We start from the raw sequence: 53388 nt of genomic DNA, 5'->3' as shown, positions 1-53388 counted from the left end.
CCAGCCAGCGTGAATTGAAAAAACATTCAACTGACCTAAACGACCACCAAGATCAATCTGAGCCATCGGAATATTACGTGACTTCCAGAAGGTACGCGTACCATTATTAACGTCGCTGATATAGCGGGAATCTTTTTTAACAATAGGGTGTCTGGAAAGTACCGCGGAACCTTCCATCCAGACATCCCATCCAAAATGGGACCAGTCCATCACATAGTCATACTGTTTATTGTCGAGCCTGGAGAGGATCTGCTTGACCATATTGCTGTCCGTCGCACCGAATTGCACAGTCTCCAGATCGTCTCTCTGCTTACCGTGCCACTCCCCGACTTCCTGCAGGCACACCACATCCGGGTTAAGTTGATTAATCGCTGCAGCTACTTGGTCGAACAACACTCCGTGCTGGTTCACACGTTCCATCGCCTGGCTGTCGGTCAGAGCAGACTCTTTAACACCGGGTGTCTTGAACTCCTGATAGGTATGCAGATTGACACTCAGCACCGTAAAATTCTCCGCAGCGTTATTACTCGCGGGATTAACGGTAAAAAGCAGACCATTCTTCACCCATACCTGCTCCGCACTGCTACGAAAATTTTCTGCCGGGTCTCCTTCATTATTTTCACACTTATAATGAGAGCCTGAATAACACCCTTGAGTCGCGCCAAGGTTGATCATTCCGCTGTCCCCTTCAAACGAGAATTCCAGCTTGTCCGCCGTAACCACTGCCGACCACCAGCCTTCTTCATTCTTTGTCATGGCAAGGCGCTGAAACTCTGCCTCGGCTGGATTGCTGCGATAAACTAATTCCCCATGGCTCCAATCGGGCATATAAAAATGTACCGTCATAACATGAGAAGCTTGTGATAATTCCTTAGAGTCATCTTTCTTGGCTTCCGAATCAGCGTTATCAGCGTTGTTACATCCAAAGAGCGATAAACTCATTAGTACAACCAGCGTTAAGTTTTTTATTGCTTTTATAATAAGCATTGTGATTTCTTCCCCATTTTTATTTTACTGGCAAAATCTTCAATGAATTTGCCGAAAGCAAGGTCGATCATACAGACTGTAAGTTTCAGGTTTATGACTCTGCGTCCTGTAGTTGGTGGCAAAATCCCTGAGCTAAACTGTCAGGCGTTGCTACAAACAGATCTTTCAGGGCCTCCATCACCTGATGAAGATGTCCAGAATAGGCGCCAATGATAAAAGATAGTTGAGTTTAAACCTGTTGCTGACAATAGTGCTGTGATCAACAGCATAAGAAAAACCTTCTGTGCACAAGATGCCGATCATGACCGGTATTAAACCGTGCGGAGCATAAAATGGAAAACCCCCCGGCCTGCTGAAAATGGTGATGAGTTCCACATTGAGTGTGTCCTCGACTCAATTCATTCCTGTCATTGGCAGCAGTACACGGGCAAGGATTGGGATTAATCTTAAAATGCCTATTTTACGTGCTTTTAACGGCACATATTCTTCACTTGGTTAAAAAATCAGCGTAAAATATTAGCTTCACAGTTGTACATGAGGATGTGAAGTATCATGGTAGATCGTGAGTTAAAAAACTGGAAAGACTTCATCGACGAGATGTTAGCTAAGTAATATCTTGCTGGAGTATCCAAAGAACGATTGTTTTTTTTGTTAAAACACCGTGGGTAAAAAATTACCATTGCAGTAAAGCAACAAGGTAATCAGGCAGTATCAGAACACCGGTGCTGCCTTTTCTTTTTAGGTCAATAAGTGACTGTATCCATTCTAGTAATCCTGTTAGTGGTCACGTGCTTCCACTGATGACGCTTTCTTATCACTTGGCCCCGCAAGCCTCTGTTTGCCAGGGAAACGGCGGCGTACCAGCACAAAGAACAGCGGTACGAAAAATATCGCCAGAACCGTGGCGGAAATCATCCCCCCCATCACGCCAGTGCCTACCGCATGTTGGCTGCCAGAGCCGGCTCCAGAACTGATGGTCATGGGCAGTACGCCGAAGATAAAGGCCAGAGAGGTCATGAGGATAGGGCGCAAACGCATACGTGAAGCCTCCAGTGTGGCTTCCACCAGCCCCTTTCCTTTCTGATGCAGCTCATTGGCGAATTCAACGATCAGAATGGCGTTTTTGGCGGACAAACCGATGATCGTCAATAAACCCACCTGGAAATAAACATCATTTTCCAGCCCGCGTAGCCAGGTTGCTGTTACGGCGCCAATAACGCCCAATGGCACCACCAGCATCACCGAGAATGGAATTGACCAGCTTTCATACAAGGCTGCCAAGCACAGGAATACCACCAAGAGTGAGATTGCATATAGCGCCGGGGCTTGGGAGCCTGACAAGCGTTCCTGGTACGACATGGCCGTCCATTCCAACCCGAAACCTCTCGGCAACTGATTGACCAGTTTTGTCATCTCGTCCATTGCGGTACCGGTACTGACCCCGGAAGCTGCCTCACCAACAATCTCCACCGAAGAGCTGCCATTGTAACGCTCTAGCCGTGGTGAGCCATATTCCCAATGGGTAGTGGCAAAGGCAGAGAAGGGGACCATTCCGCCACTGTTGTTGCGCACGTACCACTTGTTGATATCCTCCGGCAGCATACGAAACGGCGCGGCGGATTGGACATAAACCTTCTTGACCCGACCACGGTCAACAAAATCGTTAACATAGGTCGACCCCCAGGCGGTGGACAGCGTACTGTTAATCTCGCTGATGGAAACACCCAGTGCTTGTGCCTTACGTTGGTCGATATCAATTTTTAACTGCGGGGTATCATCAAGGCCGTTGTGGCGCACCCGTGATAACAGCGGGTTCTGCCCTGTCAACTGCAGCAATTGATCACGTGCCGCCATCAGTTTGCCATGACCTTGACCTGCGTGGTCTTCCAGTTGCATAGCAAAACCGGCAGCGTTACCTAACCCGGTAATGGCCGGTGGGCTACTGGCAATGACGCGAGCTTCGTTGATCTGTTTAAAAGCCTGGGTGGCACGCTCAATAATATCGAACGAGCTATTGGCACCCGAACTACGCAACGACCAATCTTTCAGGCGGATAAACATCCGGGCAACGTTCTGGCCGTTGCCTCCGGGCCCGGAACCGATAGTCGCGAATACCGACAACACATCTTGTTTCTCCTTGGTCAGAAAGTATTCTTCAACTTTTTCTACCACCTTGGTGGTTTGTTGCAGGGTAGAACCTGCTGGCAGTTGTATTTGAACCGTAAACACACCGCGGTCTTCCTGCGGTAGAAATGAGGTGGGCAGTTTGATAAACAGTAGCGCCATGCCCCCCAATAGCAGCAAATAAATCACCATATAACGGGCGCTGTGGTGCAGGACTCTGCTGACGCCTCGCTCATAGCGTGCACTATTGCGGTTGAACATGCGGTTAAACCAGCCAAAGAAACCGCGCTTTTCATGATGCTGCCCTTTGGCTATTGGCTTAAGGATCGTGGCACATAATGCCGGGGTGAGGATCATCGCCACTAGGACGGAAAGCACCATGGCAGAAACGATAGTGATTGAGAACTGACGATAGATAGCACCGGTGGTACCACTAAAGAAGGCCATGGGGACAAAAACGGCAGAAAGCACCAGAGCAATACCGACTAATGCCCCCTGGATCTGCCCCATGGATTTGCGGGTAGCATCGCGTGGCGAGAGGCCTTCTTCACTCATCACCCGTTCAACGTTCTCTACCACCACAATCGCATCATCTACCAGCAGACCAATCGCCAACACCATGGCAAACATGGTCAGGGTGTTAATACTGTATCCGAAGGCGGAAAGGATAGTGAACGTACCCAATAGCACCACCGGGACGGCGATGGTCGGAATCAGCGTCGCGCGGAAGTTCTGCAAAAACAGGTACATCACCAGAAACACCAGCAGCACGGCCTCGAACAGGGTTTTTACCACATCTCTGATTGAAGCCTGGACAAATGGCGTGGTCTCATAGGCGACCTTGGCTTCCAACCCAGCAGGAAAGTAGTGTGAAAGTTCACTAATTTTGGCTTTTACTAATTGGTCGGTTTCCAATTCATTGGCACCTGACGCCAGTTTTATGTTCACCCCGGCGGCTTGCAGGCCGTTATAGCGGCTCTGGAAGTTGTAATTCTCACTCCCCATTTCAACCGTTGCTACATTTCCCAAGGTGACCAGTGAACCATCCTGGTTGACACGCAGTGTGATTTGGCGGAACTGTTCCGGTGTTTGTAATTGCGATTGGGCGTTGATAGTGGCATTCAACGCCTGTTTATCAACTGAAGGTGACCCACCTAATTGACCGACGGCGACTTGAGCGTTCTGGGCGGTGATGGCGTTAATCACATCCTGAGTGGTGAGCTGATAACCGGTGAGTTTAGTGGGGTCGAGCCAGATTCGCATGGCATATTGCGAACCATAAATATCTATACTGCCTACACCGCTGATACGACTAAGGGGGTCTTGCAGATTTGAAACGATATAATCGGCAATATCCTGTTTATCCATACTCCCATCATTAGAGACAAAGGCCACCATCATTAGCGTGGTATCGCCGGATTTGGACACCGTCACGCCTTGTTGCTGCACGGCTTGTGGCAGCCGCTTGATGGCTGATTGCAACTGGTTTTGTACCTGCTGCATGGCTTGATTGGGGTCGGTGCCTGCTTCAAAGGTTAGCGTTACCGAGGCTTGGCCAGTATTGGTACTTTGCGACGACATATACATCATATTGTCGAGGCCAGTCATGCTTTGCTCAATGATCTGGGTGACGGTATTTTCCAGGGTTTGTGCTGAAGCCCCGGGATAGTTCGCACTAATACGCACGTTGGGGGGGGCGAGGTTCGGGTATTGCTCGACGGGTGAAGAAAAAATCGCCAAGGTGCCAGTCAGGCAAAGAATAATCGCCAGGACCCAGGCAAAAATCGGGCGATCGATAAAAAAATTAGCCATCCAGCATCAACCTCGTCATACCTAATAAGAGATATTATCATTTCAAGTAGTGCACTTTACTCGGCATAAGGCGGGAAAGCGTGGAGAAAAAATGGAGATCATGTAAATAAACTTGATGTTATCCAAACTCTGTTTACGCCCACTAGCCCCTTATCCCTGAGTTTTTTCTTCAGCGTGTTAACGCCGAGCCAGGGATTCCACGCTGGTTATTGGCCTTTAGAACTCAAGTACAGAACGGTGGCCGCCACGCGCGAACGGACATTGAGTTTACGCAACATATTACGTATATGAACTTTCACCGTCTCTTCGGAAATATGCAACTGTGCCGCCACTTGCTTATTGGACATCCCTTGGGCCACTTCCTGCAGGACATCCAGTTCACGCTCGGTCAAGTCTGCAAAGGGATCATGCTGCTCACGACGTGAGGCAAGATAATCTGCCACGGCGGCACTGATCACATTCTTGCCTGCGGCAGCTTCGCGAATATCAGCCAGCAGTTGTTCCGGCTCGCTGTCTTTCAGTAGATAGCCGTCAGCGCCAGCATCGATTAGCGCGTAGACATCGCTGCGTGAATCGGAAACCGTGAGGACGATGATCCGCGCATCAACACCGTCATGACGTAATGCTTTCAGGGTATCGAGCCCGGAAAGCCCCTTCATATTGAGATCCAAGACGATGACATCCGGTGTTAATTGTGCCGCCAAGGCGATGGCTTCATTACCACTGCTGGCTTCGCCCACCACATTGAAAGCGGGGTCCAGCCCGAGTAATTGTTTAATACCACGTCGCATCAAGGGGTGATCATCAACGATCATTACTCTGTAATTTTTTATTATCATGGGATAGCTCCAGTAGCGAGTAACATTACCGCATGGTACCAGATAACACACATCTGGCCCTTTAAAAGCATCGTCATCAACGACAATCCACCGGCTAATCAGGGGGCGTTTCCCTTATGGCGGGAAAGTCAGGCAAACCTCCGTGCCCCCCAGCTTGCCGCGTCGGATAGCTAATGTGCCGCCCAGGCGCGCCGCGCGCTCGCTCATAATGGTGAGTCCGTAATGGCCTTCCGGTTCATCCAGGCTGCCTATACCGGAACCGTCATCGCAGATGATGATCTGGTTATTGCCTTCCAGTGTCAGCTCACAACGGATCACAATTTCTTGCGCATTGGCGTGCTTGATCGCATTAAGCACGGCTTCACGCACAATCTGCAAGGCATGGACCTGTTGCTGGGCATTTAACGCCTGTGAGGCAAGCAGACAGTGTAACTGAATCTGCGTGCTGGTTAGAAGGCGTAATGGCTCCAATACCTGCTGGAGCGCGGCATTGAGATCGGCATCCTGAATACTCAGGCGGAAGGTCGCGAGCAATTCGCGCAGTTGCTGATAAGCATCTGCCAGGGCACGATCAAAATCATCAATAATCTCGTTTGATTGTGAAGAACTCCCCGCCAGTGTGCGTTTGAGCAATGTCAGTTGGATGCGCAGAAAGGTGAGTGCTTGTGCCAGCGAATCATGTAGTTCACGGGCAATGGTGGCGCGTTCTTCCATCAGCAGAAATTGCATATGTTGCTTTTGTGCCCGGTTAAAATAGACCCCGCGGCTGAGCATATTGGTCACACTTTGCATCAACTGCGGGTGGGGGGCTTGGTGATGATATTGCCAACTCAGGCTCCCCAGCGGTTTATGGTCTTGCATAATCATTAATGAATGCCAGGGGAGAGTGGGCTGTGGCTCACCACTAGCAACCTGCCATTGAGTGAGGCTGTCTTGCACATTGAGTTGGATACATTGTAATTGCTCACTTAACCGTACAATATTCAACAGATTCTCAAATGCGCGCTGATCGAGCTGTTCGGCGTTAAGTGCCTGGGAACAGTTGTAAAGCACTTCCAGTGTGCGGTTGGCTTGTTGTAAACGCTCGGTTTTTTCCCGTACTTTTTGTTCTAATGATTGATACAGTTTGGCTAATTCGCCGGACATGGTGGTGAAGGTTTGTGACAACACGCCTAACTCGTTCGGCAGAGAAACTTCCAGGGGTGGATGATTAAAGTTACGCTGCTGCATACTCAGGCTGGCATCCACCAGATGTTTAAGGGGGGTCACTACTTGCCGGCGCATAAAACGGATGCAAAATAGTACCAACCCAATTACCACGATATAGCCCATCACGCTGATGGCGGCCACGATGGTCAATTTCCGTTCAGAATAGCGCTGCAATGCCAGAACAAAATGGTCTATCTGATTGACATAACTGGCGACGTTAGACTGATAGTTTCCTGCGGGCCCCATCAGGACCTGTTTTTCCAGATCCTGCCAGGATTGACGTAACGCCAGGTATTTCTGCCGGACATCGCCAGGAACATAAAACCGCTCAAGATTGCGTAGCGCCGGGGCTTGCAGAGACTGTTGGTACTGCAACAGATGTTCACCAAGTCGCTCGGAACCGTTGGTGAGTTCATAAGCCAGGCGGTAGCTCTGCATCCGTAAAGAGCCAGCGATATTCATCGCTTCAGCATCCCGCAGGCTGCCAGCGACAGTGATCAACGCCAGGCCAGTCGCTAGCACTGAGAGAATCACGATGCTCACCAGCATCTTGGCGAGTGTTGCCGTTACCGAACGTTTTACCAGCAAGTTCCTCTCCTTTTTTCACCAATTTGAGTAAACCGGGCCTAGGGTCATGGCCAAGCGCTCTTTTACCCAATGAGCGTTGGATTTTCACCAACAGCCAAGCGCTATATAAAAAAATAAATAACGATTTAACAGATTCATATCAGCAAAGTCGCTTTGTGCTGGGCCAGAGATTGATCTAGCGCAATCAACCCCAGGATTTACCCCTAAAGAGGGATTATCTACCCCTTGTCTTGCGCCTATGTTACCCATGCCCATCCTCTGGTGGGAGATAAAAATAATAAAACGCAATAACGATTATTTGCATGTAGGCACGTAGGTGTGTTTTCAACTGATTGGGGAATGACTTTATGGCCGAATTGTCGCGGCGCAGATTGCTTAGCGGACAATGGCATCATCACGCTGACGCGATCCGTCCCCCGTGGTCGCGCGCAGCTTCACTGTTTGTTGCTGGCTGTACCCGCTGTCAGGCATGTATTGAGGCCTGTGAGACTGGGGTGTTGATCAAAGGCAGTGGCGGTTTTCCCGAGATTGATTTCCAGCGTGCAGAATGTACTTTTTGTCGGCAATGCGCAGAAGCTTGTGAAGTTCCACTGTTCTATCCACCACAGCATTTACCTTGGCAACAAGTGGCAACCATTGCAGCGCATTGTCTGGCGTTACGTGGGGTTGAATGCCGCAGTTGCCAGGATAATTGTGAAGTACAGGCCATTCGCTTTGTTCCCCAACCAGGGGGGATTGCCCATCCCAGGCTTGATGTGCAGGCATGTACCGGTTGCGGTGCCTGTGTCGCGGGTTGTCCTGTTACGGCAATCGCCATAATTCGGAGTGAAAATAATGAATAACGAGTGGCATGTCAGCGGGCTAATGGTGCAGGCTCGGCCGGAAAAGTTCCCGTCACTGATCCCGGCATTGCTGGCAATTCCGGAGACAGAAATTCCCACCCAAGATCAACAGCAGGGGAAATTGGTGGTGGTGATGCAAGCAGCATGTTCCCAGAGATTGCTGGAAAATATTGAGTCGGTACGCAATTTGGATGGCGTGCTGGCAGTGTCGCTGGTTTATCACCAGCAGGATGAGCAAGGTGAGGTAATAGCATGAAACTCAGTCGTCGAGACTTCATGAAAGCTAACGCTGCTGCAGCGGCCGCGGCGGCTGCCGGGCTGACGATCCCAACGGTCGCCAAAGCTGTGGTTGGTGGTGGTGACGAAATAAAATGGGACAAAGCACCTTGCCGTTTCTGCGGCACGGGTTGTGGCGTACTGGTGGGCACACAAAATGGTCGTATTGTGGCTTCTCAGGGGGATCCGGATGCTCCCGTCAACCGTGGCCTTAACTGCATCAAAGGTTATTTTCTGCCAAAAATCATGTATGGCAAAGACCGTTTGACGCAACCACTGTTGCGGATGAGAGACGGCCAATATGATAAACAAGGCGAGTTTACCCCGATTAGCTGGGATCAAGCCTTTGATATTATGGCTGAGAAATTTAAAGGTGCCATGAAGGAAAAGGGGCCAGAAGCGGTAGGTATGTTTGGTTCTGGTCAGTGGACCGTATGGGAAGGTTATGCAGCGGCCAAATTGTTCAAGGCGGGCCTGCGTACCAATAACCTTGATCCCAATGCACGTCACTGCATGGCCTCTGCTGTGGTGGGCTTTATGCGTACCTTTGGTATGGATGAGCCGATGGGCTGCTATGATGATATCGAGCAGGCTGACGCCTTCGTGCTTTGGGGCTCTAATATGGCGGAGATGCACCCGATCCTCTGGTCGCGCATCACCAACCGCCGTTTGGGCAACGATAAAGTCAATGTCTCGGTCCTCTCTACTTTTGAACACCGCAGTTTTGAACTGGCGGATAATGCCATGGTGTTCAAACCCCAGACTGACCTGGTGATCCTGAACTACATCGCTAACTATATTATTCAAAATAACGCCGTCGATCAGGAATTCCTTAAACAGCACGTCAATATCCGCAAAGGGGCCACCGATATCGGTTACGGCTTGCGGCCAAATGATCCGTTGGAAAAGGCAGCGAAAAACCCGGGTAGTGATGCCTCTGATCCCATCAATTTTGAAGAGTACAAAGCCTTTGTGGCGGAGTACACCCTGGATAAAACGGCGCAGATGAGTGGTGTGCCGAAAGACCAGTTGGAAGCCTTGGCCAAACTGTATGCCGACCCCAATGTGAAAGTGGTTTCTTACTGGACCATGGGTTTTAACCAGCATACCCGTGGCGTTTGGGCTAATAACCTGTGTTACAACCTGCACCTGTTAACTGGCAAGATCTCTAAACCGGGGAGTGGGCCGTTCTCGCTTACCGGGCAACCCTCTGCTTGTGGTACCGCGCGGGAAGTGGGGACTTTTGCCCACCGCTTGCCAGCAGATATGGTGGTGACCAACGAAAAACACCGCCAGATTGCCGAAAAACAGTGGCAATTACCCGCCGGGACGATACCCGAGAAGGTCGGCCTGCATGCGGTGGCACAAGACCGCGCCCTGAAAGATGGCAAACTGAATGCCTATTGGGTGATGTGTAACAACAATATGCAGGCGGGGCCGAATATCAATGCTGACCGTATGCCGGGTTGGCGTGATCCGCGTAATTTTATCGTCGTCTCTGACCCTTATCCCACAGTGAGTGCTTTGGCGGCGGACTTGATCCTGCCAACCGCCATGTGGGTAGAGAAAGAGGGGGCTTACGGTAATGCGGAGCGCCGTACCCAGTTTTGGCGCCAGCAGGTGAAAGCACCGGGCGAGGCTAAATCAGATTTGTGGCAGTTGGTGGAGTTTGCCAAACGTTTCGAGGTCGAGGAGGTTTGGCCTGCTGAATTGTTGAATCAGAAACCAGAGTATCGCGGCAAAACTTTGTATGACGTGCTGTTCGCCAATGGTGAAGTCAACAAATATAAGCTGGAAGAGATCCCGGCAGAACAGTTGAATGATGAGTCGCGTGAATTCGGCTTTTATATTCAGAAAGGGCTGTTTGAGGAGTACGCCTTTTTTGGGCGCGGACACGGCCACGATTTGGCCCCCTTTGATATGTATCATCAGACCCGAGGTTTACGTTGGCCGGTGGTGGATGGCCAAGAAACACTGTGGCGTTACCGCGAAGGGAAAGATCCTTATGTGAAAGCCGGTGAGAGTGTGCGTTTCTATGGTAAGCCGGATGGCAAAGCGGTGATCTTTGCGCTGCCTTATGAACCCGCAGCGGAGAGTCCTGATAAAGAGTATGACCTGTGGCTCTCTACTGGCCGGGTGTTGGAACATTGGCATACTGGTTCCATGACGCGCCGAGTGCCGGAGTTGCATCGTGCTTTCCCTGAGTCAGTGGTCTTTATCCATCCATTAGATGCCAAAGATCGCAATCTACGCCGTGGTGACAGCGTCAAAGTGGCGTCACGCCGTGGTGATGTGGTGAGTATTGTTGAAACCCGTGGCCGTAACCGTCCACCGCAAGGTCTGGTGTTTATGCCATTCTTTGATGCCGCGCAGTTGGTTAATAATCTGACGTTGGATGCTACTGATCCGCTGTCAAAAGAGACTGACTACAAGAAGTGTGCGGTGAAGTTGGAGAAGGTATAAGGCGGCGCCATGGACCAGCAACGGGATAAGGCACCAGCCAGAAGGCGTTTTCTGCGAGATGCGGCGCGTAGTGCTGCCGGATTGGTGGGAATCGGTGTGCTGTTGGGGTTGCAACAAAGACAGTCTCAGGCACAGGGGCTGTTTTTACGGCCCCCTGGGGCCTTGGCTGGCTCGGCTTTCGATAGTGCCTGTATTCGCTGTGGCCAATGTGTGCAGGCTTGCCCTTATCAAACCCTGAAGTTGGCAACGTTGTTGTCAACTCAAGCGGCTGGCACACCTTATTTTGTGGCGCGGGACACGCCATGCGAGATGTGTGAAGAGATCCACTGTGTGTTGGCTTGCCCCAGTGGCGCGCTGGACTCACAACTGACGGATATCAACCATGCGCGTATGGGGCTGGCGGTGTTGCTGGATCATGAGAGCTGCCTCAACTGGCAGGGGCTGCGTTGCGATGTCTGTTACCGTGTCTGCCCGCAGATTGATCAGGCGATTACGCTGGAACTGCAGCATAACGAACGTACCGGCAAACATGCCAAATTCCTGCCAACTGTCCATAGCGATGCTTGTACCGGTTGTGGCAAGTGTGAACAGGCCTGTGTGCTGGAACAGGCGGCGATTAAAGTGTTGCCGTTGGCATTAGCGCGGGGGCAGTTGGGTGAACACTATCGCTGGGGCTGGCAGGAAAAAGAACAAGCTGGGCACTCACTGGTGCCGGAAGAGCTCAAGTTGCCAGTGCGTGGCGGAATGGGAGGTGGATGATGACCAATCCTGTCGCCCAAGCTGGGCGTGAGGCGCGTTTACGCCATGGTTGGTGGCGTAGCCATCGTTTCCTGATCTTGCGGCGTTGCAGCCAGTTATCGATCTTGCTGATGTTCTTATCTGGTCCGCTTTGGGGTGTCTGGATTTTGCGCGGCAACTACAGTGCCAGCCTGCTATTGGATACGCTGCCGCTGACCGACCCGCTAATGCTGCTGGAAAGCTTGCTGGCAGGGCATTGGCCCAGTTGGTTGGCCTGGGTCGGCGCGCTGGTGGTACTGATTTATGGCTTGATTGGTAACCGGGTGTTTTGTGGTTGGGTATGCCCCTTGAACCCGGTCACTGATCTGGCGAGTTGGTTGCGACGCAAGTTGGGGTTACGCCAGTCGGCTACGCTACCACGCAGTCTGCGCTATGGCATTTTATTGCTGATTCTGGCGGGGAGTGCCATCAGTGGCACGCTGCTGTGGGAGTGGGTGAATCCGGTCGCTTTGATGGGGCGGGGTCTTATTCATGGGGACGGTAGCGGCGTTTTAAACTGGCTGCAGGGGTTAGTCGCCGCCTTTGGTGCTGGTATCTGGCTGATTGTAGCCCTGTTTCTGTTTGACCTGCTGGTGGTTGAACATGGCTGGTGTGGTCACCTTTGCCCCGTGGGGGCCTTGTATGGGGTGATTGGCAGTCAAGGCATGGTACAGATCAGCGCAGAAGGGCGGGAAAACTGTAATCGTTGCATGGATTGCTTTCACGTCTGCCCAGAACCACAAATTCTGCGTGACCCAGTATTACTTAAAAAAGGCACCCCCATAGTGGCCAGTGATAGCTGTATTGCCTGCGGACGTTGCCTCGATGTCTGTGCAGAGAATGTATACGAAATTAAGAGTAAATTTTATTATTCGGGAGCCAAAAAATGAAAAGCAGTGTTGTGAAAAAGCAGCTTTCCTTATGGGGCGCGCTGTTATCACTGATAGTGGCAAGTTTGGCATTTGCAGCCAGTGATGTGGATCTCCAGCAATCGCCAGAGGTTTCCGGAACTGTTGAAGGGCAGATCAAAATGCCTAAGCAGCAGGAAAAGATGGCATTAAATTACGTCAATCAACCACCGATGATCCCCCACAGTATTGATGGTTATCAGGTTACCAAGAATACCAACCGTTGCCTGCAGTGCCATGGGGTGGGGAGTTATCGTACCACCGGGGCACCCCGTATCAGCCCGACACACTTTATGGACAGTGATGGCAAAGTATTGGGGGAAGTGGCCCCTCGCCGTTATTTCTGTTTGCAATGTCACGTACCACAAACCAATGCCGCACCTATTATCGGTAATGATTTCAAGCCGATGCAGGGCTTTGGGCACTAAGCGGGGGAGTTATGTCTGAAGGTAACAATGCAGTATCCGAGAAAAAGGTCGGTTTGATCCGCCGTATATGGCGCTGGTGGCGTCGACCGAGTCGTCTGGCCTTGGGAACGCTGCTATTGATCGGTTTTGTGGGGGGTATTCTCTTTTGGGGGGGCTTTAACACCGGTATGGAGGCGGCTAACACCGAGCAGTTCTGTATCAGTTGCCATGAAATGCGCTCTACCGTCTACGAGGAGTATATGGAAAGCGTGCACTACAGCAACCGTAGCGGTGTGCGTGCGACCTGCCCGGACTGCCATGTTCCCCATGAGTGGGGGCCGAAAATGCTGCGTAAGATCAAGGCCAGCAAAGAGTTGTATGCCAAGGTATTTGGCCTGATCGACACACCGCAGAAGTTTGAGGAACATCGTCTGACCATGGCCAGCAACGAATGGGCGCGGATGAAGGCCAATAAGTCGCAGGAGTGCCGTAACTGCCATAACTTTGAGTATATGGACCTTAGCGCACAGAAAACTGTGGCGGCCAAAATGCATAACCAGGCGATTAACGAAGGCAAAAGCTGTATTGATTGCCATAAAGGGATTGCACATAAACTGCCCGATATGCGCGAAGTGCCAAACGGCTTTTAAGTTTGGCTAGCAAAACCCCATAGTGCCAAACGGTTTTTAAGTTTGGCTAAAAAAACCCCGTGGTGCGAAATGGCCTACGGGGTTTTTTATTGCAAATTTTTCAGGGTTGCGCTTTGCTATTTGCCAATCAGCCCGCTAATGGAAAAGATCCATGTCATCGAAAATTGAAAACATCAGGCAAGAGCTGCTGTCGGATAATTGGTACACACTGAATAAATACACCTATGATTTAAAAAGGGAAAAAGGGGGTTCCGTTGAGCAGGTACGTGAAGTTTATGATCGCGGCAACGGGGCCACTATTTTGTTGTATAACCGTGCCAAGGGCACCGTGGTATTAATCAACCAATTCCGAATGCCGACCTACCTTAACGGCAACACCAGTGGCATGTTGTTGGAGGCTTGTGCCGGGCTGCTGGATAATGACTCCCCGGAGCAGTGCGTCCGCCGTGAAGCGATGGAAGAGACCGGTTTTCAGCTAACCGAGGTGAAAAAAGTTTTTGAAGCCTATATGTCACCCGGGGGAGTGACGGAGTTGATCCATTTCTTTATTGCCGAGTATCAAGATAGCGAACGCACTAGCGCAGGCGGCGGTATTGAAGATGAAGATATTGACGTGGTGGAGCTGCCCTTTAGCGACGCTATCGCGATGATCGCTGATGGCCGCCTCAAAGATGGCAAAACCATTATGCTGTTACAACATCTACAGATAACCCAACTGATGGCGTAATTTTTTGGCTTTACAGTGACCGCGCTAATCGCAGGAGTAAATCAGGGGGTAAATATTGATAAAATTATCCCTACAGGTGGTTCTGGTAACAAAGCCCCCCTTTGCTGCGTTGCAAATCCCCTTGGCCGACCTATCCGGCCATCGCCACACCGGTAACACAAAATAATGGTGCTCGATAAGTGTAATTGAACTTTTATTTGCGAATTTTACTCAAGGTTACGGGGTGCTTCAAAGTTTGGAACATTTATCTCACTATACTGGTTGCAGATTAATGCTTTACCTCAACATACATAGTAGAAAACAAGGACCCCATAATGGACGAACAACTCAAACAGAGTGCTCTTGATTTCCATCAGTTTCCCATCCCCGGGAAGATTCAGGTATCGCCAACTAAACCACTGGCTACGCAGCGCGATCTGGCTTTGGCTTATTCACCCGGCGTAGCAGCGCCTTGCCTGGAAATTGCTGACGATCCACAGGCCGCCTACAAGTACACCGCAAAAGGCAACCTGGTGGCGGTGATCTCCAACGGCACGGCGGTACTGGGGCTGGGGAATATCGGCGCACTGGCGGGTAAGCCGGTGATGGAGGGAAAAGGGGTTCTGTTTAAGAAGTTTTCCGGTATTGATGTGTTCGACATCGAAGTGGACGAACATGATCCCGATAAACTGGTCGACATCATCGCCGCACTGGAGCCGACCTTTGGTGGTATCAACCTGGAAGATATCAAGGCACCAGAATGCTTTTATATTGAAAAGAAACTGCGCGAACGCATGAAGATCCCGGTGTTCCATGATGATCAACATGGTACTGCGATTATCACCACCGCCGCAGTGTTGAACGGCTTGCGAGTGGTGAAGAAAAATATCGCTGACGTCAAACTGGTGGTGTCAGGTGCCGGTGCCGCTTCCATTGCCTGCCTCAATCTGCTGGTCGCACTGGGGATGAGCAAGCAGAACATTACGGTTTGTGACTCCAGAGGGGTTATCTATAAAGGCCGTGACACCAATATGGAAGATAACAAAGCCGTGTATGCCGTTGCAGACCAAGGCCTGCGCACGCTGGGGGAAGTGATTCCTAACGCCGATATTTTCCTAGGTTGCTCCGGCCCTGGCGTTTTGACGCCGGATATGGTGAAAACCATGGCCAAAGACCCGCTGATTATGGCGTTGGCTAACCCTGAACCGGAAATCCTGCCGCCGCTGGCTAAAGCGGTCCGCCCAGATGCCATTATTTGTACCGGCCGTTCCGACTATCCTAACCAGGTCAATAACGTTCTCTGTTTCCCCTTTATCTTCCGTGGTGCACTGGACGTAGGGGCTACCACCATCAACGAAGAGATGAAACTGGCTTGTGTGCATGCCATTGCTGATCTGGCGATGGCGGAACAGAGTGATGTGGTGGCTTCCGCTTATGGTGATCAGGATCTGAGCTTTGGCCCAGAATATATTATTCCAAAGCCTTTTGATCCCCGCTTGATTGTCAAAATTGCACCGGCAGTGGCCAAGGCGGCCATGGATTCCGGTGTCGCCTTGCGTCCGATTGAAAACTTTGCCGCCTATGTAGAACATCTGACCCAGTTTGTTTACAAAACCAACCTGTTTATGAAACCGATCTTCTCGCAGGCGAAGAAGGACATGAAACGTGTGGTACTGGCAGAAGGGGAAGAAGAGCGCGTACTGCATGCTACGCAAGAGCTGGTGGCACAAGGGTTGGCACATCCTATTCTGATCGGGCGGCCGGACGTTATCGAAATGCGTCTGAAGAAACAGGGCTTGCAATTGACGCCTGGTAAAGACTTTGATGTGGTGAATAACCTGTCTGATCCGCGTTTTAAAGAGTATTGGCAAGAATATTATCAACTGATGAAACGCCGTGGTGTGTCACAGGAGCAGGCGCGCCGTGCCGTGATGGCTAATCCCACCTTGATCGCCGCCATTATGGTGCACCGTGGGGAAGCCGATGCCATGATCTGCGGCACCATCGGTAGCTACCATGAACATTATGAGGTGGTGGAACAGGTATTGGGGTTCCGTGATGGGGTGCATGTGGCGGGGGCGATGAATGCGCTGATGCTACCGAGTGGCAATACATTTATCACTGACACCTATGTCAACGATGACCCAACGGCGGAACAATTGGCAGAAATCACGCTGATGGCGGCCAATACGGTGCGGCGTTTCGGTATTGAGCCGAAGGTAGCCCTGTTATCCCATTCCAATTTTGGCTCTGCCAATTGCCCAACGGCAACCAAAATGCGTGAAACGCTGGCGTTGGTACGTGAGCGGGCACCAGAGTTGGAGATTGATGGTGAGATGCATGGTGATGCTGCCCTGGTGGAAAGCATTCGTCATAACTTGATGCCTGACAGCCCACTGAAAGGCGCGGCGAATATCCTGATCATGCCGAATATGGAAGCGGCACGTATCAGTTATAACCTACTGCGAGTCTCTTCTTCTGAAGGGGTGACCGTAGGGCCGGTGTTGATGGGGGTTTCTAAACCGGTACATATCCTGACGCCGGTGGCTTCAGTACGCCGCATAGTCAACATGGTGGCGCTGGCGGTGGTGGAGGCGCAGACGACAGCACTGTAATCAGTAGCCCCGCCTGGTCGCTTAAGTTGGCGACCAGGCGGGTTATCTATCTACCTATCTATCTATCTATTAATGGCACTGTTGCGCAATAGCTTGAATATCTGCCGGAGTGGTGCGGCAACAACCGCCGATCAACCGGGCACCCGCACGCTGCCACTCTCTGATTTGACTGTTCAACTGGTTTTGCTCTGTGCCACAACCATGCCAGGTTTTACTGACCGCATCGTAGTGTTCGCCAGAATTCGGGTAAACCACTAACGGTTTATCACTCAATGTCGCCAATTGCTGTAACGCCGGGGTGACACTGTCCAATGCGATACAGTTGATCCCCACCGCTAACACTTGCGGATTGTCCGCCAGCCGCTCCATCACCAGCTTCAACGGTGAACCATCACTCAAGTGGTGGCTGTCTTGCAAGGTGAAGGAGAACCAGGCGCCCAAGGTGGGGAATTCGTGCAACAGTTTAAGCAGTGCTTGTAATTCAGCCAATGAGGGCAGGGTTTCGCAGGCCAGCAGGTCAACGCCTGCTTTGGCCAGTGCTGCGATTCTAGGGCGATGGAAAGCCGCCATTTCATTGGGTGGCAAATGGTAATCGCCACGATATTCCGAGCCGTTTGCCAGATAAGCACCATAAGGGCCGACAGAACCGGCGATCAACAACGGCAAGGCTTGCGGCTGTTGAGCCAGATAATCATCTCGCGCCTGTTGTGCCAGTTTTACGCTTTTGGCGATCAGTGCCAGCGACTGCTGCTCATTGAGTCCACGGCGTTGAAAGCCTTGTGGTGTCGCTTGATAGCTGGCAGTAATGGCGCATTGTGCCCCTGCATTGAAGTAATCAAGATGTACCTGATAAATCAGTTGCGGGTTTTCAATCAGCACTTTTGCTGACCACAACGGATCACTGAGGTCACAGCCGCGCGCTTCCAACTCAGTGGCGAGGGCACCGTCTAGCACCAAGGTGCGGTTATTCGCCAGCAGTGGGGTGAGAGGGTTATTAACTGACATGTTCTTCTCCGCTATTCAGTGTGCCTTTTTGACCGCTGCTGCGCGTCAGATAATAGACCAGATAACAGAGAGCAACGAATGGCAGGCCACAAAATAAGGCCACTCGTTGTTCTGGATCAAATGCTAGACCAATACAAGCCAATAAACAGAGTATGAACCCGACGATTGGGGTTAGTGGATAACCTGGGGCGCGGTACTTCAGCCCTTCTATCGGTTGACCACTGCGCAGGTAATGGCGACGGAAAGCATAGTGTGAGGCACAGATACTCAGCCATACGGCGACTACCGCAAAGCCGGATATAGCAGACAGTGCGACAAACACGGTATCAGGGGCGATCACGCTGGTCAGTAGGGCCAGTACACCACCGAGCATACTGAAAGTCAGTGCATTGATGGGAATGCCCCGAGCATTCAGGCGCGAGAAATAGGCTGGCAATGTACGTTGATTGGCTAGCGACCACAACATCCGCCCTGACGCATACAGCCCGGAGTTCGCTGCGGAGAGAATCGCCGTCAGGATAACAAAATTAAAAATATCAGCCGCATAAGGCACGCCAATACGTTCAAATACCTGCACAAAGGGGCTTTTAACCACACCCGCCTGTTCCATTGGGATCAACGCCGCCAAAATAAATACGGTACCGATAAAAAATACCACCAAACGCAATACCGTGGTGCGAATAGCCAACGGGATGACTTTTTCTGGATTTTCGGTTTCACCGGCGGCAATACCGATCAGTTCGGTACCGGAAAAGGCAAAATTGACCGCCACCATGGTCATCAGAATGGGTAATGTGCCATGGGGCAACCAACCGGATGAAGTCAGGTTATGCAGGAAGGGGGCGGGGCTGCCGTCTTTCATCGGTAACAGACCAAATACCGCAGCACCACCCAACACAATAAAGGCCAGAATAGTGATCACTTTGATCAGTGAGAACCAGAATTCGCTCTCAGCAAAAAAGCGGGTGGTAATGGTATTAAGCAGAAAAATGATGGTGCAGAAGATCAAACACCACAACCACACTGGGGATTGTGGAAACCAGTATTGCATGCAGAAACCCGCGGCGGTGAGACTGGATCCTAGCGCCACCGTCCAGGTGAGCCAATATAACCAGGCGACGGTATAGCCCGTGGCTGGGCCAAGATAGCGTGCCGCATAGATATGAAATGCACCGGTTTCCGGCATGGCGACGGCAAGCTCCCCCAGACACAGCATCACCAGATAAACCACCAAGGCACCGATTAAATAGGCCAACAAGGTGCCGAGTGCCCCGGTAGTGGAAATGATATAGCCAGTATTGAAAAACAGCCCGGTGCCGATAACACCACCCAGAGACAGCATCACCAGATGCCGGGTTTTCATGGTGCGTTTGAACTTCCCTTCAATGGGCGCTACAGATTGCATGGTCATTCATCCATTTAGACGTCTATATGGCTAATAGGTATACCCTTAATAGACGCTTAAATCAACGTATCCTTACTATTGCGTTAATGGCAAGGTTAGCAACTTGATGAATGAATAAACCTCATCCTTGAGGTTTCGGCTGGCAGCTTGCCGTCGAGATGTCAGGCGATATATTGGCCTTAAGTGGCGGTAGCCTGCCGCAGAGCAACGTTTTTGCCAAAGGTAATATAGAGTATGGCTGGTATCATTAATCCAACAATCCAGGAGATATCTGTGCCGATAAAATCATACAGCGGGCCGGTATACAGTGTAGTGGAAATAAATGGGACCTGAATCAGCACACCGAGCAAATAGATGCTGATACCGAAAATATTCCAGCGACCATAGCAGCCATTCGGATCCATCAATGCAGCCTTGTCATAATGACCTTTAGCAACAAAATAGAAACTAGTGAGGTTAATGGCGGCCCAGGGGGTGAAGAGGGCGAGTAAGAACAGCAGAAATGCTCTGAGCGCGTTTAAAAAATCATCTTTAGCCAGAAACGCCAGGCAGGTAGAAACACCAACAATAAAAATAACCACCGCAAGTCGCTGGTATCTATTGTAGCTGATATGGCCTTTAAAACCACTGATAATGGTTGTCAGACACATTAGGCAACCGTAGGCATTCAGTGTCGAGATGGTGATTTTACCAAAAGCGATGCTGAAATAGATCAGGGCAGCCATGATACCGTTGGCCCCGAGGCTGACGATATAACCAACTTCATTGCCAGCAAAGTGATTGCCCGCTAATGCAGCGGCAAACACCCCCAGTACCATCGAAATTTGCGAGCCGCCAACCGATCCTAACCAGATAGCGAGGAAAACTTTCGACGATGGTGTATTACTGGGTAAGTAGCGCGAGTAGTCAGATGCATAAGGAGAAAACGCAATTTGCCACGATGCAGATAGCGAAATAGCAATCAGAAATTTATCCCAGGCAAAAGAACGGTTATCCAGCAGTAAAGAAATATCATTAACAGACAGCAGGCGAATAAAAAGATAGGTAAATGCCACGATGCCAAAGATAGTTGCTATACGCCCTAGACGATGAATAAAGCGGTAACCAATCATGGCAGAGATAATAATGATGACAGAAAAAGTCAATATCCCGGCAGTATTGCTGACACTGGCCAAATGGGAGATCGCTTGCCCGGCTAGGATAATACCGATGGTATTGAACCCCATGTAGAGTGCGCAGACTAAGACAATCGGAATAGAGGCCCCAAGCACACCGAATTGCACTCGGCTGGAAATCATCTGGGGTAAGCCGAGTTTTGGCCCTTGCATACCATGCAACGCCATGATGACCCCGCCAATTAACTGGCCTATCATTAAACCGATAATGGACCAAAAGGCATCCCCACCAAGAACCACCGCTAATGCACCGGTCACAATAGCGGTAATTTGCAGGTTGGCACCAAACCAGAGGGTAAATTGGCTGAATGGACTGCCATGCCTTTCATTTTCAGGGATAAAATCGATGATGCGTGATTCTATTAATGGTGTGGCTTTAGTCGTGGTCATAATTATCCTTATTCTTGAGTAGAATATATCTCTCAGGATTTGGCGCTATTTCACTATAACCTTCGATATTCAGGTTGTAGGGAATACAACCTGAATAAACGAAGGTGGGTTAGCCAAATCACCGGGCACTATTTATTGGTGTAACGCTTTCTCAAGTGCCTGAAGGAACATATTGTTATCATTACGGCTGCCAACGGAAACACGTAAAAAACGGTCATAGCCTGTTTCAAGCCAAGGTTTAATAATCACCCCTTGTTGCAATAAGGCCGTATTCACCGTATTTACCGCCACTGGGCTGGCAAGAAATATAAAATTAGTGACCGATGGAATCGGTTGTAACCCTAAATGCTGCTGTAAAACCTGCTCCATACGGCGTCGTTCACTGCGAACATGTTCGACACTGGCAAGCAAATGATCCGTGTCTGCCAGGGCAGCAACAGCTGCCGCTTGAGCACAGCGGTTGACATTGAAAGGAGTACGGAGTCGGTCAATCATGTCTGCCAATGTGGCATCGCTGGTAATACCATAGCCGATGCGTAATCCCGCTAACGCATAAGCTTTAGAAAACGTTCTTAAAATCACGTAATGGCATTGGCTGTTCTGTAATATGTTCAGGCAGTCGGGATAATCCGTTTCACCGTTGGCATATTCAAAATACGCCTCGTCAAATACCAGCAGAGTATGGGCTGGCAAGTGATCAATCACATATTGCAGTTCATCCCCGTTAAGTGCTGAACCCACTGGGTTAGATGGGGATGAGAACATCAGCATGCGTGTGCGCGGTGTTATTGCAGCCATCAATGCGTGTACATCAATACGCATATCGGGCCCCATGGGAACACCGATCACTTCAGCGCCAGCCGCTTGTGGGTAGATAATATGCAGGCCAAAAGACGGTAAAATGGTGACCACCTGGTCCCCATGATCGAGAAATACCCGGCAGAGTATGCTGATAAGATCTTCAGAGCCATTACCGAAAACCAAACGTTTTTCATCAATAGCCAGTTTGTGAGCCAGCGCGGTGCGCAATAGATGGCAAGATTGGTCGGGATAAAGTGCGCTATTACGGGCTTCTGCCGTCAAGGCGGCTAAGGCTTTTGGCGAAATCCCCAATGGATTCTCATTGCTGCCCAGTTTGGCGACCTGTGAAACACCATATTTTGCTTGTACCGCTTCAATAGAGAGTCCGGCATTGTAACTACTGAGGGCTTGTACTTCAGTACGCGCAAATGTGTTTGAAGCATACATAGGATAAGATCCTTCTAGATTAAGACGATGTAGATAGGGATGGGTCTATCCCTATGGCTACACCATCAGTGTAATAATCATTTTTTAACATATACCCGTATATACAGGTAAGCGCAACTAGGGCTGGGGGCATGATTATTCATTAGCAGTAAAATAGCCATTACTGATAATATTTTTATTTATCAGTAGGTTATTTTTTTATTGATGATGAGTAGGGGGGTGATTATGGGTTTTTAATGCGTTTTTAACGGAAAAATCAGCACGAAATTGGTTTGTTTTTGAGCTGTCGCTCACACAATATTCACATATTTGTCACATGATGGCAGGCGTTATCAGCGCAAAGATCCCTTGGCTTGCTGTAGCCATTTGTCCAATTCATTAGCGAACTGCTGGCGCTCACGTTGATTAAGCGGCGCTGGCCCACCACTTTGAATACCGCTGGAACGTAATGTATCGAGGAAGTCACGGATATTGAGCCGTTCACGAATAGTGTCTGGCGTATAGCGTTCACCGCGAGGATTGAGGGCAATAGCCCCTTTTTCTATGACTTCTGCCGCGAGTGGGATATCGGCAGTGACCACCAGATCGGCGGTTTGACAAAGGCGCACGATTTCGTTGTCCGCAACGTCAAAACCTGCTGGCACTTGCAATGTATTGATAAATCGCGATGGGGGGGTACGCACAGGTTGATTGGCCACCAAGGTAACCAGTATCGCGGTACGCTCGGCAGCACGAAACAGGACCTCCTTGATAACATTGGGACAAGCATCCGCATCAACCCAAATCTGCATTATTATTCCCCTGTGATCCGCGATTTACCGGATGTGGCTGTGGTCATTTCTATTTTGTGCGTGACAGACTAGCTCGGTCTTCGCTGGTGTGCATCATAATATTGGAAAAAGTTGATCACACCATCCGTAATCGCATGGGCAATTTTCTCACGAAAAGCGGTGGTGCCTAGCAGGCGTTCCTCGTAAGGATTGGTGATAAATGAGGTTTCTACCAGAATTGAAGGAATAGACGGGGACTTCAACACCGCAAATGCTGCTTGTTCGGTACTGTCACTATGCAGACGGTGTACCGGACGGATCTGCCCCAACACGTGGCGACCTAGCGTCAGGCTGTTATTGATAGTATCGGTTTGTACCAAATCGAACAGTGTCTGTTGCAGATAATTGTCCTGCTGCCGGTATTTGCCACCAGCAATTTCATCAGCGGCATTTTCGCGGCTGGAGAGATAGCGAGCCATCGCGCTGCTGGCACCCCGGTTGGAAAGGGCGAATACGGAGGCCCCTGCAGCGTCTGGGCTGGTATAACCATCAGCATGGATCGAGATAAACAGATCGGCCCGATGTTGATGAGCGATGTCTACACGGCGAAATAGCGGGACAAACTCGTCAACTTCCCGTGTCAGGCGCACTTCCACCTGATCATGTTGCTGCAAAAAACGGCGCACATGGTTGGCAATTTCCAATACCACATGCTTTTCCTTTGAACCTTCAGGCCCTACCGCGCCGGAGTCGATACCCCCGTGCCCTGGGTCGAGCATGACTAATCTTTTACTGCCCGCCTGCTTGGGTGTTGGTTGGCTGCGCTGGTTACGCAACATACCGCCACGATTATTGCTGGTTTGGGCGTAGGCCGCTTTACTACCGAGTAAGGCGAAAGCCAAACCTGATAACAGTAATTGCCGACGTGTTGTTGAAGTCGTGAGGGGGGCAAAATTAAAATAAGGTTTATTTTGTTTTTTCATCACACACATCTCCAACTCAATAAATTGATCGCCGCGACGTTATAGCGCATCGACGATGATTAATCGACTTGAGAACTATTGCTATTTATTTCCTGACTATTGAGTACAGATATATTGAGAGCACTAAATAAGTATACACTTAAGATTATTTAAATTGCAGTTAGAATATAGACCCAAAATAATTCGCATCGCGTGATTTACTGCTACCGCAGCAGTAACTTCGCCATATTGATGGCCTCGATCAGTTGTGGCCGGTTTACCCGTGGTGATTGGCTGTCTAACAGCTGTTGCCACAGGGCTATCGCCTTGGCATATTCAGCATGGGAAAAGGCATCGGCCGCTAACAACATCAATGCCGAGACTTCATTCTTATCCAACTCCAGGGCCTTTTCTATATAGCTCTTTGCCTGTGGGGTAATGCGTTGCCCAGCCTGGTAATAGTGCACGGTAGCCAGTGCTGAGTATAATTCTGCATTGTCGCCGCGCAGGGTTAGCGCCTGCTGATAGGCAATCTGCGCATCGGCAAAATTATCGTTGTAGAGATAATATTCCCCCAGTTCGGCCCATGCGACACTGTCTTGCGGGGACTGACTGACTTTTTGCTGCAACCGCTGTAATTGGCGTTCATTCTGCTCTTGGGGCGAGAGGGGCTGAACCGGTTTGTGTATCTCGGTGAGCACGCTGGCTGGGCGGCCACTGGCTGCATACCAACAGGCACTGATGCCAAGTACCAACCCGATAAACAACAGATGAAAAGTGCCTCGTTTCATTTCCTGTCCCTACGCCGCCATAACACTAGCGAAATCAACACCAGCATCACTGCCGGAAGCGCCCAAAGTACGAGAGTAGAGCGTTCTAACTGCGGTTGATAACGGACAAAATTACCGTAGCGCGCGGTCATAAAATTCAGGATCTCGTCTGCTGTTTTCCCTTGCTCGGTCATGGCGAATACTTCGTGACGCATTGCCACGGCCGCCGGGGCATTAGACTCCAGTAAGTTCTGATTCTGACATTGAGGGCAACGTATCTGAGCCGCTACAGCCAAGGCTTGGTCTTGAACCTCTGGTGAGGTAAAGGCCCAAGTATCCACAATCTGCGCCGCCAGTGGTAACGTTAGGCTTCCCCACGCTATGCTTCCCCACGCTATGTTTCCCCACAACAACAAGAAAGCTAGCCAGCGCATGCCTGTCTCCTTTGCCAACCGCTTGCCAACACACCGATGATCATCAGCCCACCTCCCCACCAGATCCAGCGGATCCCGCTCTGCACATAGAAACGCATGGCGTAACGCTGCTCTCCGCTTTTTTCGCCCATCACCACGTACCAATCATGAAACGCATTCCAGTCGATACCCGGTTCAAACATCTGTTGCCGACGGGCGGTATAAAACCGCCGTTCTGGCATCAGTTGAGCCACCAGTTTGCCTTGCTGCGAAACATCGATAATGGCCTGTTCGCTGGTGAAATTGGGGTGAGCCAATAGGTCGACTGAGCGAAGTTTAAATTCATACCCTGCCAGGGAGACAGTTTCGCCGACAGAGACATTCTGGCTGATTTCATGGCGTTGCAGCGCTGAGCTTGCAATGCCTAACGCCGTCAGCAGCACGCCGGCATGGGCAATGCATTGTGGTAACCGCTGTCGATCGAACCCGCCGTAACACATTAACAGCAAGCCAAACAGCCCAAACGGTAACAGCACCAGGTTGAAATAAGGGGCGCCGACCGAAATTTGTCCCCATCCCATCAACCGGTAAAACATCGGGTACAAGGTACCGACCAGTACAATCAGCGCGGCAGAGCTGAATAATAGCAGTGCACCCAACAGCACCGGGCTAGCTTTGGTTGTTGAAGCCTGCTGGCGGTTAGCTCGCAATGCATAAACCAGGAACGACGCGCCACTTAGGAAAGTAAACAGTATAAACAAGGGCAATGCACGCAGCTCATCCAGTGCAAAGGCATGCACCGAAACCAGCACGCCGGAACGAACGATCAGGGTGCCCAGCAGGCTGAGTATAAAGGTGCCCAATGCTAACAGTATCGACCAATGGTGCAGGCCACCGGTACGTTGGCTAACTGCCAAACTATGCAATAAGGCGCTGGCCGTCAGCCAAGGCAATAAAGAGGCATTTTCGACAGGATCCCAGAACCACCAGCCGCCCCAGCCCAGTTCGCTGTATGCCCACCATGACCCCAAAATGATCCCGGCAGTCAGAAAACACCATGCAGGTTTGGCCCAGAGCAGGCACTGCCGAGCAGTCTCTGCAGTAAATGTGCCTCGCAGCAAGGAGGACAACATCAATACACTGCAAATGGCAAACCCGCCATAGCCCAGATAAAGCAATGGAGGATGTAAGATCAGGCCGATATGTTGCAGCATGGGATTGAGATCGCGCCCTTCAACTGCAGGAGGAAAGACACGAACAAAAGGATCGGAGAAGAACAGAATAAAAATCAGGAAGCAGCCGTTGATCAACGCCAGAATGGCCAGGGGGAGAGGCTGCACAGAACGCTCTGATTTAGCGCTGAACAGGGCAAAGCAGGCCGACCAACCACTGAGGCACAACAACCAAAGTAGTAACGAGCCTTCGTGCCCGCCCCATAATGCGCCGACTTTCATCAAGGGCGGTAATTGACGATGGCCATGTTGGGCAACGTACAACACGGAAAAATCATTACGCCAAAACAACAGCAGCAGAATGGCAAATGCCAGTACGATCAGGGCAAAAATGGCATAGCTCCATTCTCGTACTGGCAATAACACCTGACGGTGTTTTATCAATGCAAACAACGTGGTGCTCGCCAACAGTAATGACGCAACACAGGCAAGTAATAAGGCAATAAATCCCAGTTCGGCTAACCACAACACAACAACCTGCCTTATTTGGTTACAGCACTCAGGCAACCGTCATTTGCCCGGCATACAGAATAAAATAACGCAGCAATAATACGCCACACAAACTACAGCCGCTGATCAACAGGATATGGAGCCGGGTTTTACCCCAGCCTACGGCTTTCAGTAGCAACGGAAGAACCAGCCCCAGGCCAACTACGCCCAACCAGAACCACCAGGCCCAGAAACCACTAGCCAACGCAGCCGATAAGGCACGTAGCTTACCGTCATCCCCCAGCGCTAATCCGATGAAGAACGCAGCCAGCAGGAAAATTTCCAGCCATACCACGGGTGTTTCAAGGCGGTGAAGGAAATGCATCTCACGGCTGTGGATATCGCCTTTGGGCCTGAGGGTGACCACCAGCATGACGACCGCGATCCCCGATGAAATACCGGAGAACAGGAATAGCGCCGGTAACAAAGGGTTGTTTAGCATGGGGTAAGACTTCAATGCCGAAAGCAGGAAGCCGGTGTAAGCGCCCAACAATACTGCCAGGACCAGCATCAGTATTTCTATTGACCGCAACAAAGGTAAGAGGCGAGCCAACAATGTTGGGATCACCGACAGCTTTGGTAGCCAGCGTTGTTGCAATGAGGCCAATTCATCACGGAAAATCAGCGCGAGCCACAACACCAGCACTAACATGTAAATCTGGAACAGCATCACGCCCATCGACATCACAGAGGTAAAGCTGTAGTGGAACATCAGTTTCCAGAAGGTCCACGGGCGGGTCAGGTGAAAAATCAGAATGAACAGTCCGAGCGCAATTGAGGTGGGCGCGATAAACAGTGTGGTCAGCATGATCTGACTTTTTGAGGAGCCGTCCTCGGGATGATAACGCCGCAGCAGGATGGACAGAGTCACCAGACCTGCAGAAATACCAATCAGAAACAGGTAAATGGCAATGGGCCAATCCCAGACCAGAGACTCAAAATGGAAGGCAGAAGTCATTGACTTATCTCCCCATATTTAAACGGAACACGATACATTTTGGGGTGTGTTCCTAATGCAATCTTGTAGCGATAAGTGGTTTTTTGCTGTAACAGACGCGAGATATCACTATCAGGATCGTCAAGGTTGCCAAATGTTAAGGCCTGAGTTGGGCAGGAAAGTACGCAGGCAGGCAACTTGCCCTGGCGAAGGTTGGTCTTGCGGCAAAAATCGCATTTATCCGCCGTTTTATTTACCGGGTGAATAAAGCGTACCCGGTAAGGGCAGGCCGCAATGCAGTATTGACAACCGATGCAGAGATCCGGATTAACGTCGACAATCCCACTGGCAGCATCCAGGAATGAAGCCCCGGTTGGGCAAACATGCACGCACGGAGCACTTTCACAATGCTGACAAGAATGGCGAAAAAAGCGGTATTTCACATCAGGAAACTGGCCTATCGGCTCGCTGCGGATAATCTCCAGGCGTGAAACGCCCACCGGTACCTGGTTGACTTCACGGCAGGCATCCATACAGGCAGTACAACCGATACAGCGTGATTCATCATGAACCATGCCGTAGCGGATGCCGTTCACGTTCATGCTGCGTGCCAAGAGTTTTTCCGCCGCCATAGAGGTCATGGCCAGCACACCTATTCCTGCGATAAAACGGCGCCGTGAGCAGCTCATGGCTGCTCCTTATCCAGCTTGACCGATGCTGGATTAAACGCTGGGTTCTGCTGCTGTTGGCGATGGCAGTCCACGCAGATTTGTATCCGCCCTTTGTCGCTCAGCCCTTGCATTTTATCCTGCTCAGGATGAAGTTGGTGGCAACTGGCACAAGATACTTTGGCTAGATGCACATCATGCGGCCAGAAGGCTTTTTGCAATGCCTCGGGCAAATGGCAAGACAGACAAACGCTGTTTTGCTGCTCGACACCGAACATCGGCTCGTTGAAACGCATTACATCCTTGACCCCTTCACGGTGGTGCCATGACGGGGTTCCATGACAGTTGGTGCAAGTCACCGGTAATTTGTTATTTGGGTTGATGGCACCCTCATGTTTGCCATGCATCGCACTTTGTTGCGGCTTGTGGCAACGTAAGCAGGCATCATCTGGGTTCCGTTGCAGGGTAACTTCCGCAGAATTCTGTTTGGCTGCGGGACTTTCGGTTTGTGCTGATACCGGTAATACTGTCAGCCAAAGACTGCAGGCAAGCACCCCGGTAGCTAATAACGAACGCAGTACGCTCATATTGACTCCATTTTTTTACGCCCCGCGAACGAGGCGAAGGGGTTAATGGCTTAACAGCCCGGCTTTCTTTGCCTGCTCATCCCACTGGGGAACGACTGTCTTGAGGAACTCTTGTTTTTCGGCATTCAACTTCGGCATATCCATCCCCATAGCCAATTGGGCTTTTTCTTTGGTAGAGATATCCGGCAGCGCTATCTCATGGGTGACCCCTTTGGTGGCGAGCAAACGGATGAGCTGAGTGCGAGCCTGTGCAGCTTGATCAAGCGCCGTGCCTAGAATGCGCAATGCAACATCCGGTGCATGCATATGAATACCGTGTGAAGCGATAGCAAAGTCCCAACGCCACTGGGCGTGACGGATATGGGTCAGGATAGGTTTCATCTCGGCTTCGGTTGCGCCAGCATCCCAGGCAGCCTTGGCTTCAAAGTGCGCGTGAACCAGTTGATCCTCCACTTTCAATTTGATCTCGTTAATGTCGTGCTTATGTTTGGCCACCACCGCTTCCAGGCTGGCTTTATCTTGGGTGTGGCAGTTTTTGCAGGTATGCTCAAAGTTATCTAACGGGTTACCAATCTTGTGTTCGGTATAGATCTTGCCTTCAGCGTTTTGCACTTTCGGCATATGGCAGTCGATGCAGGTTACATTGTTCTTGCCATGCATCCCGGCACTCCAGGTTTCATACTCTGGGTGTTGAGCTTTGAGCAGCGGTGTTTTCGATAATGGGTTGGTCCAATCGGAGAAAGCGATGTTGTCGTAATAGGCCTCCATGTCATCCACCGTTGTTCCCTTGTCCCATGGGAATTTCACCGCCTTGTCTTTGCCTTCAAAATAATATTCGACGTGGCACTGCCCACAGACCATAGATTGCTGCTCGAAGCGACCCGCTTTATCAAAGGATTTACCGATCGTCTGCATGGCTCTATCGGCATAAGGGCGGGAAAGGGTCAGCATGGGCTTGCCAGCGGCAAAATCAGCGGAAGCGGTATTGTGACAATCGGCACAACCGAGGTCGTTAACAATTTCCGGCCCTCCACGCGCCCATTTGCCATGAAAGTAGTTCGCTTCCCCTTGTTCGGCGATCACTCTGGCGACATCTGGACTTTTACAACTCCAGCAGGCCATGGGCAATGGCCCGTCTTCCGCTGTTTTTGGCGCGCCAGTACGTAACGTTTCACGGATATCCGTCATGGCAAAGGCGTGACCACGCGGCTTATTGTAATCCTTGGCAAACGGGTAGCCGGCCCAAAGAATCACCAGACGAGGGTCTGCTGCTAAAGCGTCTACACGCTCTGATTGTTCAGCGGTGGCTTTCCAAGATTGGTATTGATCCGGGTGAGAAGCAGAGAAAGTTTCGTTTCTGGCCTCAATCTTCCCCGGTGCCTCGGCGGCAAGTGCCGAAAACGACAAGAACCCCGTAATCATCCCTGCTAGAAATAGCGTCAATACATTGCTGACCTTATTCATAAGCATCCCATCCAGTTGGTCTGCGTTAACGCAGTACTTTATTAGTTGTTAGGTTCGGTTAAGAACAGATTTTCAACACCACATTTTGTAGGGATAACATAGGCCACATAAAAAATGTTGTTTTTGGTCAATTTACGAGGAGATCTTGAAGACTTGATTGAATTTTGAGAAGCAGCACTAAATTTCATATACCTCTAATTAGTTATTAAAATATAAGGCATTGCGTTGAAAGAGGAATCAATAGAAATTATTGCATACTGCTTTTGATGATTGTCGGTCAAACGCGCCCCAGTGAAAACATAAGATATTTTTATGTAATTCCTTATTTGAGTCGTGGCTAGAAGATAAAAAACGAATTTTTGCTCGCTTAACCCTTAGTTAAGGAATAGGGGGACAATACCACCAAGCAGTCACTGTACACCGCTAAGGGCGCTGTAATTTGTGCGATAGCAGAGGCAAATTTCAGTTTGATATTGCGTCATAGAATAATCACGCGATAATCAGGTAAACAGATTAAATAACAGTGGTGAGCACCGATGGAGATTCGCGTATTTCGACAAGAGGACTTTGAAGAGGTCATCACGCTGTGGGAGCGTTGCGATTTGTTGCGCCCATGGAATGACCCTGAAATGGACATTGAGCGTAAATTGAACCACGATCCGGAACTGTTTTTAGTGGCGGAAGTGGGGGGTGAAGTGGTGGGGTCGGTCATGGGGGGCTATGACGGCCACCGTGGTTCAGCCTATTATCTGGGGGTTCACCCCGATTATCGTGGGCGTGGTATCGCCAATGCGTTAATTAACCGCCTGGAGAAAAAACTGATCGCTCGAGGCTGCCCGAAAATTCAACTGATGGTACGTGAAGATAACGATACCATTATTGAGATGTATGAAAAGATCGGTTACGAGATCCAGAGTATAACCTGCCTGGGTAAAAGGTTAATTGAGGATCAGGAATACTAAATAGTGTCCTAATAATTGACTAAGGTATTGTTCGAACAGCTGAAACGTCTTATTGAATTAAAAAATAGTGGTTTTAAGCGCTTGTGGCAAGCTCGACAATACCCAGTCAATTGGGCTGAATTTAACCTTTATACCCGATCAACTTGCAGATGTTTGACCAAGCCTGTTATTAGGAAAGGCGTGCTGAGGGTTCCTAGCGGCGTTAGCCGTCGGAACGGGTCTCAGTACGATTGTCCCGGGTATCTAAGACTCAACAAGAGTTTCAAGCCATTTGAAGTATCACAGGTCTATAGGTATTAATAGACTCTAAATAATTCGAGTTGCATGTAGGCGGCAAGTTCTATAGTCGCCAAGAGCATAGTCTACTATGTGACTGGTGCGAGTGTGACTGGTGCGACAAGTCTGCCGGGAGCAGACTTGAACGCTGCTGGCAGCGGCCCGGCTCAGGACGAGCCTAGTATCTGGACACAGCCAACACCCGTGCAACTTGAAGGATGTCGAGTATAAATAAAATACTATGGATTGATTTTATTGATTTGTTTTACATCGATTTCCACGTTACGCCAGTCTTTATCCACTTCACCTTGGATCTCAATCAAATCCTGTGGGGCGACGGTAACGCCTTTCCAATATTTATGGTCAATGTCGACAGTGATCGTACCACTGGCATCTTTGAATATATAGGTATCATCCGATACGCGTTCGATGATGTTGCCTTGCAATCTGACCCAAGTACCTTCGCGTTGCTCTTTGGCATTGGCGATTGTGGTGATGCTGTGATTTTTGTCAACAAAGCCACCGGCTTGTGCTGTGGTTTGCGGCCCAGAAAATCCCCCTTGCTGAGCGGCAAACACTGGAGCGGTAGATAAAGCAAAGATAACCGTGCTAATCGCGAATTTTTTCATCATGTTGATCCTTTCTGTTGGTTTTCACAGTGATTAAACCTCATAATTCTTAACGATTCCTTAAGGTGTCAAAAGAAAATATTTTGCTGTACATCTGCGTGATGAGTCGCTTTGATTGACACCGGAAGAGGTGTAATAAAGGAATACTGATGCGCATACTGCTGGTAGAAGATGACAGGTTGATTGGTGATGGTATCAAGGTAGGGCTGACGCGCCTTGGCTTTAGCGTAGATTGGTTTACGTCGGGGCGTGAGGGGAAAAATGCGCTGTTCAGTGCGCCTTACGATGCGGTGATCCTCGACCTCTCCTTACCTGAAATAGATGGTTTGGTTATTTTGCGCGAATGGCGAGAGAATAATCGCCAAGAACCCGTATTGATTCTCACCGCGCGTGATGCGTTGTCGCAACGGGTGGATGGTTTACGTTTAGGGGCGGACGATTATCTTTGCAAACCGTTTGCTTTGATCGAAGTCGCAACACGCTTGCAAGTATTGATTCGGCGCACTTATGGGCAGACACAAAGTGAACTTTCTCACGGCAAGGTTACGTTAGACCCAGTTCGGTTAATCGCCAGTTTTGATGGTGAGCCACTTATGCTAAAACCCAAAGAGTTTGCCTTGCTCGAATTGCTGCTACGTAACGCGGGCCGTGTACTGCCGCGCAAACTTATAGAAGAAAAACTTTATAGCTGGAACGATGATATCGCCAGTAATGCGATTGAGGTATACGTACACCATTTACGACGCAAACTGGGTAGTACCTTCATTCGCACAGTTCATGGTATTGGTTACACACTGGGGGAGGCATGAAACGGACACAACGGCTGAGCTTGCGTGTGCGTCTGACATTACTGTTTCTGTCGCTAGCTGTCGTCGCCTGGGGTTGCGCCAGCTTTGTGGCTTGGAAGCAGACGACGCATAAATTGAATGAGTTATTCGACACCCAACAGTTGTTGTTTGCCAAGCGTATCAGTGCAATGGACTTTAGTGGGTTGAATGCATCAAAGTCGGTAGTACATCCGATGAAAAAGGATACTGGCGGTTATTCGGACGACGATGCACTGGCTTTTGCTGTTTTTACCGCCGAAGGCAAACGAATTCTACATGATGGGGAAAATGGCGCGCAGATCCCTTGGCATTATCAACATGAAGGGTTTAAGGATGGACAGTTACAAGATGATGACGACAAATGGCGTTTTTTGTGGCTCAGCACGCCTGATAAACAACACCGGATTGTGGTAGGGCAGGAGAAAGAATACCGTACAGAGATGGCGCTGGAGATTATTTTGTCGCAACTGCAGCCTTGGCTTGTTGCGCTGCCCTTGATGTTTTTATCACTGATAATCCTGCTGAGTTGGGAACTACAGCCACTTAAGCAACTGGCCAATGCGCTACTTAACCGTGCAGCCGATGCCGACGAACCCCTGGATACCGAGCAGGTTCCAGGGGAGGTGCGCCCGCTAGTTGATGCACTTAACCAACTGTTTTCACGTATTCAGGCACTGATGCTGCGTGAACGCCGCTTTACTTCCGACGCTGCTCACGAACTACGTAGCCCACTTGCTGCATTAAAAGTACAGGCGGATGTCGCACAGTTGGTGATGGAGGATCAGCAGGCGCTTGAAAAAGCATTGTTGCAGATGAATACGGGTATTGAACGTGCGAGTCGGTTGGTGGAACAACTGCTTATACTGTCACGCCTAGATTCACTGGATCATTTGGAGGAAGTTCAGGCTATCGCAATGGCAGAACTTTTACAGTCGGCAGTGATGGATATTTACCCTGTAGCGCAACAGGCGGGCGTTGATATACACCTCAATCTGGAGGTAGATAATGGACTTTACACCGGACAACCGTTATTGATTGAGCTTCTGGTACGCAATCTGCTCGATAACGCCATCCGCTACAGTCCGTGCGGCAGTGTGGTACAAGTGACGCTCGAGAAGCATCAGTTCAGGGTCAGTGACAATGGCCCCGGTGTCACTGAGGAGGTTTTAACGCGATTAGGGGAGCGATTTTGGCGGCCACCAGGCCAAGTAAGCACCGGCAGTGGTTTGGGGCTGTCGATTGTTAAACGTATTGCAGCACTACATAAGATGAAGATTTGCTTTGGTCATGCGGCGCAGGGTGGTTTTGAGGTGATCGTGCGCTGGTAAATTTGTGCCAGCGAGATCACATTGCTGTTATTGACATGGGTGATCCTTAAGCTAGGAGGTAATGATAACGTCAACGGGTCGTCGCTACCTACGAGAGAGATAATATCGTTATAGTTTAGCAAGTGATAAGCATAAACGAGAGTAAGTCTGAGAATGGGGACTGACGTCATAAGATGAGTAAGCAACAACCTTTGAAACGCACCGTTCTCCGGTTTTCACCGGATGATTATGATCAGCATGGTGTATTGCGTTTACCATGGTGGTTTTGGGGAGTATTAATTCTGCAGGCGCGTACCTGGATACTGTTTGTCATGGCAGGAGTGTCCCGTGACCAAGGGGCTGGGTTACTGCAACTGTTCTACCCTGATACTCAGCGCTTTTGGTTTGGCATGTTGCTGGGGCTACCTGCTGCCCTGGCTTTTGTCATCAGTGGACGTCGTCAGCATTGGCCCCGTCTGTGGTGTTGCTGGCGCTGGGTCTTAGTCATTGCTGTGGCTGTTGCTCTACTGGGGTCAGCTTACGGCGTGTGGCAACAGCAAGAGATGAACGTCCCTCCGGTAGATATCCTCCTGGTGTTGCTTGATGCGTTGGCGCTGAGCTATCTATTACTGAATCAACGCTTGATAGTGTGCTTTTCCCAGCCGGTGGAACCGAGTTGACGCAGGTCAGTGCACCTAGTGGGTGGCGGGGCTGACAATGGGGTGTCTGGTAACGGGGTTAATTGTTTTTTGGTGGCACTTTTCCCAATTTTTGTACTCCAAACTGGCAACTTACGCTAGAGCCCTGCGGTAATGGGGCTTAAGTCGCTAATCTGTACTCAAAATAATTCGCGTTTCTTGACAAAACGCTGTGTGTTTTGAACAGCGCTTGTGCTGGCTCCGAAGGAACGAGGCTCAGGAAGTGCTGAGTATCAGAGTGTAGTCAACACCCAAGTAACGTGGAGTATTAAAATTATGTTTTATATTAAGGAGTTATTGATGACTATTCGCCCGCTGTTATTAGGGCTGCCGCTGTTGCTGGCAGGGTGTTCTAGCAGTTCCAGCTTCTCTTGGCCTAGCTTCTCTTGGTCCAGCTTGTCACCGTTTAATTGGTTTGGTAGTAGCAGCATGGTGGTGAGTGAGAAAGGGGTCGGTGATATCACCGCGACAACACCGATGACAGCCTCAGCCATTAGCAAAGGCCTGCAGGATAACTATCCAATTCTGAGCGGTATGACTAGCTATCAAGGGCAAGTCGTTTCCTACTTTCAAGCGATGGCGGGGAATGACGTCAAGCTGGTGATTACTGGGGAATTTAAAGGGTCGGTACAACGGATCGAGGTCATGGACAGTAAAGTGCCTACCGAATGGGGCAGTAAACTTGGCACACCATTTAGTGAGTTATTCAGCAAGGCTTATGGTGCGTGCAAAGCGGGTGAAGGTGATAATGCTGGCAAAGTCGAGTGCGTAGCCACTCAGAGTCGCCATGTCAGCTATGTATTTAACGGCCAATGGGCAGGTCCGCAAGAGATTATTCCACCTGACAATATCCTGCAGAGTTGGACGGTAAGTAAAATTATCTGGCATGCGAAAGCACAATAATTTATCGCCGGGTTGCCGTTAACTGCTTTGTCTTCGGGTAGAGCTGCGTCTTTTACCAGATATAGGGTGTAACGCATTTTTCGTAGGGAAATGATCTGCTTACGAATTCAGAAAGTTGAGGATAATGATATGACACAGGTTCAGAGCGGTATTCTGTTGGAGCATTGCCGGTTTGCTATTTTTCTCGAAGCCAGGCTGCAAGGGGAACTTGCCGAGGTACGTCAGGGCTGCAAACAGTTTTGTCAGGTGCTAGGTGAGTTACAGCAGAAATTTCCTGATGCCCATTTAGGCGCAGTGGTCGCTTTTGGTTCTGAGATTTGGCATGCCCTTGCCAATGGTCAAGGTGCTAAAGAACTGAAGCCTTTCGTCCCGCTAGGCAAAGGGCTGGCACCGGCAACTCAGCGCGATATGTTGGTTCATATCCAGTCACTACGTCATGACGTCAATTTCACCTTGGCACAAGCGGCGTTAGCTGCTTTTGGTGCCGCGATCCATATTGAAGAAGAAACCCATGGGTTCCGCTGGGTGGAAGATCGTGATTTAAGTGGCTTTATTGACGGTACTGAAAACCCGAAAGGGGAACAACGCGCCGAAGTTGCGGTGATTGGTGAAGGTGAAGAGGATGCCGGCGGGAGTTACGTCCTGGTACAACGTTACGAGCATAATTTGGGTCGTCCATGGCAAGGGTTGACCACTGAACAGCAAGAAAAGGTCATTGGCCGCACCAAGCAAGATAGTGAGGAGCTGCCAGCGGATCAACGGCCAGATACTTCACATGTTAGCCGGGTTGATCTGAAAGAGGACGGGGAAGGGTTGAAAATCCTGCGTCAGAGCTTGCCTTATGGTACCGCCAGCGGCAAACATGGCCTCTATTTCATTGCCTACTGTGCTCGCTTGCATAATATAGAAAAACAGCTGTTGAGCATGTTTGGTGAGTTGGATGGCAAACATGATGCGGTGCTGCGTTTCAGTAAGCCAGTGACGGGCAGTTACTACTTTGCCCCTTCGTTGACCCGCTTGTTATCGCTTTAATCTCTTTCTTCGGAGCCAGTTTACTGGCTCTAGCTTGCTACTCTTCCTGCGTGGTACTCCCTCTGCTACCTACCGTGCGCCTTGCCTTATAGCGTTTGATGATGGTAAAGCACTAAACATTCTATAAAAGCGTTACAACTCTGCATCGAGTTATCCATACACTGGTCAATATAGAAACGTCGTTTTTCTGGTTTGATGGTGAGTGACAAGGTGCACAATGAAATATACCTGGATCCCAAATAGAGTGTTGAAAGGCTACTTGGCGGTGGTGTTATTGACCAGCAGTGGTATCGCCTCGGCAGTTGAATTACTTAACAGTTCTTATGATGTGTCGCGCGAATTGTTTGCAGCGCTCAACCCTGGTTTTGAACAACAGTGGAACCAGCAACACCCAAGCGACAAGTTAACCATCAAACAGTCTCATGGCGGTTCATCTAAACAGGCTTTGGCTATTTTGCAGGGGCTACGTGCTGATGTCGTGACCTATAACCAGGTGAGTGATGTACAGATTTTGCACGCTCGTGGGCAATTAATTCCTCAAAACTGGCAGCAGCGCTTGCCGAACAACAGTTCACCGTTCTATTCCACCATGGCATTTCTGGTACGTAAGGATAATCCCAAGGGGATTCACACCTGGGCTGATCTAGTACGTGACGACGTCAAGTTAGTGTTCCCAAACCCGAAGACTTCCGGCAATGGTCGTTACACTTACCTGGCTGCCTGGGGGGCCACCAGCCAAGCCACCGATCACAATCAGGCCGCAGTCCGTGAGTTTATGACCCGCTTGCTGAAAAATGTGGTGGTGTTTGACACCGGAGGCCGGGGAGCAACCACCACTTTTGTTGAACGTGGTTTGGGGGATGTGCTTATCAGTTTTGAATCTGAAGTGAATAACATCCGCAAACAATACGGTGAGGAGAACTATCAGGTCATCGTTCCTGACGTGAATATTTTAGCGGAGTTTCCGGTGGCCTGGGTGGACAAAAACGTTGAAAAAAACGGCACCGAAAACGTCGCCAAAGCCTATCTGAGTTATCTCTACAGCCCCGCAGCGCAACAGATTATCAGCAGCTTTTATTACCGCGTCTATGACCCACAGGTGATGGCCGCAGCGAAAGGCCAGTTCCCGGCAACCCAACTATTTAGCGTTGAGGCGCAATTCGGTGGTTGGCCACAAGTGATGAGTACCCACTTTGCAACCGGTGGGGAGTTGGACCAACTGTTAGCAGCAGGGCGTAAGTGATGTTTTCTATAGCCAGCAAGCGAGTGTTACCCGGGTTCACTCTCAGCCTGGGGAGTAGCCTGCTTTACACTTGCCTGATTTTACTGTTGCCGCTCAGTGCATTGGTGATGCAATTGGCACAGATGAGCCTGGCACAGTATTGGCAGGTTATTACCCATCCTCAAGTGGTTGCCGCTTATCAAGTCACACTATTGGCTGCGGCGGTGGCCAGTATTTTTAATGCGTTATTTGGCATGTTGATGGCCTGGATCCTCACGCGTTATCAGTTTCCTGGCCGGGCTTTGCTTGATGGGCTGATGGATTTGCCTTTTGCATTGCCGACGGCGGTGGCGGGCTTGACCCTGGCCGGGTTATTTTCCACCACCGGTTGGTATGGTCAGTGGCTGGCGCATTTCGATATCAAGGTTTCCTTTACCTGGCTAGGGATTGCGGTGGCGATGGCGTTCACCAGTATTCCTTTTGTGGTGCGCACTGTGCAGCCAGTGTTGGAAGAACTGGGCCCAGAATATGAAGAGGCAGCGGAAACCTTGGGAGCGAACCGTTGGCAGAGCTTTCGGTTGGTGGTTTTGCCTGAAGTGGCTCCTGCATTGTTGGCGGGTACGGCGCTGTCATTTACCCGTAGTCTCGGTGAGTTTGGCGCAGTGATCTTCATTGCAGGCAATATCGCCTGGAAAACAGAAGTGACTTCTTTGATGATTTTTGTGCGGTTACAGGAGTTCGACTACCCGGCCGCCAGTGCCATTGCCTCGGTGATTTTGGCGGTATCACTGCTGTTACTGTTTGCAATTAACACCTTACAGAGCCGCTTTGGTCGGCGGATTGGAGGGCGCTGATGGCTGATCTTATTGCTGTAGATGAGGCAACACGCCCACGTATCAATGGGCTTAAATGGTTACTGATCTTGGTGGGCGTGCTGTTTTCGATCCTGCTATTAGTGGTGCCGATGGCGATGATTTTCATTGAAGCATTCTCTTCGGGTATCGCTGCGGTAGGGCATAACCTGGCTGACCGGGACATGTTACATGCTATCTGGCTGACGCTGCTGGTGGCATTAATCACGGTTCCGGTCAATCTGCTGTTTGGTACCTTGCTGGCCTGGCTGGTGACACGTTTTACTTTCCCTGGCCGCCAGTTGCTGTTGACGCTGTTCGATATGCCGTTTGCTGTATCGCCGGTGGTGGCTGGGTTGTTGTATCTGCTGTTCTACGGCAGTAATGGGCCGCTAGGGGGTTGGCTTGAGGCCCATGACTTGCAATTGATGTTTGCCTGGCCCGGTATGGTGTTGGTAACGGTATTTGTCACCTGCCCGTTTGTGGTGCGCGAACTGGTGCCATTGATGATGAGCCAGGGGAGTCAGGAAGATGAAGCGGCAGTGTTGCTTGGCGCTTCTGGTTGGCAGATGTTTCGCCGCGTGACCCTGCCGAATATTCGTTGGGCGCTGTTGTATGGGGTGGTGCTGACCAATGCCCGCGCGATTGGTGAATTTGGTGCGGTCTCAGTGGTTTCCGGTGCCATTCGTGGCGAAACCTATACGTTGCCGCTGCAGGTTGAATTACTGCATCAGGATTACAACACCGCAGGGGCATTTACGGCGGCGGCTCTGCTGACCTTAATGGCAATAGTGACACTATTTTTGAAAAGTGCCTTGCAATGGCGCTTGGCTCGTCAAAATATTCGTCTCGAACAGGAGGAACTATGAGTATTGAGATTGGTGGTATCAATAAGTTTTTTGGTCGTACCAAGGTATTGAACGATATCTCGCTGGTTATTCCTTCTGGTGAGATGGTGGCGCTGTTGGGGCCTTCGGGTTCTGGCAAAACCACCTTGCTACGCATTATCGCCGGGTTGGAAACCCAAAGTGGTGGCAAGCTGGGGTTTCACGGTACGGATGTGAGCCGCATGCATGCGCGTGATCGTCGTGTCGGTTTTGTGTTTCAGCATTATGCCTTATTTCGTCATATGACGGTGTTTGACAATATTGCCTTTGGTTTAACGGTGCTGCCACGCCGTGAGCGCCCGAATAGCGCGGCAATCAAACAGCGGGTAGAGCAGTTGCTGGCAATGGTCCAACTGAGCCATTTAGCTAACCGCTATCCGTCCCAGCTATCTGGTGGACAAAAACAGCGTGTGGCCTTGGCGCGTGCATTAGCCGTGGAACCGCAGATCCTGCTGTTGGATGAACCTTTTGGTGCCTTGGATGCCCAGGTGCGCAAAGAGCTGCGCACCTGGTTGCGCCAGTTGCATGAAGAGCTGAAATTCACCAGTGTGTTTGTCACCCACGACCAGGAAGAAGCAATGGAAGTGGCGGACCGCATTGTGGTGATGAGTCAGGGGAATATTGAGCAAGTCGGCTCCCCGGTTGAGATTATGCGTGAGCCTGCCAGCCGCTTTGTGCTGGAATTTATGGGGGAAGTGAATCGCCTGCATGGCGAAATTCGCGGGACCCAGCTGTTTGTTGGGGCTCACCATTGGCCACTCTCTTTCCAACCCATTTATCAGGGGCCGGTTGATCTGTTCTTACGCCCTTGGGAGATGGAGCTTAGCAGCAAAAGCAGTGAGCGCTGCCCATTACCGGTGCAAGTTTTGGAAGTGAGCCCCCGTGGTCACTTCTGGCAATTGACGGTACAACCGATTGGTTGGCATCAAGAGCCGATCACGGTGGTGTTACCGCTCGGTCATATCACCCCCGCTCGTGGTGACCGTTACTATGTAGGGAGTCTTAATGCGCGCCTCTATGCCGGTGAACAACTATTACAACCGGTTGCGTTAGCCAAGATCGCCTGATAGTTTTTTGTTATCTCTATTTTAAGGCAACCTCGGGTTGCCTTTTACATGATATGGGCAATAAGAGTGACGATTCTGGAACAATGCATTGGCAATACGCCATTAGTAAAACTACAACGCTTGGCTGAAGGTTCAGGCAGTGAAGTCTGGGTTAAACTGGAAGGGAATAACCCGGCAGGTTCGGTGAAAGATCGCGCTGCTCTGGCGATGATCCAGCAAGCGGAACAGCGTGGTCGGCTTAAACCTGGGCATCAGATTATTGAAGCAACCAGCGGCAATACCGGGATCGCACTGGCAATGATTTGTGCGATGAAGGGGTACGCCCTGAAATTAATCATGCCGGATAATATGAGCATCGAACGCCAGGCGGCGATGAAAGCTTATGGTGCCGAGCTGATCCTGGTCACCCGAGAGCAAGGGATGGAAGGGGCACGAGATCTGGCGCTGGAAATGCAACAACAAGGGCTAGGGGTGGTGCTGGATCAGTTTAATAACCTGGCTAACCCCTATGCGCATTTCACCACCACTGGCCCAGAAATTTGGCAGCAGAGCGCGGGCCGTATCACCCATTTTGTCTCCAGTATGGGAACCACCGGCACCATTACCGGGGTGGGGGAGTACCTGAAAAGCCAAAACCCACAGGTACAAATTATCGGGTTACAACCTGCGCCCGGCAGCAGTATTCCGGGTATTCGCCGCTGGTCACCGGGCTATATGCCGGGGATTTTCCGCCCGGAGTTGGTCGATCAGGTGTTGGATATGAGCCAAAGTGACGCCGAGCAAACCATGCGCCAATTAGCGCAGCAGGAAGGGATCTTTTGTGGCGTCAGTTCTGGTGGCGCAGTTGCGGGTGCATTGCGTATGGCGCAGGGCAACCCCGGTAGTGTGATTGTGGCGATTATCTGCGATCGTGGTGATCGCTACCTCTCTACGGGTGTCTTTGATTAACGGTTTGTTAGTGCTGGGGCACTGAATACTTACTATCATTCATTTAGATGATGTGCCTAAAACTATGTTTAAACCTTTTGATAAAATAAAGTATTGCGAAAAACAATGACTGATGAATTTAATTGTCCATGTTGTGGTGGAAAAACGATAGATAACATAGGTGACTATGAAATTTGCCCCATATGTAAATGGGAGGATGATCCAGTTCAATCGAAGGAACCATCATATACAGGAGGAGCTAACAGAATGAGCTTGAATGAAGCTAGGGAGGCGTTTAGACAAGGTAAAAAAGTAGAATAATGAATGTGATAGTTCTATAGACAATAAAAACCCCATGTAAACATGGGGTTTAGTGGCATTACGACAGACGACAGTTACTTCTTGATGCGGATAATCGGGGTTTCGCCCACAACTACGCTACCGGACAGTTTGATCAACTCTTTGATCTCATCCATGTTGGAGATAACAACCGGCGTCAAGGTTGATTTAGCTTTCTCTTCCAACAGCGGCAGATCAAACTCGATCACCACATCCCCTTTCTTGACACGTTGGCCTTCTTCCGCGATGCGCTTAAAGCCTTCGCCTTTCAGTTCTACAGTGTCAATACCAAAGTGAACAAACAGCTCAATACCGCTGTCGGATTCGATAGAAAACGCATGGTTGGTTTCGAAAATTTTACCGATGGTCCCATCCACTGGGGCGACCATCTTGTTGCCAGCGGGTTTGATAGCAATACCATCACCAACGATTTTCTCAGCGAATACTACATCTGGTACATCTTCGATATTGACGATTTCGCCAGAAATTGGAGCAACGATCTCAATTGTGCCGGTATCTTTTTTGTCATCAGAAACCAGAGATTTCAGTTTATCGAACAACCCCATGATCTTCTCCTAAGTATTAAATTGGGCGGCTTTCCAGTGTCGTAGCAGTTTAGCAGCGTGTATTTTCTTCGATGAATTTATCTACGCAATCCATCAATTCTTTCGCCGTGGGTTGTGCCAAGGCTTGCGCGGCTAATGCTTTCACATCTTCGAAGTTCGTGTTACGAATAATTTTCTTGATGCGTGGGATTGAAATCGAACTCATACTGAATTCATCCAGCCCCATGCCCAATAACAACAGTGTAGCACGCTCATCCCCCGCAAGCTCACCACACATACCGGTCCACTTGCCTTGCGCATGAGATGCGTCAATGACCTGTTTAATCAGACCTAATACAGATGGAGACATCGGGTTGTAAAGATGAGAAATCAGCTCATTACCGCGATCTACCGCTAGAGTATACTGGGTAAGATCGTTTGTCCCAATACTAAAGAAGTCAACTTCCTTCGCCAGATGGTGAGCAACCACAGCAGCAGCTGGTGTTTCGACCATCACACCCACTTCAATGGATTCGTCAAACTCTTTGCCTTCCTGCCGTAGTTGCGCCTTCAAGGTTTCCAATTCGCCTTTCAGGTCGCGCACTTCTTCAACTGAGATGATCATGGGGAACATGATACGCAGTTTACCAAATGCAGAAGCTCGCAGAATAGCGCGCAGTTGTGCGTGCAGGATTTCCCGGCGGTCCATCGCGATGCGGATCGCACGCCAGCCAAGGAATGGGTTCTCTTCCTTTGGCAGGTTCATATACGGTAAGTCTTTATCACCACCGATATCCATGGTACGAACGATCACTGCCTGAGAGCCCATGGCTTGTGCAACCGCTTTATACGCCAGGAACTGTTCATCTTCTGTTGGCAGAGAATCGCGGTCCATAAACAGAAACTCGGTACGATACAGGCCGACACCTTCCGCGCCGTTACGCTCAGCACCCGCGACATCACGCACGGTACCAATGTTAGCGCAGACTTCAACCTGGTGCCCATCCAGCGTGATGGCTGGCAGGTCTTTCAGTTTAGCCAACTCGTTTTTTTCAGAGACGTATTGATTGTGAATAGCTTTAAGCTGTTCGATAACATCTGCTGTGGGGTTGACGTAAATATGGTTATTGACGGCATCCAGGATCAGATAATCGTCATTTTTCACCTGCGTAGTCACGTCGCTGGTACCGACGATAGCCGGTAATTCCAAAGAACGCGCCATGATCGAGGTGTGAGAAGTCCGGCCCCCCAGGTCAGTAATAAAACCCAGTACTTTATCCAGGTTTAATTGTGCCGTTTCGGAAGGGGTCAGGTCAGCAGCCACCAAAATGACTTGGTCCTGAATGGCGCTTAAATCGACAATGGGCATACCCAGGATATTGCGCAACAAACGCTTGCCAATATCGCGCACATCGGCTGCGCGCTCTTTCAGGTACTCATCATCCAGTTCTTCCAGTGCTTTCGCCTGGCCTTCGATCACGTTGTAAGCCGCAGCATCAGCAGAGGCCAGATTGTCTTTGATGAGGGCTATGATTTCCTGTTCAAGTTCTTCGTCTTCCAACAGCATGATGTGGCCTTCGAAGATAGCTTCTTTCTCTTCGCCGAAGGTCTCGCCCGCTTTGGTCTTGATCACCTCCAACTGTTCAGAAGCCTTGGCTCGGCCAGCCAGAAAACGTGAGACCTCTTGTTCAACCTGGTCCGCCGAGATTTTTTTCCGGTTGATGACAATCTCATCTTCTTTCAGTAAGAGCGCCTTACCAAAAGCAATACCCGGTGATACTAAAATGCCTGAAATCATAACCCTACCTTACTCATGACTGGTGTTAACTAAAAAGACGAGCTGGTTATTCAAGCTCTGCCATCAGTTTTACCAAATGCTCAACGGCTTTTTGCTCATCTTCACCGGTGGCTTCGATGGTGACTACGGTCCCTTGAGTCAGACCCAGCGTTTGCAGTTTAAACAGACTTTTGGCGCTAGCGCTTTTGCCATTGGAAGTCACAGAAATGTCAGACACGAAGCCTTTGGCTTCTTTAACGAACTGAGCAGCAGGGCGGGTATGCAGACCATTAGGTGCGGTGATAGTAACTTCTTGCTGGAACATTGGTATTTCCCCAACTTATTAGGATTAATGTTGTGGAGCTAAAGTTTAGCCTGAAGGCGTCATTTTAGCTTGTCTGTTTAGCGCCTGACTATGTTGTTACAGGGGCAAGGGTTGATGCAACAAAAAACGACGCTTTAGGCAGTTCAGATCAAAAAACTTAACTTGCGACGTCGTTTGAATCAGCTTCTTATTATGCCGTGTTTTCTACTGAAGCGACAAATGGGTAAATCGATTCAGCTGAAACAATAGCAGGAAGGCGATTAATTTTATGCACCAAAATAATTGCTCGCTTAAATACTAAAGCCAGCCGCTAAAAGCAATCTTCAAGTAGTGTAAACTTTGAAGTAGACCACAAAAAAGCACCCGAAAGGATGCTTTTTGAGCGGTTTTTGAGCCATTTAGTCTATTGCTGTAACTCTTGTTCGGTAAACAAATCGGCGAATAGCGCAGTGCTTAAATAACGTTCACCCGAGGAAGGCAGAATAACCACAATGGTCTTGTCAGCAAAATCTGGCTCTGCGGCGAGTTTGGCTGCGGCTGCGACGGCGGCCCCTGATGAAATCCCCGCCAGTATGCCTTCTTCTTCCATTAACCGCCGAGCCATGGCAATTGCATCATCGTTAGTGACTTGTTCAACGCGATCTATCAGGCTCAGGTCCAGGTTATCTGGAATGAAACCGGCACCGATGCCCTGGATTTTGTGTGGACCGGGTTTGATTTCAGCACCAGCTCGTGCCTGGCTGATCACGGGTGAGTCAGTGGGTTCAACCGCTACACTGATAATCGCCTTGCCTTGCGTGTTCTTGATGTAACGGCTGACGCCAGTCAAGGTGCCACCGGTGCCAACGCCGGCGATAAACACATCGACTTTGCCGTCGGTATCTGCCCAGATTTCAGGCCCAGTGGTTTTTTCATGAATCGCTGGGTTGGCGGGGTTACTGAACTGTTGCAGTAGGATATAGCGGCCAGGATCGGTTGCCACAATCTCTTCGGCTTTGGCTATCGCCCCTTTCATGCCTTTAGCGCCTTCCGTCAGCACCAGGTTGGCACCCAGGGCTTTGAGCAGTTTACGACGCTCAATACTCATGGTTTCAGGCATGGTCAAGGTTAACGGATAACCGCGAGCAGCGGCGACAAAAGCCAGTGCAATCCCGGTGTTACCGCTGGTAGGTTCGACCAGTTCTTTACCCGGGGTTAGAATGCCGCGTTTTTCGGCATCCCAGATCATATTGGCACCGATACGGCATTTGACACTGAAACTCGGGTTACGAGACTCAACTTTGGCGAGAATACGCCCGTTGCCGATACGGTTCAGGCGAACCAGCGGCGTATGGCCGATTGTTAATGAGTTATCTTCATATATCTTGCTCATAGCCTTTCCTTTAACTCTATGAAAATTTAGGGAACATACAGAGCATACGCTAACTCTGCCAGCAAGGAAGAAAGGAATTGCTATAACGATATGTTATTAAGAAATAAGTTTTATACCCCTAATCATTCGCGCTGTAACGGAGTTGGTAGCAATGCAAATAAACCTGGTTGCTTATCCGACAAGCTACAGTGAGACTACCGTGATGTTGGGCATTAACTACAACTTCTAATTGGGTACTTTTTCTCCCTGTCAGCGCGTTATCGGCTGCGGACAGGGAGAAAATATGCGTTTTTGTCAGTTCCTTCCTTTGGTCGACTTTATGGCACTCTCCGTACCACAGAGTCTCTAGCGGACGAATTGCGCACGATAGTGGTCCACCCACATTGCCGTTGCACCACACACCGCGACGGGCAGGATCACCAGATTGAGGATCGGGATCATGGTGAAGAGGCTCACCAAGGCACCAAACTGCAGATTATCGGCTCTGCGTGCACGCAAGGCTTTGCGCATATCGGCAAAACTGATTTTGTGGTTATCAAAAGGGTAGTCACAGTATTGAATTGCTAACATCCAGGCACTGAACAGAAACCATAATAGCGGTGCGACGGTTTGGCCGATGCCTGGTACGAAAAAAAGCAATACCAGGACTAACGCACGTGGCAGGTAGTACATCAGTTTGCGCCACTCACGGGACATGATACGTGGCAGATCTTTAACGATCCCAAGTATACCGGTGTCCGGCAGAGGTTGACCGGTGAGGCTTTTTTCCAACTGTTCCGCCAGTAAACCGCAAAACGGTGCGGAGATCAGGTTGGTGATGGTGCTGAACAGATAGCTGAATACCAATAAAACCGTCACCACCGTCAGTGGCCAGAGCAAGTAGCTTAACCATTGCAACCAGCTCGGTATATGGCTCATGAGGCTTGGGATCCACTGGCCTAACTGGCTGAATAGCCACCAGAAAGCGGACCCCATCAGCAGCACATTGACCAGCAATGGTAAGACGACATAGCGTTTGATCCCCGGGCGTGAAATCAGTCGCCACCCTTCGGTAAAATAATGTATACCGCTGCGGGGTTTGGCTGGAGGCTGCATATAGGACATGTTAAGTTTATCTCTTCATCTGAATGGGCAGCGCTATCATATCGGGATGAGTTTTTTCTTGCTAGGGTGTGATTGGCTGAAAAAGAAGCAAAAAAATGCAATATCATCATCTTTATGGCCATAAAGTTCAGTCCGGGCTTGCACTTGTGCCTGCAGGCAAATAAAGTTAAAGAGTGAATGTTTGCCGTGGTGGCAATGTATCGAAACAACTAGAGATAGCAATGATGCAAGATTTGCGTCTTATATTAATCGTTGTTGGCGCGATCGCCATAATAGCGTTGTTATTGCATGGGTTGTGGACCAGCCGTAAAGAACGCTCGTCAATTTTTCGTGATCGCCCAATAAAACGTGCCAAAAACGAGCGTGAGCTAAGCCCACTTGATGATCCTGACGAAGGCGTAGGAGAGGTTCGTATTCGTTCCACTCGTTCGCAGAGTGAGCCGACAATGGGGCGTTTTGATACGGAACACGAAGAACCCGCGCGCTCTCCACAGACCGTTGACTCCTCTTCGTCAGACATATATCAGTCTGAGCCATTGGCAGCGCAGCAGGATAATGGTGATATTCTGCTGGATAACTACGGGCAGAATGACGACGCTCATCAGCAGCCGTTCTCAGCATCACATCGTGAGCCTCAGCGTGAAGATTTATCGCCAGTCTCCCAGCCAACGGAACCGCTGCATCAGTCTAAACCAGAAACAAAAGTGGCTGAAGTATCACCGTCCTCACAGCCGGCTCAAGAACCGGTAAAATCAGCAAAACGGGCAGAGACAGTTCTGGTGTTGCATGTATCGGCACATCATGGGGGCCTGATTGGCGGTGAGTTGTTGCTACAGAGCATCTTGCAGGCGGGTTTTCAGTTTGGCGAAATGGGCATTTTCCACCGTCATATCAGCCCGGCCGGGAGTGGCCCTGTGTTATTCAGCTTAGCTAATATGGTCAAACCGGGTTCTTTTGATCCTGAAGCCATGTCAGACTTTTCTACACCGGGTGTATCAATATTTATGATGGTGCCGTCTTATGGTGACGCCAGTCAAAATTTCAAGCTGATGCTGCAGTCGGCCCAGCGTATTGCTGATGATGTCGGTGGTGTGGTATTGGATGATGAACGCCATCTGATGACACCACAAAAGTTGGAAACCTATAAAGCCCGCATCCGAGCAGTGTTGGAAAGCAGGTCCTGATAAATTACAGCGTTCCCCATTCCTGATGGGGGAGCGTGACTGACAACTAGGGTGAGCCAACGGATATCGTGGTGCAAATCTTCGATAGTTTGCTGGCAAAACTGTTCTTTTGTTAACAACTCTAAACCTCCGCCAGCCGGGGGTTTTTTATCTTTAATGGTGGGTCATGGCCTCGATTAACGAAACAATCAATCAACTACGAACCTCATTACGCCACCACGAATATCAGTATCACGTACTTGATGCACCACAGATCCCAGATGCGGAATATGATCGCCTGATGCATCAACTGCGTGAGTTGGAAGCGGCACATCCAGAACTGGTCACCGCAGACTCACCCACACAACGAGTCGGTGCGGCACCGTTGACCGCCTTTGAACAGGTGCGCCATGAAGTTCCGATGTTATCGTTGGATAACGTTTTTGATGAAGAGAGCTATCTGGCATTTTACAAGCGTGTGCAGGATCGTTTGAAAAGCAGTGAAGCACTAACCTTTTGTTGTGAGCTAAAGCTGGATGGGTTAGCGGTGAGTCTGCTGTATGAGGATGGTGAACTGGTACAAGCGGCCACGCGTGGTGATGGTACCACTGGCGAGAACATTACTGCCAATGTGCGTACTATCCGGGCCATCCCGCTGCGTTTGACTGGAACCGATATTCCACGCCGTTTGGAAGTGCGCGGCGAAGTGTTTATGCCACAGGCCGGTTTTGAACAGATGAACCAGGAAGCACGGCGTAAAGACGGAAAGATTTTCGCCAATCCGCGTAATGCGGCTGCAGGTTCACTGCGTCAGCTTGATCCACGCATTACCGCCAAGCGACCGTTAACCTTTTTTTGTTACGGGGTAGGGGTGCTGGAAGGGGGCGAATTGCCGCGCAGCCATTGGCAACGCCTGATGCAATTCAGAGACTGGGGCTTGCCTGTCAGTAATCAAGTCAAGCTTTGTACTGGCAGTGCTGAAGTGCTGGCATTTTATCACCAGGTAGAAGCAGCGCGTGCTCATCTTGGCTTTGATATTGATGGTGTGGTGGTCAAGGTTGATGATATCGACTTGCAGGAAGCCTTGGGTTTTGTTGCCCGGGCACCACGTTGGGCGACGGCATTCAAATTTCCGGCGCAAGAGCAGATTACGCTAGTGCGCGAAGTGGAGTTCCAGGTTGGTCGCACCGGGGCCATCACGCCAGTAGCACGTTTGGAACCGGTACAGGTGGCGGGTGTGGTGGTCAGCAATGCCACATTGCATAATGCTGATGAAATTGAACGTCTCGGCCTGCGTATTGGCGACACCGTGATTGTGCGTCGTGCGGGGGATGTGATCCCGCAAGTGGTGGGGGTGATAACAGAAAACCGCCCACTGGATGCGCGTGAAGTGGTGTTTCCATGCCATTGCCCGGTTTGTGGGTCTGATATCGAACGGGTAGAAGGGGAAGCGGTTGCTCGTTGTACCGGTGGTTTGTTCTGTGCCGCCCAGCGCAAAGAAGCATTGAAGCATTTTGTTTCCCGTCGTGCGCTGGATGTTGATGGTATGGGCGATAAAATCATCGAACAACTGGTGGATAAAGAGTATGTCAAAAATCCGGCTGATCTGTTCCATCTTTCGGCGGGTTTGCTCACCGGTTTGGATCGAATGGGGCCTAAGTCGGCACAGAATCTGGTTAATGCATTAGAGGCTGCCAAACAAACCACCTTTGCTCGCTTCCTGTATGCGCTGGGTATTCGTGAGGTGGGTGAAGCGACAGCAGCCAATCTGGCGGCACATTTTGGTTCGTTAGAAAGCCTGCAAGCGGCAACTCTCGATTCGCTAAAACAGGTGCCAGATGTTGGTGAGATCGTTGCGCGCCATGTGGTGAATTTCTTTGCTGAAGCGCATAAGCAACAGGTGATTGCCGAGCTGATCAGCCCAGCGGTAGGTATTCATTGGCCAGCGCCGGCGGTGATTGTTGCCGAAGAGATAGACAGCCCGTTCGCTGGTAAAACCGTGGTGTTGACAGGTTCGCTCAGCCAGCTTTCTCGCGATGAAGCTAAAGATCGACTCACGGCGTTAGGTGCCAAGGTCAGCGGCAGTGTTTCTAAAAAAACTGATCTGGTGATTGCTGGTGAGGCAGCCGGTTCCAAGTTGGCCAAGGCTCAGGAGCTGGGTATCAAGGTGATCGACGAAGCGGAAATGATCCGCCTGTTGGGTGCCTGATGGAAAAAGAGAACCTGATTGAGATCGCCAACACCATTATGCCTTTTGGTAAGTATCAGGGCAGGGCATTGATTGACTTACCGGAGGAGTATCTGCTGTGGTTTGCCCGCAAGGGTGAATTCCCTAACGGTAAGTTGGGCATGCTGATGGAAATGACGCTGGCGATTAAAATTGAAGGGTTGGACTATCTGGTTAAACCGTTGAAGAGAAACCCACCGCAGTAATATACGGTGGGTATATATTCAATAACCGATAGGTCTGGCAACGGGTAGTGTCCTATTTTTACATGGCGTGGAGATCACGAGCCAGTAACCAACTGTTGTGCCAGGCGATTGTGCTGCTCGATCACCAGCGGCATATCTACCGTGACCACTTTCCCATTCTCCACCACGATGCGGCCATTGATGATGTTGTAGGCCACTTTCCCTGGGTTACAAAACACCAGTGCTGCGAGGGGATCGTGCTGTGCGCCAGCCAAGCCGATATTATTGAGATTGAACACGGCAATATCAGCCATCATGTCGGGTGCCAGTGAACCGATATCGTCACGGTTAAGGTTTTTAGCCCCACCCAAGGTGGCAATCTCCAATGCTTCACGGGCAGTGAGTGCTTCCGGGCCAAAACCGACGCGCTGTAATAATAATGCCTGGCGTACTTCCGCTATCATGTCGGCACTGTCGTTGGAGGCGGAGCCATCAACGCCAAGGCCAACATGCATGCCAGCATCAAGCATCTGGCGAATTGGTGCAATACCCGACCCCAGGCGCATATTGGAGCATGGGCAATGGGCTACCCCGGTACCGGTACGAGCAAACAGCTTGATACCGTAGTCGTCGAGTTTTACACAGTGCGCATGCCATACGTCATGGCCGACCCATTCGAGATCTTCCACATACTGAGCCGGGGTTTTATTGAAGGTTTTTTGGCTATATTCAATATCGCTGACGTTTTCTGCCAGATGTGTATGCAGCGACACGCCATAGGTGCGTGCCAGTTTTGCCGAGTCGCGCATCAGTTGCTCACTCACCGAGAAAGGTGAACAGGGGGCAACCACGATACGGATCATTGCCCCGCGACTGGCATCGTGAAACTGTTCAATCACTCTTTGCGTGTCTTTAAGGATTGCATTTTCATTTTCAACAATGGAGTCAGGCGGTAAACCACCTTGCTTACGTCCCACACTCATACTGCCGCGACAGGCGTGGAAGCGCATCCCAATCTCCTGAGCAGCTTCAATACTGTCATCCAGCTTGATGCCATTGGGGTAAACATATTGGTGATCACTGGAAGTGGTACAGCCAGAAAGCATTAACTCGGCCATCGCGGTTTTGGTGGCGATTTTCATCATTTCCGGGGTCAGTTTTTCCCAGATAGGGTAGAGCGCGGTCAGCCATTTGAACAGTTCACCATTCTGTGCATCTGGGATCACGCGGGTCAAACTTTGGTACATATGGTGATGGGTGTTAATCAGGCCAGGGATCACAATATGACCTTTAAGATCGATAACGCGGTCTGCTGTTTGCGGCACTTCGTTTTCCGTGCCTACCGCCACAATGGTATTGCCTTTGATAAACAGGCAGCCTTTTTTAATTTCCCGGCGATCTTTATCCATTGTTACTAGCAGGTCAGCATTTTTTAGCAGCAGCGTTTGCCCAACAGTAGGGAGTGCAGCATGGGCTTTCACCTCGGCCAGCGAGGTTGCCATTCTCTCTTTTCCATCCATCATGTTTCCTTGATTAAATGCGCTTGGCTAAGCAGTTTTGAGTGCGAGTTGTTGCACCTAGTATCGTAGAACATGGATGACAACTGTTTGACTGCGCCGACGAAAATGCCAATAAGTAAAATTAAATAGCGAGAGTGGCTAAATAGTTGCGTTTAATTGTGGGGTAGGTGGGGATAAGTTCGTAGGATCTGTAAGGTTGAGTGTTTAGGGAATGGTTGAGTGTTATTAAGAGAGATGGTGGGTCGTGCAGGATTGACTCGGCCTCCGGCCTCGCCCTGCGGGCAACGCTGCGCGTTGTCGTCTCGCTTCGCTCGGCTCGAACCTGCGACCAATTGATTAAAAGTCAACGGCTCTACCGACTGAGCTAACGACCCATATTAGTGAGCTAACTGCTCAAGACATGGTTACTACTATTTAAAACTGTGCAAATCATTTGGGGTGCAGGATTGAGTCGTGGGATCTATGAGGTTGAGTGTTTGGGAATGATTGAGTGTTATTAAGAGAGATGGTGGGTCGTGCAGGATT

49 protein-coding genes and 1 tRNA gene are annotated in these 53388 nt (G+C 50.1%); 25 read left to right on the top strand and 25 right to left on the bottom strand.

The genetic code is table 11. The features are described 5' to 3' along the window. Window positions 1-987 (bottom strand): endonuclease/exonuclease/phosphatase family protein (locus IO95_RS04045; protein ID WP_037383952.1); only part of this gene is annotated, 987 nt, incomplete at its 3' end. Window positions 988-1539: 552 nt separating this feature from the next. Between IO95_RS04045 and ypfM the strand changes: the two genes are divergently transcribed. Beyond that, a complete protein-coding gene (gene ypfM / locus IO95_RS26395) occupies window positions 1540-1599 on the top strand; it encodes a protein YpfM (protein ID WP_152554893.1) in 60 nt (19 codons plus the stop codon). A gap of 165 nt (window positions 1600-1764) precedes the next feature. Here ypfM and acrD read toward each other — a convergent pair whose 3' ends face one another. The 3 genes from acrD to narQ form a co-directional block, all read right to left on the bottom strand. Next, the gene (gene acrD, locus IO95_RS04040; RefSeq protein ID WP_023491123.1) at window positions 1765-4923 is read right to left on the bottom strand and encodes a multidrug efflux RND transporter permease AcrD; all 3159 of its coding nucleotides are present in this window, start codon (window positions 4921-4923) and stop codon (window positions 1765-1767) included. A 206-nt stretch (window positions 4924-5129) separates the two neighbouring features. Continuing rightward, the gene (gene narP, locus IO95_RS04035) at window positions 5130-5762 is read right to left on the bottom strand and encodes a nitrate/nitrite response regulator protein NarP (protein ID WP_023491121.1); all 633 of its coding nucleotides are present in this window, start codon (window positions 5760-5762) and stop codon (window positions 5130-5132) included. A gap of 114 nt (window positions 5763-5876) precedes the next feature. After that, the gene (gene narQ / locus IO95_RS04030) at window positions 5877-7559 is read right to left on the bottom strand and encodes a nitrate/nitrite two-component system sensor histidine kinase NarQ (protein ID WP_023491119.1); all 1683 of its coding nucleotides are present in this window, start codon (window positions 7557-7559) and stop codon (window positions 5877-5879) included. A 347-nt stretch (window positions 7560-7906) separates the two neighbouring features. Here narQ and napF point away from each other — a divergent pair, with 347 nt between their 5' ends. The 9 genes from napF (at window position 7907) to maeB (ending at window position 17203) form a co-directional block, all read left to right on the top strand. Next, complete coding sequence (gene napF, locus IO95_RS04025) at window positions 7907-8401, top strand: ferredoxin-type protein NapF (protein WP_023491115.1); 495 nt, start codon at window positions 7907-7909, stop codon at window positions 8399-8401. Beyond that, complete coding sequence (gene napD, locus IO95_RS04020; protein WP_023491113.1) at window positions 8394-8657, top strand: chaperone NapD; 264 nt, start codon at window positions 8394-8396, stop codon at window positions 8655-8657. Before napF ends, napD begins: the two co-directional genes overlap by 8 nt. After that, complete coding sequence (gene napA / locus IO95_RS04015; RefSeq protein ID WP_023491112.1) at window positions 8654-11140, top strand: nitrate reductase catalytic subunit NapA; 2487 nt, start codon at window positions 8654-8656, stop codon at window positions 11138-11140. The genes napD and napA overlap by 4 nt, the downstream gene beginning before the upstream one ends. Before the next feature lie 9 nt (window positions 11141-11149). Then, window positions 11150-11899: a ferredoxin-type protein NapG gene (gene napG, locus IO95_RS04010; RefSeq protein WP_023491111.1), complete on the top strand. Its 750-nt coding sequence runs from the start codon at window positions 11150-11152 to the stop codon at window positions 11897-11899. Continuing rightward, window positions 11899-12807 (top strand): quinol dehydrogenase ferredoxin subunit NapH, encoded by a 909-nt coding sequence (gene napH, locus IO95_RS04005; RefSeq protein WP_023491110.1) that lies wholly within the window; start codon window positions 11899-11901, stop codon window positions 12805-12807. Before napG ends, napH begins: the two co-directional genes overlap by 1 nt. Then, on the top strand, window positions 12804-13253 hold the full coding sequence (gene napB / locus IO95_RS04000) for a nitrate reductase cytochrome c-type subunit (protein WP_023491109.1): 450 nt from the start codon (window positions 12804-12806) through the stop codon (window positions 13251-13253). The genes napH and napB overlap by 4 nt, the downstream gene beginning before the upstream one ends. A gap of 11 nt (window positions 13254-13264) precedes the next feature. Then, window positions 13265-13882, top strand: coding sequence for a cytochrome c-type protein NapC (napC, locus tag IO95_RS03995; RefSeq protein WP_023491108.1), 618 nt, complete (start codon window positions 13265-13267; stop codon window positions 13880-13882). Window positions 13883-14033: 151 nt separating this feature from the next. Next, window positions 14034-14609: a GDP-mannose pyrophosphatase NudK gene (nudK, locus tag IO95_RS03990; RefSeq protein WP_023491107.1), complete on the top strand. Its 576-nt coding sequence runs from the start codon at window positions 14034-14036 to the stop codon at window positions 14607-14609. A gap of 314 nt (window positions 14610-14923) precedes the next feature. Further along, entirely contained in the window at window positions 14924-17203 is a 2280-nt protein-coding gene (gene maeB, locus IO95_RS03985; protein ID WP_023491105.1) for an NADP-dependent oxaloacetate-decarboxylating malate dehydrogenase, read from the top strand. A 69-nt stretch (window positions 17204-17272) separates the two neighbouring features. Here maeB and mmuM read toward each other — a convergent pair whose 3' ends face one another. The 13 genes from mmuM to nrfA form a co-directional block, all read right to left on the bottom strand. Beyond that, on the bottom strand, window positions 17273-18208 hold the full coding sequence (gene mmuM, locus IO95_RS03980) for a homocysteine S-methyltransferase (RefSeq protein ID WP_023491104.1): 936 nt from the start codon (window positions 18206-18208) through the stop codon (window positions 17273-17275). Beyond that, window positions 18198-19613 carry an S-methylmethionine permease gene (gene mmuP / locus IO95_RS03975; RefSeq protein WP_023491102.1) on the bottom strand — a complete coding sequence of 472 codons (1416 nt, stop codon included), beginning with the start codon at window positions 19611-19613 and terminating at the stop codon, window positions 18198-18200. The genes mmuM and mmuP overlap by 11 nt, the downstream gene beginning before the upstream one ends. Before the next feature lie 179 nt (window positions 19614-19792). Further along, entirely contained in the window at window positions 19793-21178 is a 1386-nt protein-coding gene (locus IO95_RS03970; RefSeq protein WP_023491100.1) for a cytosine permease, read from the bottom strand. Window positions 21179-21310: 132 nt separating this feature from the next. Further along, window positions 21311-22426: a histidinol-phosphate transaminase gene (gene hisC, locus IO95_RS03965; protein ID WP_023491099.1), complete on the bottom strand. Its 1116-nt coding sequence runs from the start codon at window positions 22424-22426 to the stop codon at window positions 21311-21313. Window positions 22427-22758: 332 nt separating this feature from the next. Then, complete coding sequence (locus IO95_RS03960) at window positions 22759-23217, bottom strand: YaiI/YqxD family protein (RefSeq protein WP_023492596.1); 459 nt, start codon at window positions 23215-23217, stop codon at window positions 22759-22761. A gap of 68 nt (window positions 23218-23285) precedes the next feature. Then, a complete protein-coding gene (gene amiA / locus IO95_RS03955; RefSeq protein WP_023492597.1) occupies window positions 23286-24179 on the bottom strand; it encodes an N-acetylmuramoyl-L-alanine amidase AmiA in 894 nt (297 codons plus the stop codon). Between the two features lie 203 nt (window positions 24180-24382). Further along, a complete protein-coding gene (locus IO95_RS03950; protein ID WP_023492598.1) occupies window positions 24383-24949 on the bottom strand; it encodes a hypothetical protein in 567 nt (188 codons plus the stop codon). Next, a complete protein-coding gene (nrfF, locus tag IO95_RS25765) occupies window positions 24946-25311 on the bottom strand; it encodes a heme lyase NrfEFG subunit NrfF (RefSeq protein ID WP_037383959.1) in 366 nt (121 codons plus the stop codon). The genes IO95_RS03950 and nrfF overlap by 4 nt, the downstream gene beginning before the upstream one ends. A gap of 38 nt (window positions 25312-25349) precedes the next feature. Beyond that, window positions 25350-27044, bottom strand: a complete 1695-nt coding sequence (nrfE, locus tag IO95_RS03940; RefSeq protein WP_023492600.1) for a heme lyase NrfEFG subunit NrfE — start codon at window positions 27042-27044, stop codon at window positions 25350-25352. 28 nt (window positions 27045-27072) lie between these two features. Then, entirely contained in the window at window positions 27073-28020 is a 948-nt protein-coding gene (gene nrfD / locus IO95_RS03935) for a cytochrome c nitrite reductase subunit NrfD (RefSeq protein ID WP_023492601.1), read from the bottom strand. Next, entirely contained in the window at window positions 28017-28688 is a 672-nt protein-coding gene (gene nrfC / locus IO95_RS03930; protein WP_023492602.1) for a cytochrome c nitrite reductase Fe-S protein, read from the bottom strand. Before nrfC ends, nrfD begins: the two co-directional genes overlap by 4 nt. Beyond that, window positions 28685-29254 carry a cytochrome c nitrite reductase pentaheme subunit gene (gene nrfB / locus IO95_RS03925; RefSeq protein WP_023492603.1) on the bottom strand — a complete coding sequence of 190 codons (570 nt, stop codon included), beginning with the start codon at window positions 29252-29254 and terminating at the stop codon, window positions 28685-28687. Before nrfB ends, nrfC begins: the two co-directional genes overlap by 4 nt. Window positions 29255-29296: 42 nt before the next feature. Next, on the bottom strand, window positions 29297-30676 hold the full coding sequence (nrfA, locus tag IO95_RS03920; RefSeq protein WP_200874149.1) for an ammonia-forming nitrite reductase cytochrome c552 subunit: 1380 nt from the start codon (window positions 30674-30676) through the stop codon (window positions 29297-29299). Window positions 30677-31254: 578 nt separating this feature from the next. Between nrfA and IO95_RS03915 the strand changes: the two genes are divergently transcribed. Continuing rightward, window positions 31255-31680: a GNAT family acetyltransferase gene (locus IO95_RS03915; RefSeq protein WP_023492605.1), complete on the top strand. Its 426-nt coding sequence runs from the start codon at window positions 31255-31257 to the stop codon at window positions 31678-31680. A 515-nt stretch (window positions 31681-32195) separates the two neighbouring features. Here IO95_RS03915 and IO95_RS03910 read toward each other — a convergent pair. After that, on the bottom strand, window positions 32196-32585 hold the full coding sequence (locus tag IO95_RS03910; protein ID WP_037383948.1) for a YgiW/YdeI family stress tolerance OB fold protein: 390 nt from the start codon (window positions 32583-32585) through the stop codon (window positions 32196-32198). 149 nt (window positions 32586-32734) lie between these two features. Here IO95_RS03910 and qseB point away from each other — a divergent pair, with 149 nt between their 5' ends. The 11 genes from qseB (at window position 32735) to IO95_RS23855 (ending at window position 42627) form a co-directional block, all read left to right on the top strand. Beyond that, the gene (gene qseB / locus IO95_RS03905) at window positions 32735-33394 is read left to right on the top strand and encodes a quorum sensing response regulator transcription factor QseB (protein ID WP_023492607.1); all 660 of its coding nucleotides are present in this window, start codon (window positions 32735-32737) and stop codon (window positions 33392-33394) included. Next, window positions 33391-34740 carry a quorum sensing histidine kinase QseC gene (qseC, locus tag IO95_RS03900; RefSeq protein WP_023492608.1) on the top strand — a complete coding sequence of 450 codons (1350 nt, stop codon included), beginning with the start codon at window positions 33391-33393 and terminating at the stop codon, window positions 34738-34740. Before qseB ends, qseC begins: the two co-directional genes overlap by 4 nt. A gap of 173 nt (window positions 34741-34913) precedes the next feature. Then, on the top strand, window positions 34914-35399 hold the full coding sequence (locus IO95_RS03895; protein WP_023492609.1) for a DUF2919 domain-containing protein: 486 nt from the start codon (window positions 34914-34916) through the stop codon (window positions 35397-35399). A 318-nt stretch (window positions 35400-35717) separates the two neighbouring features. Further along, entirely contained in the window at window positions 35718-36320 is a 603-nt protein-coding gene (locus tag IO95_RS03890; protein ID WP_023492610.1) for an RpoE-regulated lipoprotein, read from the top strand. A gap of 129 nt (window positions 36321-36449) precedes the next feature. Beyond that, window positions 36450-37352 carry a Dyp-type peroxidase gene (locus tag IO95_RS03885; RefSeq protein ID WP_023492611.1) on the top strand — a complete coding sequence of 301 codons (903 nt, stop codon included), beginning with the start codon at window positions 36450-36452 and terminating at the stop codon, window positions 37350-37352. Window positions 37353-37569: 217 nt separating this feature from the next. Beyond that, a complete protein-coding gene (locus tag IO95_RS03880) occupies window positions 37570-38595 on the top strand; it encodes a sulfate ABC transporter substrate-binding protein (RefSeq protein ID WP_023492612.1) in 1026 nt (341 codons plus the stop codon). Beyond that, window positions 38595-39428: a sulfate/thiosulfate ABC transporter permease CysT gene (gene cysT / locus IO95_RS03875; protein ID WP_023492613.1), complete on the top strand. Its 834-nt coding sequence runs from the start codon at window positions 38595-38597 to the stop codon at window positions 39426-39428. Before IO95_RS03880 ends, cysT begins: the two co-directional genes overlap by 1 nt. After that, on the top strand, window positions 39428-40294 hold the full coding sequence (cysW, locus tag IO95_RS03870) for a sulfate/thiosulfate ABC transporter permease CysW (protein WP_023492614.1): 867 nt from the start codon (window positions 39428-39430) through the stop codon (window positions 40292-40294). Before cysT ends, cysW begins: the two co-directional genes overlap by 1 nt. Further along, window positions 40291-41379, top strand: coding sequence for a sulfate/thiosulfate ABC transporter ATP-binding protein CysA (gene cysA, locus IO95_RS03865; RefSeq protein ID WP_023492615.1), 1089 nt, complete (start codon window positions 40291-40293; stop codon window positions 41377-41379). The genes cysW and cysA overlap by 4 nt, the downstream gene beginning before the upstream one ends. Window positions 41380-41445: 66 nt before the next feature. Next, on the top strand, window positions 41446-42327 hold the full coding sequence (cysM, locus tag IO95_RS03860; RefSeq protein ID WP_037383944.1) for a cysteine synthase CysM: 882 nt from the start codon (window positions 41446-41448) through the stop codon (window positions 42325-42327). 105 nt (window positions 42328-42432) lie between these two features. Continuing rightward, the gene (locus tag IO95_RS23855; protein ID WP_072011643.1) at window positions 42433-42627 is read left to right on the top strand and encodes a CPCC family cysteine-rich protein; all 195 of its coding nucleotides are present in this window, start codon (window positions 42433-42435) and stop codon (window positions 42625-42627) included. 74 nt (window positions 42628-42701) lie between these two features. Here IO95_RS23855 and crr read toward each other — a convergent pair whose 3' ends face one another. From crr to cysZ, 5 genes are all read right to left on the bottom strand, one after another. Beyond that, window positions 42702-43211: a PTS glucose transporter subunit IIA gene (gene crr, locus IO95_RS03855; protein ID WP_023491068.1), complete on the bottom strand. Its 510-nt coding sequence runs from the start codon at window positions 43209-43211 to the stop codon at window positions 42702-42704. A 49-nt stretch (window positions 43212-43260) separates the two neighbouring features. Then, window positions 43261-44988, bottom strand: a complete 1728-nt coding sequence (gene ptsI, locus IO95_RS03850) for a phosphoenolpyruvate-protein phosphotransferase PtsI (RefSeq protein WP_023491069.1) — start codon at window positions 44986-44988, stop codon at window positions 43261-43263. A 46-nt stretch (window positions 44989-45034) separates the two neighbouring features. Beyond that, the gene (gene ptsH / locus IO95_RS03845) at window positions 45035-45292 is read right to left on the bottom strand and encodes a phosphocarrier protein Hpr (RefSeq protein WP_023491070.1); all 258 of its coding nucleotides are present in this window, start codon (window positions 45290-45292) and stop codon (window positions 45035-45037) included. Between the two features lie 403 nt (window positions 45293-45695). Beyond that, window positions 45696-46664: a cysteine synthase A gene (gene cysK / locus IO95_RS03840; protein ID WP_023491071.1), complete on the bottom strand. Its 969-nt coding sequence runs from the start codon at window positions 46662-46664 to the stop codon at window positions 45696-45698. A gap of 345 nt (window positions 46665-47009) precedes the next feature. Further along, a complete protein-coding gene (cysZ, locus tag IO95_RS03835; RefSeq protein ID WP_023491072.1) occupies window positions 47010-47768 on the bottom strand; it encodes a sulfate transporter CysZ in 759 nt (252 codons plus the stop codon). A 221-nt stretch (window positions 47769-47989) separates the two neighbouring features. Here cysZ and zipA point away from each other — a divergent pair, with 221 nt between their 5' ends. The 3 genes from zipA to IO95_RS03820 all read left to right on the top strand — a co-directional run bounded on the left by zipA (window position 47990) and on the right by IO95_RS03820 (window position 51364). Then, complete coding sequence (zipA, locus tag IO95_RS03830; protein ID WP_023491073.1) at window positions 47990-48952, top strand: cell division protein ZipA; 963 nt, start codon at window positions 47990-47992, stop codon at window positions 48950-48952. Window positions 48953-49118: 166 nt separating this feature from the next. Further along, complete coding sequence (gene ligA / locus IO95_RS03825) at window positions 49119-51140, top strand: NAD-dependent DNA ligase LigA (protein WP_023491075.1); 2022 nt, start codon at window positions 49119-49121, stop codon at window positions 51138-51140. Beyond that, on the top strand, window positions 51140-51364 hold the full coding sequence (locus IO95_RS03820) for a DUF3820 family protein (protein WP_023491077.1): 225 nt from the start codon (window positions 51140-51142) through the stop codon (window positions 51362-51364). The genes ligA and IO95_RS03820 overlap by 1 nt, the downstream gene beginning before the upstream one ends. Before the next feature lie 74 nt (window positions 51365-51438). On the opposite strand, the gene IO95_RS03815 is transcribed toward IO95_RS03820, so the two are convergent. After that, window positions 51439-52845: an 8-oxoguanine deaminase gene (locus IO95_RS03815; protein ID WP_051791095.1), complete on the bottom strand. Its 1407-nt coding sequence runs from the start codon at window positions 52843-52845 to the stop codon at window positions 51439-51441. A gap of 253 nt (window positions 52846-53098) precedes the next feature. Further along, window positions 53099-53237 (bottom strand) — tRNA-Lys (locus IO95_RS25000). Window positions 53238-53388 lie beyond the last annotated feature (151 nt).

The sequence above is a fragment of the Serratia sp. DD3 genome, assembly GCF_000496755.2.
The sequence above is the reverse complement of the archived record's forward strand: the minus strand, read 5'-3'. Positions and strand labels throughout refer to the sequence as shown.

Bases quoted from the DNA above. Each gene is read 5' to 3' on its own strand.
- acrD (WP_023491123.1), bottom strand. From the start codon at position 4,923: ATGGCTAATTTTTTTATCGATCGCCCGATTTTTGCCTGGGTCCTGGCG.
- narP (WP_023491121.1), bottom strand. From the start codon at position 5,762: ATGATAATAAAAAATTACAGAGTAATGATCGTTGATGATCACCCCTTG.
- napF (WP_023491115.1), top strand. From the start codon at position 7,907: ATGGCCGAATTGTCGCGGCGCAGATTGCTTAGCGGACAATGGCATCAT.
- napD (WP_023491113.1), top strand. From the start codon at position 8,394: ATGAATAACGAGTGGCATGTCAGCGGGCTAATGGTGCAGGCTCGGCCG.
- napA (WP_023491112.1), top strand. From the start codon at position 8,654: ATGAAACTCAGTCGTCGAGACTTCATGAAAGCTAACGCTGCTGCAGCG.
- napG (WP_023491111.1), top strand. From the start codon at position 11,150: ATGGACCAGCAACGGGATAAGGCACCAGCCAGAAGGCGTTTTCTGCGA.
- napH (WP_023491110.1), top strand. From the start codon at position 11,899: ATGACCAATCCTGTCGCCCAAGCTGGGCGTGAGGCGCGTTTACGCCAT.
- napB (WP_023491109.1), top strand. From the start codon at position 12,804: ATGAAAAGCAGTGTTGTGAAAAAGCAGCTTTCCTTATGGGGCGCGCTG.
- napC (WP_023491108.1), top strand. From the start codon at position 13,265: ATGTCTGAAGGTAACAATGCAGTATCCGAGAAAAAGGTCGGTTTGATC.
- nudK (WP_023491107.1), top strand. From the start codon at position 14,034: ATGTCATCGAAAATTGAAAACATCAGGCAAGAGCTGCTGTCGGATAAT.
- maeB (WP_023491105.1), top strand. From the start codon at position 14,924: ATGGACGAACAACTCAAACAGAGTGCTCTTGATTTCCATCAGTTTCCC.
- mmuM (WP_023491104.1), bottom strand. From the start codon at position 18,208: ATGTCAGTTAATAACCCTCTCACCCCACTGCTGGCGAATAACCGCACC.
- mmuP (WP_023491102.1), bottom strand. From the start codon at position 19,613: ATGCAATCTGTAGCGCCCATTGAAGGGAAGTTCAAACGCACCATGAAA.
- IO95_RS03970 (WP_023491100.1), bottom strand. From the start codon at position 21,178: ATGACCACGACTAAAGCCACACCATTAATAGAATCACGCATCATCGAT.
- hisC (WP_023491099.1), bottom strand. From the start codon at position 22,426: ATGTATGCTTCAAACACATTTGCGCGTACTGAAGTACAAGCCCTCAGT.
- IO95_RS03960 (WP_023492596.1), bottom strand. From the start codon at position 23,217: ATGCAGATTTGGGTTGATGCGGATGCTTGTCCCAATGTTATCAAGGAG.
- amiA (WP_023492597.1), bottom strand. From the start codon at position 24,179: ATGAAAAAACAAAATAAACCTTATTTTAATTTTGCCCCCCTCACGACT.
- IO95_RS03950 (WP_023492598.1), bottom strand. From the start codon at position 24,949: ATGAAACGAGGCACTTTTCATCTGTTGTTTATCGGGTTGGTACTTGGC.
- nrfD (WP_023492601.1), bottom strand. From the start codon at position 28,020: ATGACTTCTGCCTTCCATTTTGAGTCTCTGGTCTGGGATTGGCCCATT.
- nrfC (WP_023492602.1), bottom strand. From the start codon at position 28,688: ATGAGCTGCTCACGGCGCCGTTTTATCGCAGGAATAGGTGTGCTGGCC.
- nrfB (WP_023492603.1), bottom strand. From the start codon at position 29,254: ATGAGCGTACTGCGTTCGTTATTAGCTACCGGGGTGCTTGCCTGCAGT.
- nrfA (WP_200874149.1), bottom strand. From the start codon at position 30,676: ATGATTACGGGGTTCTTGTCGTTTTCGGCACTTGCCGCCGAGGCACCG.
- IO95_RS03915 (WP_023492605.1), top strand. From the start codon at position 31,255: ATGGAGATTCGCGTATTTCGACAAGAGGACTTTGAAGAGGTCATCACG.
- IO95_RS03910 (WP_037383948.1), bottom strand. From the start codon at position 32,585: ATGAAAAAATTCGCGATTAGCACGGTTATCTTTGCTTTATCTACCGCT.
- qseB (WP_023492607.1), top strand. From the start codon at position 32,735: ATGCGCATACTGCTGGTAGAAGATGACAGGTTGATTGGTGATGGTATC.
- qseC (WP_023492608.1), top strand. From the start codon at position 33,391: ATGAAACGGACACAACGGCTGAGCTTGCGTGTGCGTCTGACATTACTG.
- IO95_RS03895 (WP_023492609.1), top strand. From the start codon at position 34,914: ATGAGTAAGCAACAACCTTTGAAACGCACCGTTCTCCGGTTTTCACCG.
- IO95_RS03890 (WP_023492610.1), top strand. From the start codon at position 35,718: ATGACTATTCGCCCGCTGTTATTAGGGCTGCCGCTGTTGCTGGCAGGG.
- IO95_RS03885 (WP_023492611.1), top strand. From the start codon at position 36,450: ATGACACAGGTTCAGAGCGGTATTCTGTTGGAGCATTGCCGGTTTGCT.
- IO95_RS03880 (WP_023492612.1), top strand. From the start codon at position 37,570: ATGAAATATACCTGGATCCCAAATAGAGTGTTGAAAGGCTACTTGGCG.
- cysT (WP_023492613.1), top strand. From the start codon at position 38,595: ATGTTTTCTATAGCCAGCAAGCGAGTGTTACCCGGGTTCACTCTCAGC.
- cysW (WP_023492614.1), top strand. From the start codon at position 39,428: ATGGCTGATCTTATTGCTGTAGATGAGGCAACACGCCCACGTATCAAT.
- cysA (WP_023492615.1), top strand. From the start codon at position 40,291: ATGAGTATTGAGATTGGTGGTATCAATAAGTTTTTTGGTCGTACCAAG.
- IO95_RS23855 (WP_072011643.1), top strand. From the start codon at position 42,433: ATGACTGATGAATTTAATTGTCCATGTTGTGGTGGAAAAACGATAGAT.
- crr (WP_023491068.1), bottom strand. From the start codon at position 43,211: ATGGGGTTGTTCGATAAACTGAAATCTCTGGTTTCTGATGACAAAAAA.
- ptsI (WP_023491069.1), bottom strand. From the start codon at position 44,988: ATGATTTCAGGCATTTTAGTATCACCGGGTATTGCTTTTGGTAAGGCG.
- ptsH (WP_023491070.1), bottom strand. From the start codon at position 45,292: ATGTTCCAGCAAGAAGTTACTATCACCGCACCTAATGGTCTGCATACC.
- cysK (WP_023491071.1), bottom strand. From the start codon at position 46,664: ATGAGCAAGATATATGAAGATAACTCATTAACAATCGGCCATACGCCG.
- cysZ (WP_023491072.1), bottom strand. From the start codon at position 47,768: ATGTCCTATATGCAGCCTCCAGCCAAACCCCGCAGCGGTATACATTAT.
- zipA (WP_023491073.1), top strand. From the start codon at position 47,990: ATGATGCAAGATTTGCGTCTTATATTAATCGTTGTTGGCGCGATCGCC.
- ligA (WP_023491075.1), top strand. From the start codon at position 49,119: ATGGCCTCGATTAACGAAACAATCAATCAACTACGAACCTCATTACGC.
- IO95_RS03820 (WP_023491077.1), top strand. From the start codon at position 51,140: ATGGAAAAAGAGAACCTGATTGAGATCGCCAACACCATTATGCCTTTT.
- IO95_RS03815 (WP_051791095.1), bottom strand. From the start codon at position 52,845: ATGGCAACCTCGCTGGCCGAGGTGAAAGCCCATGCTGCACTCCCTACT.